The following is a 41694-nucleotide window of genomic DNA, read 5'->3' as shown; positions in this document are numbered from 1 at the left end:
GACCGGGACACGGGCAGCGGCTCAGCGGCGGTCGGGAACGGCAGCTGGCCGCGGTGTGGACCGGTCGCGGGGGCCCGGAGGGTCCCCCGACCGGGACACGGGCAGCGGCTCAGCGGCGGTCGGGAACGGCAGCTGGCCGCGGTGTGGACCGGTCGCGGGGGCCCGGAGGGTCCCCCGACCGGGACACGGGCAGCGGCTCAGCGGCGGTCGGGAACGGCAGCTGGCCGCGGTGCGGTCCGGTAGGACCGCGATGTGACGGTCACGGGTTCAGCCCGAGAGCTCTCATCCGCTTGGTGTGCGCGGCGGTGATCCGCTCGACGAGCCGGCCGACCCCGGCCAAGTCCCCCGTGCCCTCGATGATGAGCCGGGCGAGCCGGTCGCGTTCGGCGATGACCGCCTGGGACTGGGTGATCGCCTCGCCGACCAGCCGCCGTCCCCACAGCGCCAGCCGACCGGAGAGGGTGCGGTTCGTGGCGATCGCCGCCCGCACCTCGCGGACGGCGAAGTCGGCGTGGCCGGTGTCGGCGAGGACGTCGAGGATGAGCGCGCGGTCCGGGTCGGGCAGGAACGCCGCGATCTCCCGGTAGAAGTCGCCGGCCAGCCCGTCGCCGACGTAGGCCTTGACCAGCCCCTCGAGCCAGGTGTGCGGCCGGGTGCTGTCGTGGAAGGCGTCGAGCGCGGCGACGAAGGGGGCCATCGCCGCGGTCGGGTCGGCGCCGAGCTCGGCGAGCCGGGCGGTGAGCCGGGCGTGGTGGCCGAGTTCCGCGGCGGCCATCTGCGCCAGCGCCGCGTGGCCGGCGAGCGTGGGCGCCAGTCGGGCGTCCTCGGCCAGCCGGTCGAACGCGGTCAGCTCCGCGTAGGCCAGCACCCCCAGCAGGTCGACGACGGCTCCCTGGTCGACCGCGTTCACTGGCAGCTCCCGGGCTCGGCGGCATCGGTGGCGCGTCCCTCGGACGGGTGGGCGGAGGGTCTGCTGGGCGCGCGGCGCACGGAGGCTAACCGGTGCGCCGGTTACGATGGGAATCGGCGAGCCGCCCGGTTCGCTTGTGCATCTGTGCGCTGACGACCGCTGGAGACGACACCCCCAGGGGTCCCCTCCCGGGCTGACACCGAGGTGGAGCCCGGTTTCTGCTGGCGTCGGCGCTGGAACCGATCCCGCGACACCCGACCGGGACAGGCGCGCTGCGGCGGGTCCCGCCGCCGCAGCCGGTCCCCCAGCAGACCAGAGGCGAGAGCACTGATCTCCACCGAGAACACCCCCACCCCCACCGACACCCCTGCCGCCGACCTGGAGCACGCCGAGACCGGCGCCCCGGACCCCGAGCAGCTCGAGCAGGCCGCCGAGCAGCTCGGCGGCGCCCCCGTCGCCGACGACGCGCCGCTGTTCAGCGACTTCGACGTCCACCCCGACGTCGTCGCGGCGCTGGCCGGGGTCGGCATCACCCGGACCTTCGCCATCCAGGAGCTGACCCTCCCGCTGGCGCTGGCCGGCAACGACCTCATCGGCCAGGCCCGCACCGGTACCGGCAAGACCCTCGGCTTCGGCGTCCCGCTGCTGCAGCGCGTCGTCCCCGCGGCCGAGGGCGGCGACGGCGTCCCGCAGGCGCTGGTCGTCGTCCCCACCCGGGAGCTGTGCGTGCAGGTCGCCCGCGACCTGACCACCGCCGGGTCGAAGCGCGGCATCCGCGTGCAGGCCATCTACGGCGGGCGCGCGTACGAGCCGCAGGTGCAGGCGCTGCGCGGCGGCGTGGACGTCGTCGTCGGCACGCCGGGCCGGCTGCTCGACCTGGCCGAGCAGGGCTCGCTGGTCCTGGGCAAGGTCCGCGTGCTGGTCCTCGACGAGGCCGACGAGATGCTCGACCTGGGGTTCCTGCCCGACATCGAGCGGATCCTGGGCATGGTGCCGGCGCAGCGGCAGACCATGCTGTTCTCGGCGACCATGCCCGGCCCGATCGTGACCCTGTCCCGCTCGTTCATGCGGCAGCCGACGCACATCCGCGCGCACGGCAACGACGAGGGCTCGACCGTCCCGGAGACGACCCAGTTCGTCTACCGCGCGCACAACCTGGACAAGCCCGAGCTGCTCGCCCGCGTGCTGCAGGCCCGCGACCGCGGCCTGACGATGATCTTCTGCCGCACCAAGCGGACCGCGCAGAAGGTGGCCGACGAGCTGGTCGAGCGCGGCTTCGCCGCCGCCGCGGTGCACGGCGACCTGGGCCAGGGCGCCCGCGAGCAGGCGCTGCGCGCCTTCCGCAGCGGCAAGGTCGACGTGCTGGTCGCCACCGACGTCGCCGCCCGCGGCATCGACGTCGCCGGCGTGACCCACGTCGTCAACTACCAGTGCCCCGAGGACGAGAAGACCTACCTGCACCGGATCGGCCGCACCGGCCGCGCCGGCCAGGAGGGTGTCGCGGTCACCCTGGTGGACTGGGACGACGTCCCCCGCTGGCAGCTGATCAACAAGGCGCTCGGCCTGGACTTCGACGAGCCGCGCGAGACCTACTCCACCTCGCCGTGGGTCTCCACCGACCTGGACGTGCCCGAGGGCGCTACCGGCCGGCTGCCGCGGGCGCGGCGCACCCGCGAGGGCCTGGACGCCGAGGCCGTCGAGGACCTCGGCGAGACCGGTCGGCGCTCGGGTGGGCGGGATGGCTCCGGCGCGCGGGGCCCGGCCCGTGAGGACGGCGAGCAGCCGGCCCGCGCCCGCAAGAGCCGCCCACGCCGGCGCACCCGCGGAGGCGGCGCCGCGGCCGCTGTCGAGGGGAGTGCGCCCGCCGCAGCACCGACGGAGGCCGGCGAGGGCGGAGCGGCCCGGCCACGTCGCCGTCGGCGCCGCCACGGCGGGGCCGACCGCGGCCCGGCCGAGCCCGCCGCCTGAAAGAGGACCCCCTTGCCCCCCACCGCTCGCAAGCTCGCGGCGGGACCCTGCAAGGGGGCCGCCCTGCCCTCCTGCAGAAGACGAGGCGGCCGATGATGCGTCCGCCGCTGCGGGTGTGGGTGTGGACGGCGGCCACGCTCGCGCTGGTCGTCATCGCCGCCCTGCTGTGGCGGGGCTCGGACGCGGCGGCCACGGTGAGCACCACCGCACCACCGGCCGGCGTCCCCGAGGGGACGCCGGCCGGAGCCGTCTCCGCCGTCTGGACCGCGCCGACCACCGCGCCGGACGGCGCGCCCCGGGCGACGGTGGCCGGCGGCCGCGTGGTGGTCGCCGGCGAGCACGGGGTGCGCGCGCTCGACGTCGGCACCGGCGCGGAGGCCTGGCGGTACACCCGCGCCAACGCCCACCTGTGCGACCGGACCGTCGTCGACGGGCTCGTCATCGCCGTCTTCCGCACCGAGGACCGCTGCGACGAGGCCGTGGCGCTGTCGACGCGGACCGGCGTCCGGACGTGGACCCGCAACATGTGGTTCCGCCCCGACGTGGTCCTGTCCAGCACCGCCGGGATCGTGCTGGCCGCCGCGCCGACCGGGATCGTCGCCCTCGACCCGGTCGGCGACAACACCCGCTGGCGGCAGGCCGCGCCCGAGGGGTGCCGGCTGGAGGACGCCGCCGTGGGGAGCGCGGGCGTCGTCGTCCTGCAGCGGTGCGGGGGCTCCGGCGGCCTGCAGCTGCGGCTCTTCGACGGCTACGACGGCAGCCCCCGGTGGACCCGCGACGTGCCCGAGGGGACGACGCTGGCCGGCGTCGACCGCACGGTCGCGGTGGCCGGCGACGACGGGGTGCGGCTGCTCGCCGGCGTCGACGGTGCGCCGCTCGGTGCGGTCCTCCCGGCGCCCGGGCCGGTGCTGGTCCGCGGCGTCGGGGACACGCTGCTCGTGCTGGCCGGCGGCACGCTGTCCGTCGTCGACCAGGCCACCGGCGCGCTCCGCTGGCAGACCGCCGCGACCGGCCTGCCGTCCGGACCGGCCGAGGGCACGCCGCTGCCGGGGACGCCGGTCCCGGTGCCCGAGGCGGACGCCGTCGTCCTCCGCGAGCTGGCGACCGGCGCCGAGGTCGCCCGCTCCACCGCCGCCGGGACGGACCCGGGCGGGCTGGTCACCGCGGTCGGCCCGGTCCTGGTCACCCAGCTGCCCGACCGGGTCGTCGCCCTGCGCTGAGTAAGGACCCCCCTGCCCCCCACCACTCGCAGGCTCGCGGCGGGACCCTGCAGGGGGGCCGCCCCTGCCCCCCACCACTCGCAGGCTCGCGGCGGGACCCTGCAGGGGGGCCGCCCCTGCCCCCCACCACTCGCAGGCTCGCGCCTGGCCCCGTCCCGGCCGCCTCCCGGGTCCCGCCCCGAGCTTGCGAGGGGTGGGGAGGAGGCGGTCCTTCCACCGAGCTCGCGAGGGCGGGGAGGACGGGGTCCTTCTCCCTGCAGGGGGGCCGCCGCCGGGGTTGACTGGTGGTCATGGGATTGCCCGGCGGCCCCGACGACAGCGCCTCCCCCTCCACCGCGCCCGACGACCTGCGACAGCTCGCCGACCACGACGCCCGGCACCGCACCTTCGCCGGTGGCGCCGGGCCGCTCGTCGCCCTCGACACCGGGGGGGACGGAGAACGGGGCACCGTCCTCATGGTCCCGGGCTACACCGGCAGCAAGGAGGACTTCGCGCCGCTGCTGCGCCCGCTGTGCACCGCCGGGTACCGCGTCGTCGCCCTCGACCAGCGCGGCCAGTTCGAGTCGCCGGGCCCGGACGACCCGGCCCGCTACTCGGTGGCCGAGCTCGGCGACGACGTCCTCGCCGTCGCCCGCGAGCTGCCCGCCGGGGCGCACCTGGTCGGGCACAGCTTCGGCGGGCTGGTCGGCCGGGCCGCCGTCCTCGCCGCCCCGTCGCTGTTCGGCTCCCTCACCCTGCTCGGCTCCGGACCGTCCCGGCTGGTCGGGCCGCGCGCCGAGCTGCTCGGCCACCTGTCCCCGCTCTTGGACGCCGGCGGGGTGCCGCTGGTGCACGAGACGCTCGAGCAGCTGGCCATGACCGACCCCCGGGCGCAGGCGGTCCCGGCGCCCACCCGGGCCTTCCTCGCCCGCCGGTTCCTCGCCACCAGCGCCGCCGGGCTGCGCGGCATGGCCGACGCGATGACCGGCGAGCCCGACCGGGTGGCCGAGCTGGCGGCCACCGGCGTCCCGGTGCTGGTCGCGCACGGCGTCGCCGACGACGCCTGGACCCCGGCCGCCCAGGCGGACATGGCGCGCCGGCTGGGCGCCCGGTACGAGGTCGTCGCGGGCTCGGTCCACTCCCCCGCCATCGAGAACCCGTCGCGCACGCTGGAGGTCCTGCTCGACTTCTGGGAGTCGGTACCCGTCTCCTCCGGGCGCGCCGGCGACGAGGCGGAGGTGCTGCGGTGAACCGGACGCCCTCGATCAAGCAGTTCACCGCCGAGGAGGACCTGCTCGGGTTCTTCGGCCCGGACAGCGTCAGCTGGCGCATCCACGCCGACCCGGCGTTCTCCGTCGGCGGCATCCGAGCCCTGCTGCTGCAGGCGCTGCACCCGGTCGCGATGGACGGCGTCGACCGGTTCTCCACCGCCTTCGCCAGCGAGCCGTGGGCGCGGCTGACCCGTACGGCGGAGTACGTGGCGACGGTGACCTTCGGCACCCGCCGGGACGCCCTGCGGGCGGTGCGCCGGGTCCGCGGCCTGCACCGGGGCAGGTCCGCGGTCGAGCGGACCACCGGGCGCACCTACTCCGTCGACGACGCCGACCTGCTCCTGTGGGTGCACTGCTGCGAGGTCGAGTCGCTGCTCTCGGTCGCCCGCCGCGCCGGGGTGCCCCTCGCCCACGACGACGCCGACCGCTACGTCGCCGAGCAGGTGACCGCCGCGGTGCTGGTCGGCTGCGTGGAGGCCGACGTGCCGGCGAACGCCGCCGACCTCGCGGCCTACCTGGACCGGATGCGCCCGCAGCTGGCGGCGACCCCGGCCGCGCGCAACGCCTCCCGGTTCGTCATGCTCCCGCCGATGCCCGGGTGGGTGCAGCTGCTCACCCCCGCCCGGCCCGCGTGGAGCACGCTGGCCTCGCTCGGCGCGGCCACGCTGCCGCGGTGGGCCCGCCGGCTCTACGGCCTGCCCGGCTTCGGCCTGACCGACGCCGCCGCGACCGCGGGCGTGCGCGCGTTCCGGCAGACGGCCCTGGCGGTGCCGGCGCGGGTGCGGGAGTCGCCGATCGTGCGGGCCGCCCACGAGCGCGTCGCGGCGGTGCCGGTCAGCGCGTGACGGGCACCGTCCGGTCCGGCGTCTGGTCCAGTTTCCGTCGCGCCGCGGCGAGGACCGTTCCCGCCAGGCGGTCCAGGGACGAGGAGCGCAGCTTCCACTGCTGCCAGTGCAGGACGACGTGGACCGCAGCGCCGGGGTCCAGCTCGACCAGCTCCCCGGCGGGCTCCTGCTGGGCCGGCACCATGCCCCACCCGAACCCCAGGCGGACGGCGGCGACGTAGTCGGTCGACGCGGGCACGTGGTGCACCGGCGGCGTCCCTGCGTCGACTCCCCGGGCGCGCAGGTAGCGGTGCTGCAGGTCGTCCTTGCGGTCGAAGACCACCACGGGTGCCCGGGTGAGCGCTTGGTCGGTGACGCCGTCGGGGAACCACCGCTCGGCGAACGCCGCGGTCGCCATCGGGCGGTAACGCATGCCGCCCAGCCGGGTCACGCTGCAGCCCGGCACCGGCTCGGAGTCCGCGGTGATCGCCGCCATCACCCGCCCGTCCCGCAGCAACGCGGCGGTGTGCTCCTGGTCCTCCCGGTGCAGGTCGAAGGCGACGTCGCCGGCGAGCGGGGCCAACGCCGGGAGCACCCAGGTGGCCAGCGAGTCGGCGTTGACCGCGATCGGCAGGGTGACCGGCCCGAACGTCGCGTCCTCCACCAGCTCCCGGGTGGCCTCGGCGGTGAGCAGCGCCACCTGCCGGGCCAGCCGCAGCACCGCCTGCCCGGACTCGGTCACCCGCACCGGCTTGCTGCGCACCAGCAGGACCCGGCCGGTCGCCGACTCCAGCGCCTTGACCCGCTGGCTGATCGCGCTCGGCGTGAGGTGCAGCGCCCGCGCCGCACCGTCCAGCGTGCCTGCGGCGACGGTCGCCTCCAACGCCCTGAGCTGGGCGAGGTCGAGCTCCATGCGGCCATCAGACCTGCTTCAGGTTCTTCAGCGATACCAGCAGCGCTGATGGGAGCGGTCGCCCTACCGTCCCGTCGTGCCCTCCACGCTGCTCGCCGCCGCGTCCGGCCTCGGCCTCTCCCTGTCGCTGATCGTGGCCATCGGCGCGCAGAACGCCTTCGTCCTCCGCCAGGGGCTGCGGGCCGAGCACGTGGCTGCCGTCGTCGCCGTCTGCCTGTGCTCGGACGTCGCGCTCATCACCGCCGGGACGGCGGGCGCCGGCGCACTGGTCACCCGAGCGCCCGGGTTGCTGACCGTCGTCTGCTGCGCCGGGGCGGCTTTCCTCGTCCTCTACGGACTGATGGCGGCCCGGCGGGCCACGCGCCCGTCCGCGCTGGTCCCCGAGGAGAACGACCGGCGAGCCGGGCTGGCGATCACCGTGACCACCTGTCTGGCGCTCACCTGGCTGAACCCGCACGTCTACCTGGACACGGTCGTGCTGCTCGGGTCGCTGGCCGCCACGTGGGACGACCTGCGGTGGTGGTTCGCCGCGGGCGCCGCCATCGGCAGTGCCGTCTGGTTCACCGGTCTCGGGTACGGGGCCCGGCTGCTGCGGCCGGTGTTCGCCCGGCCGACGGCCTGGCGGGTGCTCGACGCGGTGATCGCCGTGGTCATGGTGTCGCTGGCGGTCCCCCTCGCCGTGCGGGGCGTCGGCGGCTGAAGAAGAGGCTGTCCTCCTCCCCGCCCCTCGGAGAAGGACCCCTCTGCCCCCCACTGCTCGCAGGCTCGCAGCGGGACCCTGCAGAGGGGCCGACTGGGCCCGGGAGAGGGACGCCCTCCTGGGGGACCCCTTCAGGAGGCCGGAGGCGGCTGTGCCCCGGCGGCGGGCTCCTCGGGGAGGAAGCTCCACGTCTCCCGCGGCGGGGCCGCGGCCTGACCGGTCGGGCAGCTGGGACGGAAGTCGCACCAGCCGCACTGCCGGCCCGGGACGGCGGGGAAGGCCGCGTCGGCGTCCTCGCCCGCGTCGAGCGCCGCGGTGGCGGCACCGATGTCCTCGGCGACGTCCTCGGCCCGGCGGACGTGGTTGGCCAGCGACCGGTCGGTGTGCTCGAACGCGGCCACCGTCCCGCTGGGCAGGTGGTGCAGCTCCACCCGGCGGCACGGACGGTGCAGGGTGCGGCGCACGCCCAGGACGTAGAGGGCCAGCGCGGGTGATCCCCGCGCGTCGTCGTCGGTGCAGGCCGAACGGCCGGTCTTGTAGTCGACGACGACCAGCTCGTCGCCGCGGGAGTCGATCCGGTCGACCCGGCCCGACAGGGCCAGCCGCTCGGTGGTGGCGGCCACCTGCCGCTCGGCGCCGACCGGCTCGTCGGCGGGGTCGAGCCCGGCCACGTAGTCGGTGAGCCAGCCGGCCGCCCGGGCCCGCCAGCGGCCGGCCTGCTCGGCGTCGCGGAAGCCGGCCGGCGACCAGGCCGAGTACAGCAGCTGCCGCGCCGCGGCGGTGGTGCGCCCGGGGACCGGCAGCTCCCACCAGGAGCGCAGCGCGGCGTGCACCGCCGCGCCGACGCTGTTGTGCGCCCACGCCGGGCCCCGGGCCGGGGTCGGCCGGTCGAGGTAGGCGTACCGGTAGCGGCGCGGGCAGTCGGCGAAGGAGGCCAGCTTGCTCGGGGTGGCCGGGAACAGCCGCCGCGGCATGCCGGGCATCTCCAGCTGCGCACCTCCCACGGTCGTCACGCTAACGGGGGGAGCGACGCCGCCGGGTCAGGCGCGGTACGGCGCGGCGCCGGTGCCCGCGGCCAGCAGCGCCTCGAGCTGGTCGGGCGCGGTGGTGCAGGCGGCGATCGGCGTCGTCTTGTTGCGGCCGTGGTAGTCGCTGGAGCCGGTGACCAGCAGGCCGAGGTCGGCGGCGAGCTCGCGCAGGTGGGCCCGCTCCTCGGGGTCGTGGTCGGGGTGGTCGACCTCCAGCCCGAGCAGGCCCGCCTCCACCATGGCGGCGATCGCCTCGTCGCCGACCACCCGGCCACGCCGGGTGGCCAGGCCGTGGGCGAACACCGGGACGCCGCCGGCCGCGCGCACCAGCGCGATGCCGTCGAGGACGTCGGTGTCGGCCTTGGCGACGTAGTAGGGGCTGCGGTGGTGCAGCAGGGTGGCGAAGGCGGAGTCGACCGACTCGACGACGCCGGCCTCGACCAGGGCGCGCGCCACGTGCGGCCGGCCGACCACCCCGCCGCCGGACCGCTCGACGATCTCGTCCCACACCACCGGGTAGCCGGCCGCGGCCAGCGCCGCCACGATCCGCTCGCCGCGCCCCAGCCGCTCGGCGCGCAGCCGCGCCCGCTCCGCGGCCAGGCCGGGGTGCTCCGGGTCGAAGCAGTAGGCCAGCAGGTGCACGCTGATCGGTGGGGAGCCGGCCGGGAACCAGCGGCAGGACAGCTCCGCGCCGGGGACGACGGTCAGCCCGGCCGGCCGGGCCCGCTCGGCGGCGGCCCAGCCGGCGGTGGTGTCGTGGTCGGTGAGCGCGACGACGTCCAGCCCGGCGGCGCGGGCCGTGGCGAGCAGCTCGGCGGGGCTGTCGGTGCCGTCGGAGACCGACGAGTGGGTGTGGAGGTCGATCCGCATCACCGGTCAGCCTGCCGCACCCGCCGGCGGGCTCCCCGGGGGGTCCGGGGGACGCCGCGGGATCGGCTCGGTGTCCCGCCGTCCGCCGTCCGACGGGGGCGGGGGCGTGCGCCGCTCGGAGCTGCCCTCATCGTCAGCGGAGTCCGCGCCGTCGGCACCGAACAGCAGGTCGCTGACCCTGCGGTAGAGCAGGTCGGCGCGCGGCAGGTAGGTGATCTCCGACAGGGCCTGCTGCTGGCCGGCCGACTCGAAGCGGAAGGTGCCGTAGCCGAGCAGCTGCCCGAACAGGGTCTCCTTGTACGTCAGGTCGGTGATCCGGCGCAGCGGCAGCAGGGCCACGGTGCGGACGACGATCCCGCTGGTCAGCAGCACCCGGCGGTTGGTGACGATGAAGTGCCGCATCCACCACTCGCCGGCGCGCACGGCGAGGTGGCCGAGCGCGCCGACGAGCACGAGGAAGCCGGCCGTGGTGGAGACGCGGTTGTCCGGGTCGAGCAGCAGCAGCCAGCCGCCGAGGAGCAGCACCGGCAGCGCCCGGACGGCGGGTTCGACGAGCACCGCCCAGTGGCGGCGGGTGGCGATGACGGGCGGGTGCTCGTGCGGCAGCAGGTACTTGTCGGCGTCCCTGGCCCAGACGGACGGGGATCCGCCGGCTGGCTCCGGGGCCGGGTTGCTCACGCCGACCTAGATCAGCGACCCGACGAAGGAGGCCAGCGAGGACGCCGCGTCGCCGAGGGCCTGTCCGGCGCTGCGCACGATCTCGGCCGAGCTCTCCGGCGCCTGGACGATGTAGAAGACGACGAAGGCGACGGCCAGCCAGGTGAGGACCTTCTTGAGGTTCACCGCCACCTCCGCAGGTGCTCGGTCCCGAGGCGTGCGGACGGGGCCGTCCCCACCGTGAGCACCATGGGTAACACAGGTCCCACGGCTCCCTGCCGGGGACACGCCGCCGGGTCGTGGGTCACGACCCGGCGGCGTTCACCGCCCCGGCAGCAGGTGCTCGCTGGGCGGGCCCAGCGGCAGGTCGGGGTACACCCGCTCGCGCAGGTCGAGCAGCTCCAGCTGCTCGGCGAGCAACCAGGCCGCCGACGCCGGCCACATGACCAGCCACAACCAGACCCCGAAGGCCTCCCCCACGAACGCGGCGCGGTCGTCGGAGGTGGGCACGGCCCACAGCGGCGCGTGCTGACCGGCGGCCTTGACGTCGGCCGAGGAGGGTCCGGAGATGACGTCGCCCGGGTCGAGCCCGGGCAGCCCGGCGTAGCCGCAGCCGACCCCGGTGCCCGGCTCCTCGGCGACGAGCACCAGCTCGGCCGAGCCCCCGAGGGGAGCGGGGCCGGCACAGTCGACGACGATCGCCCGGGCACCCGGCTCCCCGCCCCAGGCCAGGCCGGTGACCGACCACCCGGGCGGCATCGGGTCGGGCACCCAGGCGGGCACCCGGGCGTCGACGGTGACCGCGGTGATGGCGTCGTGCGCGATCAGCGGCGTGTGGTGCAGCGGCGTCACCGCGCCGTGCACGTGGCACCAGGCCCGGGCCGAGTTCCCGGGACGGACGACGAGCCGCTCGCCGCAGCGGGGACACACCGTGGAGGCAGTCATCGGGCATCACCGTCCTGTGACCCGCGGGGTTCGTCAAGCGCTGGACCGGGGACCGCATGCCTACCGTGGGGCCGTGTCGCACGCTGCTGAGCCCGGCACCCCGGAGCTCCCGGTGATCTCCTGCGTGGGCGCGGTGGTCCTCGACGACCGGGGCCGGCTGCTGCTCGTCCGCCGGGGCCACGAGCCCGGCCGCGGGCTGTGGTCGGTGCCCGGCGGACGGGTCGAGCCCGGGGAGTCGGCGGCTGCCGCCGTGGAGCGGGAGGTGCGTGAGGAGACCGGCCTGGCCGTGCGCGCCGGCGCGGAGGTGGGCCGGGTGCACATCCCCGGTCCGGGCGTCGTCTACGACGTCGCCGACCTCGCCTGCACGCTGCTGGACCCGGCCGCGACGCCGGTCGCGGGGGACGACGCGGACGCGGTCACCTTCGCCGACGCCGCCGACCTCGAACGGCTGACGTGCACGCCGCGGCTGCTGGAGACGCTGCGCGGCTGGGGGGTGCTGCCGTCCTGACCCGGGCGCCGGCCTACCCCGGCCGGGTCAGCCGCGCGGCTTCGGCTCCGGACGGCCGGGCTGCTCGCCGCCGCGGGTCGCCCCGTGGGAACGCTTGGGCACCATGACCTTGCGCCGGAAGACGCAGACGACGGTGCCGTCCTGCTTGTAGCCGATGGTCTCGACGGAGACGACGCCGCGGTCGTCCTTGGACCTGGACTCGGTCTTGTCGAGCACCGTGGTCTCGCCGTAGATCGTGTCGCCGTGGAACGTGGGCGCCACGTGCCGGAGCGACTCGACCTCGAGGTTGGCGATGGCCTTGCCCGACACGTCCGGCACGCTCATGCCGAGCAGCAGCGAGTAGACGTAGTTGCCGACGACGACGTTCTCGCCGAAGTCGGTGTTCTCCGCCGCGTAGTGCGCATCCAGGTGCAGCGGGTGGTGGTTCATCGTGATCAGGCAGAACAGGTGGTCGTCGTACTCGGTGACGGTCTTGCCGGGCCAGTGCTTGTAGACCGCTCCGACCTCGAACTCCTCGTAGTACCGACCGAACTGCATGGACTGGCTCCCGGTGTCGACGCCGACGGCGGGACACGGACGGCCACGAGCCAGAGCCCACCACGCCCGGCGGGCCAGTTGCCCACCACGCGGCGTCGGTGACCCATCTGGACGGGCGCCGATCCTACGATGCCCCGGTGGTACCGGCTCCTCCCGTTCCGGACCCCGGGGAGACCGGCGTCCTCCCTCTCTCCTCCACCGGCCGGCGGATCCGGCTCGCCGCGACCGCGGTCGTCCTGGCCCTGCTGCTCGCCGGCACGGTGTGGGGCAACGACGCGGAGTTCCCCTTCGGCCCGTTCCGGATGTACTCGACCCGCGCCGACCCCGACGGGCCGGTCGTGTCGACCAGCGTGGTCGGCGTGAGCGCCGACGGAGCCGTGGTGCCGTTGTCCGGTGGCGAGGTGGGCCTCCGCCGCGCCGAGTTCGAGGGCCAGCTGCCCCGGCTCGTGGAGCAGCCGGAGCTGCTGACCCTGCTCGCCCGGTCCTACGCCGCCCACCACCCCGACGCCGAGCCCCTGGTCGAGGTGCGGGTCGTGCAGCGCCGGTACCAGCTCCACGACGGCCGGCGCACCGGTGAGGTCAGCGACAGCGTGCTCGTCGCCCAGCACCTGAGCAGCGCCCGGTGAGCGCTGCCCCGACCTCCGAGGGCGGGTCGGCGGACCCGACCCCGGTGCAGCCGCAGGTGGGCCCACCGGTGGCCACGACGGCCCCGGCGGGCACGGCGGGCGCGACGACCCCGGCCGGCACAGCCGGTACGACGGCGGCCGGCAGGGCGGGAGGCGGGCACGGCTGGTGGTTCGGGCCCGTGCCGCTGGCGCGGATCGCGGTGTTCCGGGCCGTCGCCTACCTGTTCGTGCCGGTCGACGTCTTCCTGACCACGGCGTGGGTGCACGCGCACGCCGCCGTCCCGACCGAGTTCTACCAGCCGCTCGCCATCGGCCGGCTGCTGCACCTGCCCAACCCCACGCCCACGGTGGTGCACGTGGTGCAGTGGGCCCTGGTGGGAGCGGCGGTGCTGGCGGCGACCGGCCGGGCACCCCGCCTGCTGGGCACCGCGGTGTTCCTCCTCTACCTCGAGTGGATGGTCATCGCGATGAGCTACGGGAAGGTCGACCACGACCGGATCGCCTACCTCGTCGCTCTCGCCGTGCTGCCGACGGTCGGGCGCGCGCGGTGGCGCGACCGGCGCTCCTCCGAGGCCGCCGGCTGGGCCATGGCGGCGGTGTTCGTCGCCGTCGTGCTCACCTACTTCTTCGCGGCCTGGGCGAAGGTGCGCTTCGGCGGGTGGGACTGGGCCACCGGCTCGACGCTGTCCCGGGCGATCGTACGGCGCGGCACAGTGCTCTCGGACTGGATGCTCGAGGTCCCCGGGCTCCTCCCGGCCGCGCAGTGGGCGATGCTCGTCCTCGAGTTCGCCTCGCCGCTGATGCTGCTCGTGCGGTCCGACCGCGCCCGGGTGGCTCTCGTGGCGTTCCTCCTCGGCTTCCACCTGACGGTCTACGCCAGCGTGGCGATCGTCTTCCTGCCGCACTGCGTGGCCATCCTGTCCGTCCTCCCGTGGGAGCGGTTCCCCGACGCGGTCCGGCGGCGGCGCGACCGGCCGGGCCGCCGGACCGCGACCCGGGCGCAGCCCGTCGGAGCCGCGCCTCCGGGCTGAGCCCGACCCGGCGCGGTCGCCGCCGCGCCGCGTCAGATCGCCGCGCCGCGTCAGATCGCCGCGCCGCGTCAGATCATCGCGCCGATGCGGGCCGCCATGTCGGCCTCGTGCTGCTGGTAGGAGGCTGCGACGCTGTCCAGCAGCTGGCCCATCCCGGTGAGCGCGTCGCTGACCCCCTGCGAGCTCAGGCGCCACTGCTCGTAGAGCTCGGTGAACCGGAGGGCGGCCTGGCTGTCGGTCCAGCCCTCCAACACGGAGGAGTTGATGCCGCTCGACAGGGTGGCGTGCCGCGCGGTGGTGTCGGCGGCCTCGGCCCGGCACTGCCCGGCCATCGACTGCAGGGTGCTGATCTCGGCCTTCACGTGTCCTCCTCGTGGTCCGGGCCTCTCCCGGTCCGGCCGGACGCTAGGGTGCCGGGCTCCGGTGCGGCCCTCTCCGTCCACAGGGGCCGTCGCCGTCCACAGGTGTCCGCCGACCGCCCGCAGGACCACACCGGTCCGGCACGGTCGACGCGTGCACACCCACCCTGCGACCACCGCGGCGGCCACCCGCTGCTGGACCGTCGTCACGCCCGAGGGCGCCGTGGACGTGGCGGTCACCGCCTCCGACGACGACCGGCTCGGCACGGTGCTGCCCGGCCTCGCCGCCACGGTGGGCCTGCCGCCGGCGGACCTGTGGTCCGGTTCCACCCGCCTCGACCGCGACCTCCCGCTGACCGACGCCGCACTGGCGCACGGCGCCGTCCTCGGCTTGGGTCGACCCGGCCCCCGGTCCGGCCGGTCCGGCAGCGCCAGCGCGCTCGAGCTGCACGTCGCGGGCGGCCCGGACGCCGGGTCGACGCACCCGCTGGACCGGGGCCGGCACGTCGTGGGTCGGGGCAGCGAGGCCACCATCCGGCTGGAGGACCCCGACGTCTCCCGCCGGCACGTCCTCGTGGAGGTCGGCACCGGCGACCTCACCGCGCAGGACCTGGGCTCGACCAACGGGAGCCGACTGGACGGCGAGGCCCTCGGTCCGGATCCGCAGGACTGGCCGGCCGGCGGGCTGCTCCGGGTGGGCGCCAGCACGCTGCGGGCGGCGGGTCCCGGCAGTCCTCGCGCCGCCGTGCAGGCCGCTCCCGGCGGGCGACTGCGGCTGCGACCGCACCCCCGCCTGCACGCGCCCGCCGAGGAGGTCGCGGTGGTCTTCCCCGCCGAGCCCCCCTCCCCTCCACCGCGGCGGCTGGCCTGGGTGGCCGTGGCGCTGCCCGCGGTGGCCGGCGTCGTCCTGGCCTGGCTGCTCGGCTCCGCGCACTTCCTCTTCTTCGCCCTCCTGAGCCCGGTGGTGGCGGTGGGCACGTGGTCGTCCGACCGGTGGTCGGGTCGGCGCAGCGCTCGACGGGCCCGGGCCGCCCATGCCGCCGAGTCGGCCGAGGCGCAGGCCCGAGTGGTCGCCGCCCTCGTCGCCGACGAGCGGGCGGCGGAGTCGGCGCACCCGGACCTGGCCGTCCTCACCACCGCGGCGCGGCGCCGGTCCACCGACCTGTGGCAGCGCCGGCGAGGCGACGGTGACGCCCTCGCGGTGCGCGTCGGCACGGGACCCGGGGAGTCCCGGGTGACGCGCGTGGACGCCGACGGGACGCGGCACCGGGTGCCGGCGGAGCGCCGCCCGGTCGTGGTCGAGCTGGCCGTCACCGGTGGCCTGGGCGTGGCCGGGCCACGCAGGCCCGCGGTGGGCGTCCTCGCCGGCGTCCTCGTCCAGTTGGCGGCGCTGCACGCTCCGGGTGAGGTCGACCTGGCCCTGCTGACCACGCCCGACCGGCTGCCCGAGTGGGGCTGGCTGCGCTGGCTCCCGCACCTGGACCCGGCTTCGGTGCACGTCAGCTCCCCGGCACCCGACGACGCCGACGGCGCGGCCGAGCTCCGCTGGCTCACCGCGTTGCTGGCCCGGCGGGCGGGTGCGGCGGCGGACGGTGCCCCCCGCGCCACGTCCCCGGGCGAGGAGGCCGTGCCCGGCTGGACCGTCGTCCTCGTCGACCGCCCGGCCGGATCCCGGCTGCTCGCCGCGCTGCGCCAGGCGCGCCGGGTCGGGGTGGTGACCCTCACCTCTGGGCCGTCGGTGTCCCGCCTGCCCCTCGCCGCCGACGCCCTGCTGGAGGTGACCGGCGAGACCGGCAACCGGGCGAGCCTCGTCCGCGTCGGCACGGTGGACCAGCCGGTGTCGACCGTCGACCGGCTACCGGGACCGGTGGCGGCCGGCTTCGCCCGCGACCTGGCGGCGCTCGCCCCCGCCAGCACCGACGCGTCCCTCCCCCGGCGGGTGCGGCTGCTCGACCTGCCCGCTGCGGGCATCCGGGTCGGGGCCGACGGCGCACCGACCGGCGGTTGGTCGAGGGCCAGGGACGCGCTCGTGGCCACGCTGGGCCGCACCGCGGCGGGCACCGCCTCGGTCGACCTCTGCCGGCACGGGCCGCACGCGCTGGTGGCCGGGACCACGGGCTCGGGCAAGTCCGAACTGCTGCAGACGCTGATCGCCGGTCTGTCCCTCGCGCACCCGCCCGACCGCTGCTCCTTCCTGCTGGTCGACTACAAGGGGGGTGCGGCCTTCGCCGAGGCGGCCGCGCTGCCGCACACGGTGGGTCTGCTGACCGACCTCGACGGCGCGACGACCGCCCGAGCGCTGCGCTCGCTCACCGCGGAGCTGGTCCGCCGGGAGGCCCTCCTGGCCGCGCACGGCGCGGCGGACCTGACCGCGCTCCCGGAGGAGGTGGCGCTGGCCCGGCTGGTGATCGTGGTCGACGAGTTCGCCGGGCTCGCCGAGGAGCTGCCCGCCTTCCTGTCCGGGCTCGTCGGCATCGCGCAGCGCGGCCGCTCCCTCGGGGTCCACCTGGTGCTGGCCACGCAACGTCCCGGCGGCGTCGTCTCGCCCGAGATCAGGGCCAACTGCACGCTGCGGATCTGCCTGCGCACGACCGACGAGGCCGACTCGAGGGACGTGCTCGGCACGCCGCAGGCCGCCTTCCTGCCGATCGACGCACCCGGCCGGGCCTACCTCCGCGCAGGGAGCGGACCACCCACGCTGTTCCAGGCGGCGCAGGTCACCGGAGCGCCGCCGGACGTCCAGGACCGGGGCCCGCAGGTGCGACCGTGGCGCTGGCCGCGGGCGGTCGCGCCGGCCGAGGAGGAGGCGCGCTCGGGCGACTCCGACCTGGCCCGGGTGTCGGAGGCGCTCCGGTGCCGGGCCCGCGAGGCCGGCGTCCCCCGCCCGCACCGGCCGTGGTGCCCCGCCCTCCCCGACGTCGTCCGCGCCGAGGACCTGTCCCCGCGCGGCTCCCGAGGGAGCAGCGGGGAGCGGCCGGACCCGGCCGCGACGGCGGCTCGCCTGCGGGTCGGGCTGCTCGACCGGCCCGACGCCCAGGTGCAGGAGCCGCTGGAGCTGGACCTGCGGCGAGCCGGTGGCTGGCTGGCCGTGGGCGGGCCGCGCAGTGGCCGGACGACGTTCCTGCGGACCGCGCTCGCCCAGGCCGTCTCCTCCCTGTCCCCCGGCGACCTGCACGTGCACGTCCTCGACCACGGCGGAGACGGGCTCGCGGCGGAGGCGGCCGGCCTGCCGCACACCGGCACCGCCGTCGGTGGCGAGGACGCGTTGCGCACCGTGCGGCTGCTCGACCGGCTCGGGCAGGAGGTGGCCGCCCGGCGCGCGGACCCCGCGGAGACCCGGAGGCCACACCTGTTGCTCCTGGTCGACGGCGTCGAGGCGCTCATGACCCAGCTCGACGAGGCCGACCCCACAAGGGGCTCGGCGGCCCTGCTGCGCCTGGTGCGCGACGGCGGGGCGGCCGGGCTGACCTGCCTGCTCACCGCGGACCGCGCGGTGCCCGGTGGACGGCTGGCCAACGCCGTCGGCACCCGGCTGGTCCTGCCCCTGCCCGATCGCGCCGACTACGCGGTCGCCGGCATCCCGGCGCGCGCGGTCCCCGACCACCGGCCGCCCGGGCGCGCCCTGCTCGGCGAAGAGGCCCTGGAGTGCCAACTCGCGCTCCCGCGCCCGCCGGCCGCCCGGCCGTGGCCGGCCACCCCCGGCTCGGCCCGGCCCCTGTGCATCCCCGAGCTGCCGGCCGACCCGGTGCTGCCGCTGCCACCCGCGCCCACCACCGACCGCACCCCCCGGCTGCCGCTGGGGCCGGGTGGGGACGACGGTGGCGTGCTCACCGTCGACCTGTGGCGGACCGGTGGCCTGCTCGTCGCCGGGCCGCCCAGCAGCGGCCGGAGCACCGTGCTGGAGGGCTGTGCCCGTCACCTGGCGGCCGCCGGTGTCGCCGTCCTGCGCGTCGGCCGGAGCGGTCCCGGGGCGGTCGACGACGGACCCGCCCAGCGGTGGCTGGCCGACGGGGACCTCGACGGGTGGCGGGCCTGGGTCGCCTCGCTCGCGGGCTCCCCGGGGGTGGTCGTCGTCGACGACTCCGTCGTCGTCGCCGACTCCGCGGTGGTGGCTGCGATGAGCGCAGCCGACGCCGGGGACGGCCTGGCCGTCGTCGTGGCCGGGACGGCGGCCGAGTTGTCGACCGCTTACCGGGGGCCGGTGCCGGCGCTGCGGCGTCGGCGCAGCGGCCTGCTGCTGTGCCCGTACCCCGGTGACGCCGACCTGCTCGGCATCCGGCTCCCCCACACGCCGCTCCCCCAGCGCCCCGGGTCGGGGTGGCTGGTGACGGCCGGTGTCCCGCAACGCGTGCAGGTCGCCCGCCGGTACCGGCCGGACGGCGCGCCGCCGGCAGCGGCCCCGTCTCGGGTCCCGCCCTGAGCCTGCGAAGGGTGGGGAGGACGGGGACGCTCCTCACAGCAGCTCGAGCACCGTCCCGACCTCCTGCGTCGCGTACCAGGCCAGTTCGTGCCCCTCGGCCTGGTCCACGACGAACTGGGCGTCCTCGCTGCCGAGGTCGGCCTCGAGGACGACGTCGACCGCGGCACGGACGTCGTCCTCCGCGTCGGCGCCGTCGACGTGCACGCTGGCCACGTCGCCCAGGGGGACGTCGGCCTCCACGCGCACGGCGCCGCGGTCGGCATCGGGGTCCTCGACGTCGGCGACCGCGGCGTCGGGGACGTCGGCGGCGACGACGACCCGCCGCCGGGCCGCGGCAGGGTCGATGTCGATCAGCCGCAGGCTCGCCCGCGCCGCCGTGAGGAGGGCGGCGTACTCCAGCTCCTCCAGGTCGGCCTCGGCGTCGCTGAGGGCGTAGAACTCCCGCAGCCCCGGGGTGACCGCGAAGGCGGTGAGGGGTCCGGCCAGACGCCCGTCGTCCACGAGGGTCTGCAGGACGCTCGTCGTCGCGGGCAGGTAGATCCGCACCGGGCTGGCTCCTCGTCGCAGGTGGGGGTCAGCGCGACCGTATCCCGGCGCCCGCGGGCACCGTCCCGGGGCCGGTCAGCCCGCGCTCTCCACCAGGACGTCGACCTCCTGCTCGATGAGGTCGGCGAGCACGTCGACGTCCCCGACACCGTCCCGGTCGGCGTTCAGGCCGAAGAAGACCCGGCCGTCGTAGCTGGTGATGCCCACCGACAGGCCCTGACCCGGGGCGAGGGGCACCACGGGGAAGACCTCCAGCATCCGGCTGCCGGCCGCGTACAGCGGCACCTGGGGGCCGGGCACGTTGGTCACCACCAGGTTGAACAGGCGCCGGGACAGGCCCCGGGCGGTCCGGGCTCCGAGCGCGTGCAGCGTCGGCGGAGCGAAACCGGTGAGCGCGATCAGGGTCTCGGCACCGACCGACCTCCCGTGCTGGCTGACCCCGCGCATCGCGTAGCTGACCCGGGCCAACCGGACCCCCGGGCTGGGCTCGCCGACCGGGAGGTCCACCAGGTGGGCCGAGACCCGCCCGGCCGGCGCCTCCTCCCCCTCGTCCTGGACCGAGACGGGGACCAGAGCCCGCAGGGAGGTGGAGGAGAGCACCGCCTGACCGCGCGACAGGAGCCAGTCGCGCAGGGCGCCGGTCACCACCGTCAGCAGCACGTCGTTGACGGTCCCGCCGTGGGCCTTGCGGACCGCCTTGACGTCGTCGAGGTCGGCCCGGGCCACCGCGACCCGCCGCTGGCTGCCGCGCGTCGCGTTCAGCGGACTGTCCGGGGCCGCGAACAGCGCCGAGCGGGCCGCACGGAGGGCTCCGGTCGTGGCACCGGCCAGGCGCGCTCCGGTGGACTGCAGGTCGGTCACGGCGTGCCGGGCCGCGTCCACCACCGTCGACGGGCGTCGGACGTACTCGCCGACGGCGTCGCGGACCAGCTCCACCGCGCCGGGCGGTCGTCGGGGCCGCCACTCGTCGGGAGCCGGGGTCGGGGCGTTCGGCGCGACGTCGAGGAGGACCTGGGCGATGTCGACCGCGCCGAGCCCGTCGACCAGCGCGGGGTGCGTCTTGGTGACGACCGCGACCCGTCCCCCGGCCAGCCCCTCGACCAGGTAGACCTCCCACAGGGGGCGGTTGCGGTCGAGCGGTCGCGCGGTCACCCGGGAGACGAGGTCCAGCAGCTGGGCCTCGGTCCCCGGGCGCGGTACCGCGGACCGGCGCACGTGGTAGTCGACGTCGAAGTCCGGGTCGTCGGCCCACACCGGGTTGGCCAGGTTCCCGGGCACCTCGAGGACCCGCTGCCGGTACCGCGGCACGAGCGGCAGCCGGGCCTCGACCAGCGAGGCGAGCGCGTCCAGCCCACCGGCCGGCGTCTCGAGCACCAGCACCCCGGCCACGTGCATCGGGCTGTCGGGTCGCTCCAAGTAGAAGAACGACGCGTCCAGGGTGGTGAGGCGCTCCACCATTCGGTCTCCTCCCGGTCGAGGACCCACGCTACGACGCCGGTCCTCCGGCGGGCACCCCGAACCGACCCCCGACGCTCCCCGCGCCCTCGACGGAACCGGGTCAGCCGGCCCGGCGACCGAGGCCGGGCCGGCGTCCGGCGGCGGGCGCCGGCAGACCGGCCAGCGTCGCAGCGAGGGCCCGCAGCTCGGTCCGCAACGGCGACCCGGGCGCGACCTCGGCGAGGGTGCGCCCGGCGGCGAGCGCCGCGTCGGTGGCGCGCCGGTCCGCCGGCAGGAAGACCGCCGCCTCACGACCGGTGAACCGCTCGAGCGCGCCGGCGATCTCCCGCCTCGGGTCACCGGGCACCGGCCCCCGCCGGACCTGGTTGACCACGACCACCGGCTCCACGGCGGGCAGGACGTCGCGCAGGTCACCGAGGGCCCGGATGCTGCGCTGCAGCGCCACCGGATCGGCTCCGCTGACACAGAGCACGGTGTCGGCGGACTCCAGGACCGTCAGGGTCACGCCGTTGCGGCGGGGCGCCGCGGTGTCGAAGGAGAGCTCCTCGTCCTCCTCGAGGCTGAAGGAGCAGTCGACGACGGTCAGCGCGGCGGCCCGGCGCGCCTCCTCCAGCACCGCGCTCACGGCGTGCGGCCGCAACTCGGGCCAGCGGTCGGCGCGGGCCAGGCCGGTGAGGACGCCGAGCTTCGGACGCACCGCCCACGCCAGCCGGGCGAGGGCGGCCTCGTCGAGGGTTCCGGCGGCCGCCTGCCGGGCGGCGCCGGCCAGACCCGGCGACTCGTCGAGCAGCCCCAGCACCTGGGCCACCACCCCGCCGTAGACGTCGGCGTCGACCAGCAGGCTCGGCACGTCCAGGCGCGCGGCCTCGTCGGCGAGGCCGACGGCGACCGTCGTGCGGCCCGGCGCCCCGGTCGGTCCCCACACCGCGACCACGCGACCGCTCCCGGCCGACCGTTCGCGAGGGGCTTCCGGCAGCCCGCGGGCGGGCAGCGCGGCCCGCGGGTCGGCGATGTCGCGGCCGGTCGGTGGGCCGCCGGCGACCGCATCGCGCAGCGCTCGCGCGATGACCTCGGGCTCCGCGTCGGCGGGCAGGACGCGCACCACGCCGATCGCGTGCAGCCGGTCGGCCGCCCGGTCGTCGTCCGGTTCCACGAGTCCCACGACGGCGACCCCGGCCGCCGACAGGCGGGCGACCGCGTCGCCGTCGAGCCGGCGCAGGTCCGCCGACAGCAGAGCAGCCTGCCCGGTGCCGGTGCCGGCGGCGGCCAGCAGCTCGGAGACGTCGACGCAGCGGCGGACCACCGTGACCCCGTGGTCGGCCCGGTCCAGCGCGCCCACCAGCGCGGACTCCCACCCGGCGCCGGTGACCGCGGTGAAGACCTGCACCGTCATCAGGGCACCGCCGGGGCACCGGCCGTGCCGGCTCCCGTCCCGGTCGAGGGGACCGCAGGACCCGGAGTCGCCCCCGGCGTCCCGCCACCACCGGGAGCGCCCGCGCCGGCCCCGTTGCCCGGCACGGACGGCGGCACGGACGGCGGCACGGACGGCGGCACGGACGGCGGCACGGGCGGCTTCGGCGAGGTCGGCGCCGATGACGGCGCGGTGGAGCCCGTGGCCGGCGCCGCGGCCGAGCCCCCGGTGCGGCCCGCCGTGGGCTGCGCCGCCTCGGTGGCCGCCGCGTCCACCGAACCGTGCACCACGACCACCAGCGGCCGCCCGCCGATCGCGCCCAGGACGGCCGGCGCCCGGTCGACCGGCACCGAGACCACCACCTGCACGCTCGTCGTCGCGGTCGACAGCACCCCCTCCGAGCGCCCGGAGACGGCCTGCACCGGCGCCGCCGCCACGACGAGGGAGACGCCGGCGCCACCGGCCGCCGCCGCTCCCGCCGCGGGGTCGGCCACGGCGTACACGTCGACCACCTGACCGCGTACCAGCGCCGGGGGCACGTAGCCGGCCTGGACCGGGAGCGCGAGCTGGACCAACTCGGCCGGCTCCTCCAGCACCGACCGCGGCAGCAGCTCCCCGCTGCGGACCCCCCGGGCGAGGGTGCGCCCCTCCGGCCGGGTGCTCGTGGCGAGGTAGGCACCCACGACGTCGTCGAGCCGGACATCGACGGCGACCAGGTCGTCGGCCGTCAGCACCGTGCCGGCGGCGAGGTCGCCCGCCGCCGACCAGACGGGCACCGTGGCGTCGGCAGCCGTGACCACCCGCGCACCGAGCAGCACCGAGCCGAGCACGAGCAGCACGCCCAGGACCAGGCGCAGGTCCAACCAGCGCGGCGGCCTGACCCGGCGTGGCACCGGCCCCGGGGGCGGCTCGGCAGCCGCCGGGGAGGTGGTCGTGGTGCGCGTGGCGCTCACAGCCAGCGGTCCCTCCGATCTGCGCGACGCCGTGGACGGCCTCGATCGACCACGGTCGGACGCAGATGATGCGACAGGGACACCGAAGGGTGCATTCGCTGTCCACACGTTCGGGGTGTGGACAGCGCGCGTGCCACCCGGACGGGGCTGCCAGACTGGGCGGAACCGGACGGAGACCCTGATGCCCACACCGCGCTTCCTGACCCTCGACGACGTCGCCGAGACCCTCAACGTCTCGTGGTCGCAGGCCTACGCGCTGGTCCGCCGCAAGGAGCTCATCGCCATCCAGATCGGTGGCCGCGGCCAGTGGCGGGTCGAGGTCGACGAACTGGAGCGCTTCATCCAGCAGAAGTACGCCGAGGCGCGGGCCGGCGCCGCCCCCGCCGAGCCCGCCGCCGACGGGCCGGCGCAGCCCGCGGAGCCGGAGGGCGCCGAGGTGACCCCCAGCACGGGGGCGCGCCGCCGGCGCTGAGCCGGATCGTCCACCTGGCCCCCTGCAGGGTCCCGCCGCGAGCCTGCGAGTGGCGGGGGGCAGGGGGTCCTTCTTCAGTCCAAGCCGGGGGTGAGCGTCCGCACCACCGCGACCGCCGGGAGGGCGACCGCCCGCACACCGCGCACCGCGGCCGCCCGTCGAGGCTGGTCGAGGGCGTGCTCGGCGAGCTCCAGGTAGTCCGCGCCGACGCCGTCCACGGTGCCGACGAGCACCGTCCCGTCGTCCAGGACCAGCTGGACGACGCTGCGGTCGCGGGCCAGTCCGCGCAGCGCACGCCGCAGGTCCAACCGCGCACGCACGCGACCGGCGCCCTCGGCCGCGCCGGTGACCCGCCCCAGCCCCGCCACCGTCTGCACCGCCGGCATCGCCACCAGCACCTCCCGGCGCCCGTCGTCGGCCAGCAGCAGCCAGTCGGACCCCACCTCGGCGAGGACGCCGGCGACGTCCCCCGCGCCACGGCACCGCAGGGACAGCGACCGGCCGAGGGCGCCGGCCAGCCGCTGCGCGAGCCGGACCGACCCCGTCTCCAGACGCCGCCGTGAGGCGTCCTCCGCCCGATCAGCGGCCGCCTCCGCCTCGTCGAACTCCGCCTGCAGATCGGCGAACAGCCGCTGCCACCGCATCCGGCACCTCCTCGGCCAGAGCCTAGTCTGCCTCTGTTGTTGCGTTTGCTTGCGTTTGCTTGCTTTAGTCTCGTTGCACGTCGTTGAGTCGAGGAGGAGACATGTCGATCCGCCGACTGGTGGGGACGGCGGCCGCGATGGCCGCCATCGCCGTCGTCCTCCGCGCAGTGACCCCCGACCTGGCCTGGCTGGCCGATCCCGGCCTCGACCTGCCGCGGGCCGTGGACACCGCCGGCGCCGACACGGTGCTGCTCGCCGGCGTCGCCGCGCTCGCCTGGGCCGCCTGGCTGTGGGGCTGCCTGGGGCTGGTGCTCACGGTGCTGTCCGCGCTGCCCGGCACCGCCGGAGCACTCGCGCGTGCGGTCACCCGGCGCCTGCTGCCCGCCGGCGCCCGACGGGCAGCAGCGCTCACCCTGGGTGTCGGGCTGGCCACGAGCGGTCCGTTGCTGACCGCCTGCAGCACCGCCCCCGGGCAGCCGGCCGCGGCCGCCGTGACCCTCACCTCGTCGACGCAGAGCCCCGTGGCCGACTGGCCGGCCCCGGTCGCCGAGCAGCCGGCCGCCCCCGGCCCGGTACCCGACTGGCCGTCCCCGGCGCCGGAGTCCTCGGCCGGGGCCACCGACCGCCCACCCGCACCCACCGCTGCGGGCCCGGGCGCCGACCGGCCCGCGCCCACCCCCGGGGACCACGTCGTCCTGCGCGGGGAGTGCCTGTGGGACATCGCCGCCGACGACCTGCGCCGGAGGTCCGGAGCCGAGCCGGCGGACGGCGAGGTGGCCGCCGCGGTCACCGCGTGGTGGCGGGCCAACACCGACGTGATCGGCCCCGACCCCGACCTGCTGCTGCCGGGCCAGGTGCTGCGCCCGCCGGCGCCGTGACCGCGCCCCGCCCTCCCCGACCCACCCCCACCGGACCCCGGAGCACCCGATGACCGCGCCCGCCTCACCCGCCGACCCCGACCCCGCCCCGCAGACGCTGCGCGCCGCCACGCTGCGGCTGGCCGTCGTCCCGACCCCGCAGCCGCCGTTGGACGAGCAGCCGGTCCTCCGCCTGGTGCTCCCCGGTGTCGCCGTCCCGCGGCCGGCGCACCGACCGGGGCCCCGGCCACGCCCGGAGTGGCCCCCGGCGGGGTTCCTGGCGGGGTTCGAGCCGACCTGGTCGGTCCGCGCCGAGCTGCCCGACCCGCGCATCGCCGGCCGGCGGCTGCTGACGCTCGCCCTGGAGGCGCTGGCCGGCCGCCGGCCGCTCGCCCAGGTGCAGCCGCTGACCGCGGTCGGTGTCTTCGCGGCGCTCTCCAGCGGCCGCCGTCCCCACTGGTGCGCCGGGGGCACCGCTCCCCTGCTGCTCGGCCCCGTGCACGTCTGCGAGCCCGTCGACGGGGTGGCCGAGGTCAGCGCGGTGGCCCGGCGCTCGGGCCGGGCGCACGCGGTGGCCGCCCGGCTCGAGGGCATCGACGGCCGGTGGCGGTGCACCGCCCTGCAGATCGGCTGAGCACGCCGCGGACGAACGACCCCGTCCGGTGGCCCCGTTCTGAGCCTGCGAGGGGGAGGACGGGGTCCTCACCGGGCCGCGGCGGGACCCTGCAGGGGGCCGGAGTCCGCTCTCAGGAGCGGGAGGGCGCTCCGTGGCAGACCTTGTACTTGCGGCCCGACCCGCAGGGGCACGGCGCGTTGCGGGCCGGCTCCTTGGTGCCGGTCACCGTGGCTGACTTGGCCGCCTTGGCCCGTCCGCTCTGGGCCGCCGAGGCGTCCAGGCCCGGCGCCGAGTAGTTGAGGGCCTCGGTCGACCGGCGGGGTGCCTGCAGGCCCTCGACCGCGAGCTCCGGGCCGGTGCCCGAGGGTGCGGGCTCGTCGACCGTCGGAGCGGCCGGGGCGGCCTGCGCCGCGGCGGGGTGGGGTGCCTTCGTCGACGTCCGCGAGCGGCGGGCCGCCGGGGCGGGCGCCGGAGCCGGGGCCGCGGCCTCCTCAGCGGGGGCCGGGGCCGCGCCGTTCTCAACAGGAGCCGGGGCCGCGGCCTCCTCAGCAGGAGCCGGGGTCGCGACCCCGTCCCCCTCGGCCGGAGCGGGAGGGGCCGTACCAGCCGGAGCCGCGGCGGCCTGGGCGGTCGCCTGGCGGGCCAGCACCTTCGCCGTCCCCGCCTGGGCGGCGGCCAGAGCGCGGGCCTCGGCCTGCTCCTGCTGGGCCCGGGCCTCGGCCTCCTGCTGCTCCTTGGTCTTGACCTCCAGGTTGAACAGGAAGCCGACCGACTCCTCCTTGATGCCGTCGAGCATCTGGTTGAACATGTCGTAGCCCTCGCGCTGGTACTCCACGACCGGGTCGCGGTTGGCCATCGCGCGCAGGTGGATGCCGGCCCGCAGGTAGTCCATCTCGTAGAGGTGCTCGCGCCACTTGCGGTCGAGCACGGAGAGCAGCACCCGCCGCTCCAGCTCGCGCACGACCTCCGAGCCGAGTGACGCCTCCCGCTCCTCGTAGGCGCGGTGGACGTCGTCCAGGAGCTCCTGGCGCAGCACGTCGGCGGTCAGCGCCGCCTGGTCGCCGTCGGCGACCCGGTCGAGCAGCTCGGCCACCGAGAAGCCCACCGGGTAGAGCGCCTTGAGGCCGGTCCACAGCTGGTCGAGGTCCCAGTCCTCGGCGTACCCGGTCTCGGTCGCGCCGTTCACGTAGGCGCTGACGACCTCGTCGACCATGGCCCGCACCTGCTCGTGCAGGTCCTCCCCGTCGAGCACCTTGCGCCGCTCGTCGTAGATGACGGTGCGCTGCCGGTTGAGCACCTCGTCGTACTTGAGGACGTCCTTGCGGACCTCGAAGTTCTGCTGCTCGACCTGGGTCTGCGCCGAGCGGATGGCCCGGGTGACCATCTTGGACTCGATCGGCTGGTCGTCGGGGACCCGCAGCGTGGTCATCATCGACTCGAGCATCGGCCCGTTGAACCGGCGCATGAGGTCGTCGCCGAGGGAGAGGTAGAACCGCGACTCGCCCGGGTCGCCCTGCCGGCCGGAGCGGCCGCGCAGCTGGTTGTCGATCCGCCGGCTCTCGTGCCGCTCGGTGCCCAGCACGTAGAGGCCACCGACCTCGGTGACCTGCTCGTGCTCGGCCGCGACCTGCTCCTTGGCCTTGTCGACCGCGTCGTCCCAGGCCGCCTCGTACTCCTCCGGCGTCTCCGCCGGCGACAGGCCGCGGGCGCGCAGCTGCTCGTCGGCGATGAACTCCGGGTTGCCGCCGAGCTGGATGTCGGTACCGCGGCCGGCCATGTTGGTCGCCACGGTGACCGCGCCCAGCCGGCCGGCCTGCGCGACGATGTGCGCCTCCCGGGCGTGGTTCTTGGCGTTGAGCACCTCGTGCGGGATGCCGCGGCGGACCAGCAGCCGGGAGAGGACCTCGGACTTCTCCACGCTCGCGGTGCCGACCAGCACCGGCTGGCCGGCCTCGTGCCGCTCGGCGATGTCGTCGATGACGGCGTCGAACTTCGCCGTCTCCGTCTTGTAGATGACGTCGGAGCGGTCCTCGCGGACCATCGGCCGGTTGGTCGGGATCGGGACGACGCCCAGCGCGTAGGTCTGGTGCAGCTCGGCGGCCTCGGTCGAGGCGGTACCGGTCATCCCGGAGAGCTTCTCGTAGAGCCGGAAGTAGTTCTGCAGCGTGATCGTGGCGAGGGTCTGGTTCTCGTCCTTGATCTGCACCTTCTCCTTGGCCTCGATGGCCTGGTGCATGCCCTCGTTGTACCGCCGCCCGGCCAGCACGCGGCCGGTGAACTCGTCGACGATGAGCACCTCGCCGCCGGAGACGATGTACTGCTGGTCGCGGTGGTAGAGCTCCTTGGCCTTGAGCGCGTTGTTCAGGTAGCTGATCAGCGGCGAGTTGACCGCCTCGTAGAGGTTGTCGATGCCCAGCTGGTCCTCGACGAACTCCACGCCCTCCTCGGTGATGGCGACCGTGCGCTTGGCCTCCTCCACCTCGTAGTGGACGTCGCGCTGCAGCAGCGGGGCGATCCGGGCGAACTCGCCGTACCACTTGGCGCTCTGCTCGGCCGGGCCGCTGATGATCAGCGGGGTGCGGGCCTCGTCGATGAGGATCGAGTCGACCTCGTCGACGATCGCGTAGTGGTGCCCGCGCTGCACCAGTTCGGCCTTGGTCCAGGCCATGTTGTCGCGCAGGTAGTCGAAGCCGAACTCGTTGTTCGTGCCGTAGGTGATGTCGGCGGCGTACTGCTCGCGGCGGTGCGCCGGCCGCTCGCCGGAGAGGATGACGCCGACCGACAGGCCGAGGAACCGGTGCACCCGGCCCATCCACTCGGCGTCGCGCTTGGCCAGGTAGTCGTTGACCGTGACGACGTGCACGCCCTGGCCGGTCAGCGCGTTGAGGTAGGCCGGCAGGACGGCGGTCAGGGTCTTGCCCTCACCGGTGCGCATCTCGGCGATGTTGCCCAGGTGCAGCGCCACACCGCCCATGATCTGGACGCGGAAGTGCCGCTGGCCGAGGGTGCGGGTGGCGGCCTCACGGACGACGGCGAAGGCCTCGGGCAGGAGCTGGTCGAGGGTCTCCCCGTCGGCCAGACGCTCCTTGAACTCGTCGGTCCTGGCTCGCAGTTCCGCGTCGGTGAGGTCGGCGACGTCGTCCGCCAGCGACTCGACCGCGTCAGCGATCTTGTTCAGCCGTCGGAGGATCTTGCCCTCACCGGCTCGGAGGATCTTCGAGAACACCACGACTCCAGCGTAGGCGGCGAACAGGCGAGCCCCCGGCCGGACAGGTCACGATCCCCGGGTGGCGCACGACCTCGACGACCTGCCCCCAGGTCTGCTGCGGTTCCTCACCGAGCGGCACCTGGCGACCCTCACCACGCTGCATGCCGACGGCAGCCCCCACGTGGTGCCGGTGGGGGTGACCTACGACCCGGCCACCCGCACCGCACGGGTGATCACCTCCGGCGGCTCGGCCAAGGCCCGGCACGTGCGCGCCGGGCGGTCGCGGGTGGCGGTCTGCCAGGTCGACGGCCGCCGGTGGGTGACCCTGGAGGGAACAGCGGTGGTCCGCGACGACCCGGCCGTGGTCGCCGACGCCGAGGCCCGCTACGCGCAGCGGTACCGCACCCCGCGGGAGAACCCGGCGCGGGTGGTGCTGGAGATCTCGGTCGACCGGGTGCTGGGCAGGGCGTGAACATGACCGGGTGACCCTCGATCTCTCCGCCGTCGACCTGTAGAAGGACTCCCCGCCCCCACCGCTCGCAAGCTCGCGGCGGGCCCCTACGGGCAGCCACGCGGATGCCGTCTTCCGCGCCATGCAGGACCCGGAGACCCAGCGCTGGCTCACCGCTCCGCCCGTCCCCTGCACCCGGGAGGACGCCGTCCGGTTCATCACCGAGATCTCGCCCGGCGGCCGGGCCGGAGGTCGGGAACTGACCTGTGCCATCGAGGCCGACGGGGAGCTGGTCGGCTCCTGCGGCCTGCACCACCTCGCGGGCGGGAGCCGGCTGGGTCCGGAGATCGGCTACTGGTGTAAGGACCCCCGTGCCCCCCGGCCCTCGCAAGCTCGGTCCGGGACCCTGCACGGGGGCCAGGGCGCGCGGCCGGGGCTACGCGGTGGAGGCCGCGGCGGCGCTGGCCGAGTGGGCGCTCTCCCACGACGCCCCGCGGGTGCACCTGTTCACCGACGTGGCGAACACCGCGTCGCAGCGGGTCGCCGAGCGGGCCGGGTTCCGCCGCGAGGGCGTCGTCCGCCGGTGCCTGGACCAGCGGGACGGCGCCTGGACCGACGCGGTGCTCTTCGGGCGGGTGCGGGCGGGGTGAGTGGGGCGGGGTGCGGGGACGCCGCACCTCCGCCCCGGCGTCAGGCCCGGGCCGTGGGCTCCGCGGAGTGCCGCGCGGCGGCGCCGTCCAGGCCGGTGTCGACGAGCCGGATGAGGCCGTAGTCGTAGGCGTGCCGGCGGTAGACGACCGTCGGCCGGCCCGTGTCGGCGCACTGGAAGAGGAAGAAGTCGTGGCCGACCAGCTCCATCTCGTGGAGGGCCTGGTCGACGGTCATCGGCGTGGCGGGGTGGTGCTTCTCGCGGACGACCCGCCCGGGCAGGTGCTCGTCGAGGTCGGTGACGTGCGGCCCCTCCGCCAGCTGCCGGTCGCGGTCGAGGGACTCCAGCACGCCGGTGTCGGCGCCACCGGCGACCCGCACGGTGGCCGGCGTGCGGCGGCCGTGGTGCACGCGGCGGCGGTCGGCCGCCTTGCGCAGCCGGTGGTCGAGCTTGCCGGCGGCCAGGTCCAGCGCCGCGTAGAAGTCCGGCGCGGCGGCCTCGGCGCGCACGACCGGCCCCTTGCCACGGAGGGTGATCTCCACGCGCTGACACTTCCCGGACTGTCGTGGGTTCTTCTCGTGGAAGAGCTCCACGTCGATGCGCAGGATCTTCAGCTTGCCGTCGAAGCGGTCGAGCTGGCCGACCTTGTCCTCGACGTGCTGCCTGTAGTGCTCGGGGACCTCGACGTTGCGGCCACGGACCACGATCTCCATGAGACCTCCCGGTGCATCGGGTGTGATCGAGCCCACGCTAGTCCCCGTTGACGGGTCCCGACAGTCGGCGTATGGACGCCGGGCGGGTGGCGCCGGGGGTGGGTCCCGGGGCCGTGCCCGGGGCTCGCCGCGGGGTGGCCGCGACGACCGCGGCGAGCACCGGAGGACCGTCCGGGGGGAGCGCCGGGGCCAGCACGGCGGCCGCCTCGGTGAGCGTCGCGCCGCTGGTCACGACGTCGTCGACGACGACCAGGACCGCGCCGGCGGGAACGGCGGGCCGGCCGCCGCGCAGCGCGAACGAGCCGGTCAGGTTGGCCCGTCGCTGCGCCGCCGACAGCCCCGCGGAGTCCCGCGCCCGCCCGGCGCGCCGCAGCAGCCGCGCCTCACCCGCCGGCACCCCCGCGGCGCGGAGCTCGACGACGGCGCGGCCGGTCAGCTCCCGCACGTGGTCACGCCCCCGGGCGCGCAGCGCCGCGGCGCCGCTGGGCACCGGCACCAACCGCACCGGCCCGGGACGCTCCGGCAGGCCGGCGAGCACCCCGGCGACGGCGAGGGCCAGGGCGGCGCCCAGCGGCCGGGCCAGCTCGGCGCGGCCCCGCTCCTTGAAGGCGTTGACCGCCGGGCGCACCGGGCCGGCGTAGGCGCCGGCGGCCACCGTCGGCGGGAACCCGGCCGGGAACCGGCGCGGCTGGGCCAGGTGCAGGACGGCGAGCAGCGCGGCGCACCGCCGGCACAGCACCGCACCGGGCAGCTCGCAACCGGCGCAGGTGCGCGGCAGCACCAGGTCGGCCAGCGCGGCGGCCAGCTCCCGGACGGCGAGCACGCCTCACCCTATGGCCCCGTCCCGGGTTCCACCCCGAGCCTGCGAAGGGTGGGGAGGACGGGGTCCTTCTCCTGTGGACGCCCGGGCTACAGCGGGTAGAACGGCTCGTCGCCCCGCACCGGCTGCGTGCCGGGGACGAGGGTGACCCAGGTGCCGCCGGCCACCTGCCACTGCCAGATCGTGCCCCCGGCGCTGACCAGCGGCGGGCGTCCGGGGGCAGCGGCCACCCGGGTCGCCTGGCTGGGCAGGCCGGCCGTCGGCACCGTGGCCAGCCCCCAGCCGTCCACGCCCACCACGTACGGGACGATCCGGTCCTCGCCGGCGTCCCCGGCCAGCACGAGCAGGCTGCCCGCCGTCCGCCAGGCGACGTCGACGACCTGGCCGAGCGTGGGGGTCACCTCGCGCAGGTCGCGCAGCGCCACCGGCCCCTCCTGGGAGCGGACGACCGTCCCGACGTAGAGGACGTCGCGCTGCCCGTCGGCCACGACCACCGCGGCGCGGACGCCGTCGGGCGAGAGCTGCAGCACCGTGGTCCGTCCCAGCCCCGGGAGCGTGGGGGCGCTGACCGCCTGCGGCGTGCCGCCCGCCGCGGGCACCCGCACCACCGCGCCGCCGTCGCGGACCACCCAGAACTCCCCGCGGGTGGCGGCCACCGTGGGAGCGCTCAGGGTGCCACCGGCGAGCACCGGGGCCAGCTCGCCGCCGTAGGGGCCCACCAGCAGCGTCGCCTGCCCGTCGCGCACGGCCGTGCCCGCCGTCTGGGTGAGCGCGGCGGTGCCCGGGTCGGTGGCCACCGCCGCGGTGGTCAGGCCGTACGCGCCCGCGCCGGCCGGGCCGGGGGCCGGCGCCGGGGGGTCGGCCGCCGTCCAGAGGGCGCCGCCGTCGAGGTAGTGGCCGACCGCGTCCACCGGGACGGCCTCGGGGTCGAACGTCGTCCAGGTGTCCACCGTCTGCATGGTCGGGACGCCGGGGAGCGCCAGCGGCTCGCCGTCGGAGAGGATCTCCACCGACCGCACCGACGGCAGCTGCTCCAGGGTCCACACCAGCTGGGCGCACAGCTGGGGCAGCTGGGACGGCGGCACGTCGGCCAGGCCGGTCAGGTCGACGGTGACCGCCTGCGCCGAGACGGTCACCGTGCTGCGCAGCGCGGCGCCGTCCAGCGCGTTGCGGACCCCGGCGTCCAGGGTGGACGACGGCCCGTCGAGCAGCCGCTCCACCAGCACGGTCGGCTGGGCCTCCCCGCCGATCAGGTAGCGGGGGTCGGGGACGACGCGCTGCCCGGTCGGGTCGAGGAAGTAGAGGTCGCGCCGCTGGTAGAGCCGCTCGAAGTCCGGCTCGAGCACCAGCAGCCCGTCGGGGGGGTCGGCGACCCGCCACTCGCCGTCCACCTGCTGGAGGGTGAACTCCCGGGTGTAGACCTCCTGGCCGCCCACGCTGAAGACGCCCCGCTGGTCGATCGTGCCGACCAGGTCGGCGGTGACCGCCACGGTGCCCGAGTCGGTCGTCACGGTGGCGTAGTCCTGGCCCAGGACGGTGACGTCCCCCTCGTCCGACCACGAGTCCCGCGACTCGGGCGCGAGGTACTCGCGGGCCACCGGGTGGCCGCGCACCGTGCTCGCGGCGGCGTCGAGGAACCCGCGCACCACCTCCTCCGGGGTGGCACCCGGTTCCGGCGACAGCGGCTCGATGCCCACCTCCTCGTCCAGCCGGGTCGGCGCCTGGGTGATCTGCACCGTCGGCGAGTCCGACGGCACCGCGGAGCACGCCGCCAGCACCACCGACAGGAGCGCGAGCAGGACGGCGAGGCGTCTCACCGGGGCACCCCGGGACGACGGGCGACCGCCGGCCGCAGCGGCAGCGGCGAGCTGGTCAGCTCGGCTCCCGCGGTCAGCGGCAGGGTCAGCCGGAACTGCGCCCCCACCCCCGGCTGGCCCCACACCTGCAGCCAGCCGCCGTGCAGCCGGGCGTCCTCCAGGCTGATCGACAGCCCCAGCCCGCTGCCGCCGACGGTCCGCACCCGCGACGGGTCGGCCCGCCAGAACCGGTCGAACACGTGCTGGGCCTCGGCCGAGGACAACCCCACCCCGTGGTCGCGGACGGTGACCGCGGCCGCCGTCCGGTTGGCCGCCCAGGTGACCTCCACCGGCCGGCCCGCGCCGTGCTCGATCGCGTTGCCGACGAGGTTGCGCAGGACCCGCTCCACCCGCCGGGCGTCGACCTCGGCGATGACCTCGGCCTCCGGACCGGTCACGGTCAGCGCGCAGCCGTGCCGCTCGGCCAGCGCGGACATCGCGCCCACCACCCGCCGCACCAGCGCGCCCAGGTCGGTGGGCTCCCAGTCGAGGACCGCCGCCCCGGCGTCGTAGCGGCTGATCTCCAGCAGGTCGGTCAGCAGCACCTCGAACCGGTCGAGCTCGGTGTGCATCAGCTCCGCGGAGCGGGCCACGTGCCCCGGGAAGTCGCCGCGGGACTCGTACAGGACGTCGGCGGCCATCTGCACCGTGGTCAGCGGCGTCCGCAGCTCGTGCGAGACGTCGGAGGTGAACCGCTGCTGCAGCTGCGACAGCGCCTCCAGCTGGGTGATCTGCCGCTGCAGGCTGTCGGCCATGGCGTTGAAGCTGGTGGCCAGCCGGGCGAGGTCGTCCTCGCCGCGCACCGTCATCCGCTGCTCGAGCTGGCCCTCGGCCAGCCGCTGGGCGATCCCGGCGGCCCGCCGCACCGGGTCGACGACCAGCCGGGTCACCAGCACGCCGATGCCCACGACGAACAGGGTGAGCGCGATGCCGCTGATCACCACCGTGCTGCGGAACAGCGACAGGCTCTCCTGCTCCTGGTCGAGGGGGAAGGCGTAGTACAGCTCGATCCGCTCGGTGGCGGACGCCTCGGTCGGCACCGGGGCGCCGATGAGCAGCGTCGGGCGCGGCTGCCCCGAGGCGTCGGGCACCCGCGCGTACTGCCAGAACTGCCCGCCGGAGGCGACGTCGGCACGCAGCTCGGCCGGGATCGCGGGGTAGAGGCCGCGCTGGCTGACCGCGGGCGGCCGCTCGGTGTCCCCGCTCCGGTAGACCATCACGACCTCGAAGTCGCCGGCCGGGCTGCCGCGCTCCTGCAGCTGCTTGATGGTGCGGTCCAGCGTCGAGCGGACGCTCGCGGCGTCACCGGTGGCGATGCCCGCGACCTCGTTCTGCGCGTAGAGCACGCCGGCCTGGGCCTGGTCGATGGCCGCCTGCCGCTTCACCGACAGCAGCTGGTCGCGGATCTGGCTGAACAGCACCAGGCTCACGATCACCACGACGGTCCCGGCGACGAGCATCGTGATCGCGCCGATCCGCACGTGCAGCGACGACCGCCAGGCGTGCAGCGCCCGGGCGCCCAGCCGACGCAGCGCCCGACGGGCCCGCCGGGTACTGCGGCGCAGGGTCCGGAGACGGCCCGCCGACCCCCGTCGCGGGGCGACCCGCGGGGCGGCCGGCGCCTCGACCGGGGAGGACGGCGCCTCCGACGCGGCGGGTGCCGCGGTGGTCTCGGCCGGCTGCGCGGTCACGGCCGTCGGCGGGCCGCCGTCACGACCCCCCGGCGCGACCTCGCCGGATCGGTCACGGTGGCCCCGCCTTGTAGCCCACGCCCCGCACGGTCAGCACGACCTCCGGCCGCTCCGGGTCCTGCTCGATCTTGGCCCGCAGCCGCTGCACGTGGACGTTGACCAGCCGGGTGTCGGCGGCGTGCCGGTAGCCCCACACCTGCTCGAGCAGCAGCTCACGGGTGAACACCTGACGCGGCTTGCGGGCCAGCGCCACCAGCAGGTCGAACTCCAGCGGGGTCAGCCCGATCGGCACGCCGTCGCGGGTCACCTGGTGCGCCGGGACGTCGATGTGGACGTCGCCGATGCTGAGGTTCTCCGCCTGCCCGCTCTCGCCCCGGCGCAGCTGCGCGCGCACCCGGGCGACCAGCTCCACCGGCTTGAACGGCTTGGTGACGTAGTCGTCCGCGCCGGCCTCCAGCCCCTGGACGACGTCGATCGTGTCGCCCTTGGCGGTGAGCATGACGATCGGCACCGCCGACTGGGCGCGGATGTCCTGGCAGATCTGCAGGCCGTTGCGGCCGGGCAGCATCAGGTCGAGCAGCACGATGTCGGGGCGGGTCTGCTGGAAGACACCCACCGCCCGGTTGCCGTCGGAGACGAACGCCGGTTCGTAGCCCTCGCGGCGGAGCACGATGCCGAGCATCTCGGCGAGGGCGGCGTCGTCGTCGACGACCAGGACGCGGCCGCGGCTGGACCCGTTGTGGGGAACAGTGGGTGGCACGGCGACCATTCTGCGCTGACCGGCGCCGGAAACGGGGACACCCGCCAGGAGAGCGGCCCCGTCCCGGGTCCCGCCGCCCCCTGCAGGCAGGAGGACTCCGTCCTCCTCACCACTCGCAAGCTCGCGGCGAGCCTCTGGACGGGGCCTGGCGCGAGCCTGGCGACGTCAGGAGGACCACGCTCCTCCCCACGCCTCGCACGCTCAGGCGGAGGGACCCTGGAGCGCGGCCGTCAGTACCGGTAGTGGTCGCTCTTGAACGGGCCCTCCACCGGGACGCCGAGGTAGTCGGCCTGCACCTTGGTCAGCTCGGTGAGCTGCACGCCGAGGGCGTCGAGGTGCAGCCGGGCCACGTGCTCGTCGAGCTTCTTGGGCAGCACGGTGACCGTGGGCTGCTCGCCCTGGTAGGCGGCCCGGTTGCCCCACAGCTCGATCTGCGCCAGCACCTGGTTGGAGAACGAGGCGCTCATCACGAAGCTCGGGTGCCCGGTGGCGTTGCCCAGGTTCAGCAGCCGGCCCTCGGAGAGCACGATGATCGTGTGGCCGTCGGGGAACCGCCACTCGTCGACCTGGGGCTTGACGGTCGTCCTCTCGATGCCCGGGGTGCGGGCCAGGCCGGCCATGTCGATCTCGTTGTCGAAGTGGCCGATGTTGCCGACGATCGCCTGGTGCTTGGTCCGGGCCAGCTGCTCGGCGGAGATGATGTCCCGGTTGCCGGTGGCCGTGATGACGATGTCGGCCCGGCCGATGACCTCGTCGAGGGTGGTCACCTCGTAGCCGTGCATCGCGGCCTGCAGCGCACAGATCGGGTCGATCTCGGTGACGACCACCCGAGCGCCCTGGCCGCGCAGCGACTCCGCGCAGCCCTTGCCGACGTCGCCGTAGCCGCAGACCACGGCGAGCTTGCCGCCGATCATCACGTCGGTGGCCCGGTTGAGCCCGTCGATGAGCGAGTGCCGGCAGCCGTAGAGGTTGTCGAACTTGCTCTTGGTGACCGAGTCGTTGACGTTGATCGCCGGGAACAGCAGCCGGCCCTCGCGGGCGAGCTCGTACAGGCGCAGGACGCCGGTGGTGGTCTCCTCGGTGACCCCGGCGATGCCCTGCCCGATGCGGGTCCAGTACCGCGGGTCGCGGGCCAGGCTCTCCCGCAGCGCGGTCAGGATGACGCCGTACTCCTCCGAGTCGGCCTCGGTGGTGTCGGGGACGGCGCCCTCGGCCTCGAACCGGGTGCCCAGGTGCACCAGCAGGGTCGCGTCGCCGCCGTCGTCCAGCAGCATGTTGGGGCCGACGACGGCGCCCTCCTCGTCGCGGAACTCGAACAGCCGCTGGGTGCACCACCAGTACTCCTCCAGCGTCTCGCCCTTCCAGGCGAAGACCGGGACGCCGGTGGGCCGCTCGGGCGTGCCGTCGCCGACGACGATCGCCGCGGCGGCGTGGTCCTGGGTGGAGAAGATGTTGCAGCTGACCCAGCGGACGTCGGCACCCAGCGCCACGAGCGTCTCGATGAGGACGGCGGTCTGCACGGTCATGTGCAGCGAGCCGGCGATGCGGGCGCCGGCCAGCGGCTGCTCGTCGCCGTACTCGGCGCGCAGCGCCATCAGGCCGGGCATCTCGTGCTCGGCGAGGGTGATCTCCTTGCGGCCGAAGCCGGCGAGGGTGAGGTCAGCGACCCGGAAGTCGCCGTCGGTCAGCACACGCGTGCCGGTCATGTCGCTCCACGTCCGCGCTCGGCCTCGGGGGCGAGCGCTCTCGGTCGGGGGATCTCGGAGGAGAGCGAGCGCGCCGAGGCTTCGGCGGGGCTCGTGCCGCCGTCCAGGATACGCGGCGGCCCGCCGTGATCAGGTCAGCTGACCGTCGAGCGTCGTGGCTCACGGTCGACGGTGAGCCAGGACGCGGGACGACCAGGTCAGCTGATCACCGGGCGCTCGGCCGGTCGTCGCGCTACTCGCAGCCGACGCCGTCCCCGTCGCCGTCGAAGGTGTCGCGCCACCCCGGGTCGCCCCGGTGGATGGGCGCCGCCCCGGCCGCGCGGACGGCGGCGCAGTCGGCGTAGGAGACCTCCGCCGGGGGTGCCGACCGCGGCGTCGCACCGCCGCCGCTCCCGGGCAGCGGCTCGCCGGGGCAGTCGGAGAGCACCGTGGCCGCGGCGTTGCGCTCGGCGCGGGTCACCCACAGCCCGTAGCCGGCCTTGACCGCGACCTGCCGGGCGACGTAGGCGCACCGGTACGAGGTGTTCGGCGGCAGCCAGGTCGCCGCGTCGCCGTCCCCCTTCTGCATGTTGAGCGGGCCGTCGACGGCCAGCAGGTTGAGCGGGTCGTTGGCGAAGGCGGTGCGCTCGGCGGTGTCCCAGCCCTGGGCGCCCTTCTGCCAGGCGTCGGAGAGCGCGACGACGTGGTCGATCTGCACGTCGTCGCTGGTGTCGGCCCCCCGCCGGAAGCGGATGGTGCGACCGGAGTACGGGTCGTGCAGGGTGCCGGTGGCGACCACGCAGTCACTGCCGCGCCGGAGGGTCTCGTCGGTCAGGTCCCGGGCCAGGACGTCGTTGCGGGTGTCGCACCCGTTGTGGTCGGTGTCGACCCAGCCCTCGCCGAAGCGCTGCCGCTCGTAGCCGGTGCGCGGCGCGCGTCCCTTGACCGCGAGCTCGCCCAGCGTGGCCAGCGCGGACCCCGGCGGCGCCGCGGCGATCGCCTGCTGCGCGGCGCCGTCGTCCAGGACGCCGGTCGGCGGGCCGCCGGACTCGGGCAGCAGGCCGCAGCCGGTCAGGACGAGCAGCAGCGCGGCGAGCACTCCCCCGCGGCGGACCCGGCGGGGTGCCGGGGCGGGACGCACGGACACGGAACTGCGCTCAGCAGGACCCATGGGGTCGATGCTGGGCGACGCGGGCGCGGCCCGGGAGCGACACGCCCCCGGGCCGAGGTGTCAGTGCAGGTTCGTGGTGCTCCGGTAGAGGACGGCGGGGCCACGCGCGCTCACCGGCTCGCCGGCCGGGACGAACACCGCCGCACCCTTGCGCACGACCAGCTCGCCGTCGGCCGCGGCCAGCACCGCCTGCCCCTCGGTGCACAGCAGGATCTGCGGGCCGCGGGTGGTCAGGACTCCGGCCTGCGCGTCCAGCTGGACGCGGGTGAGGTCGAAGTCCTCCACCGGCACCGGGTAGCGCAGCCCAGCGGGCCCGAGGACCGGGTGGATGACCGGCACCCGGCCGTCGGTGAAGTCGAGCACCTCGATCAGCGCCGCCAGGTCGACGTGCTTGGCGGTCAGGCCGCCGCGCAGCACGTTGTCCGAGCTGGCCATGACCTCGACCCCGGCGCCGCACAGGTAGGCGTGCAGGTTCCCGGCGGGCAGGAACACCGCCTCACCCGGCGCCAGCTTGAGGTGGTTGCACATCAGCGAGACGACCACGCCCGGGTCGCCGGGGTAGGCCTCCGCCAGGTTCGCGGCCCACCGGTAGGTGTTGATGAACTCCGGGTCGTGCGCGGCCACGAACCGGGCCGCGGCCTCGGCCACGGCCTCGACCAGGGAGGTGCGGCGCACGCCGGAGAGGGCCAGCAGCTGCGGGATCGCCGCCCGCAGCCCGCGGCGGGCGAGGGCGGCGATCGTCGGCTTGAGCTCGGGCAGCTGCAGCTTGGCCAGGCAGTGCAGCGACTCCTCGACCGGCCGGAAGCCGCACAGCGCCTCGAACGTGGTCAGCGCCAGGATCAGCTCGGGCTTGTGACAGGGGTCCTTGAACGTGCGGGTCGGGTCGGTCTGCGGGATGCCCGCGGCCTCCTCGGCGGCGTACCCGGCCTCCGCCTGCTCGGTGGTGGGGTGCGCCTGCAGGGACAGCGGCCGGTCGGCGGCGAGCACCTTCATGAGGAACGGCAGCCGCGGCCCGAACCGCGCCACGACCGGGGCACCCAGCAGCCGCTCGGGCTCCTCGGCGATGGCCTTGTCGAGGGGCCGGCCGTCGGCGAGCACGCTCGGCTCGTCGGGGTGGGCACCCATCCACAGCTCCGCGTGCGGGAGGTCGGCGGGACTGGCGCGGCCGAGCAGCTCGGGTATGACGGTGCGGCTACCCCACGGGTAGTGGCGGACCGCGCTGGTGAGCTGCAACATCACCGACGAGGCTACTGGCGAAGTGGGCGCGTGGGTGTGTCGGACCACTCGCGTCCCGGTGCACTGCCCCGTTCGGGTCACACCGCGGAGCGCGCGCCCGGGACGCCGAGCCGCTCGGCCGCGACGCGGGCCCGGTGGCGGGCCACCTCGGCCGCGGTGCGCCCGGCGTCCCAGCCGAGGACGCCGGCCACGAGCCCGGCGACCGCGGCTCCGGACCCGCCGTCCCGGTCCGCCGCAGCGGTGGGCAGGCCCAGGCGCAGGGTGAGGACGTCGTCCAGGTGCAGCGCCCCCTCGACGGCGACCGCGTGCACGACCTCGGCGGCCAGGTGCTCCGGCGCTCCTGGCAGCGGCCGACCCAGCTCCGGGTCGGCGCGGACCAGGTCGAGCACCTCGCCGACGCGGTCGCCGTGCCGGTGCAGCAGCCGGTCGACGGCGTCCTCGGGCAGGCCGCCGGCGGCGGCCAGCTCCGGCGCGCGGTCGCGGACGGCGTCCCAGCGGCGCGCACCCACCAGCGGCAGGTGGGCGCTCCGGGACGGCGGCACGCCGGGCAACCCGGCGGTCGCCGCGTCGACGGCCTCGGCCGCCCTCCTGCGGTAGGTCGCCACGCCGCCGTCGGCCACGTGCACCAGCCCGGGGGCGGGCGTGGTGACCGCCCGCTCCCGAGCGAGCCGGCCGGTGGGCTCCGGCCCCGCGCAGATCCCCACGACCTGGTCGGCGGGGACCGGCCGGGTGAGCACCCGGCCGACCCGGGCGAGCAGGGCGCCGGCGTCCGCGCCGGCGCCGGTGACGACCCACCGCTGCCCGCAGGGGACGACGGCCAGCACGCCGGCGGTCGACGGCAGGAGCAGCCCCGGCCGCTCGCCGTCGGGGTGGTCCCCGCCGTCGATCGCCGAGCGCGGCAGCACCAGGCCCACGGCCTCCGGCGGGCCGGTGGCGACCGCCGTGGCGACCACGACGCTGCGGGCCCGCACGGCGAACGCCGAGCCGTCGGTGCCGTCGACGACCCGCGCGCCCACCACCGCAGCCCGGGGGCCGGCCCCGTCGCGCAGCAGCCCGGTCACGCGGGCGGCGGAGAGCACCCGGGCGCCGTAGCCGGCCGCCGTCCGCACGAGGGCGAGGGTGTAGCGGACGTCGTCGACCCGTGCTCCCCGGGTGCGCACGGCGCCGGCCACGGCGTCGGGGCGCAGCCCCGGGAAGGCCGCCAGCGCGGCCCGGCGGGACAGGACCCGGGGGACGGACGGCCCGAGCACGTCGAGGGCGGCACCGGCCGCGCGCGCCGACCGCCAGGCGGGGCCGGTCAGCGGCAGCAGCAGCGGCAGCGGCCGGACCAGGTGCGGCGCGGCGGTCGTGACCAGCCGGGCGCGCTCGCGCGGCGCCTCCCCGAGCACCGGGGAGCCGGCGGCGGGGACGAGCGTGCCCCGCCGGCCGCGGGCGCCCGCCGCCCAGTCGCCGGCCTCGAGCAGCCCGACGGACAGGCCGCGGCTGGCGGCGTCGAGAGCGGCCCCGGCCCCGGTCGGCCCGCCGCCGACCACGAGCACGTCGACGACCTCGTCGGCCAGCCGGGCGCGGTCGGCGCGCCGGCGCTGCGGCGACAGCTGCGTGCGGCTCACTGGTGCACCATCCATCCGTCACCGATCTTGGTTGGGTCGGTGATGCGCCCGAGGTGCCGCCTCGTCATCGCCCTGCTCGCTCGACACCGTTGATGTCCAGCGTGAGATCTGCGAGACGGGG

38 protein-coding genes and 1 pseudogene are annotated in these 41694 nt (G+C 76.3%); 15 read left to right on the top strand and 24 right to left on the bottom strand.

Annotated elements, in window-relative coordinates; translation table 11 throughout:
* Nucleotides 1-259 precede the first annotated feature (259 nt).
* Nucleotides 260-910, bottom strand: coding sequence for a ferritin-like fold-containing protein (locus tag DQ238_RS21215; protein WP_199506494.1), 651 nt, complete (start codon nucleotides 908-910; stop codon nucleotides 260-262).
* Nucleotides 911-1114: 204 nt separating this feature from the next.
* On the opposite strand from DQ238_RS21215, the gene DQ238_RS21210 reads away from it, so the two are divergent.
* From DQ238_RS21210 to DQ238_RS21195, 4 genes are all read left to right on the top strand, one after another.
* Nucleotides 1115-2878: a DEAD/DEAH box helicase gene (locus DQ238_RS21210; RefSeq protein WP_233496162.1), complete on the top strand. Its 1764-nt coding sequence runs from the start codon at nucleotides 1115-1117 to the stop codon at nucleotides 2876-2878.
* Between the two features lie 92 nt (nucleotides 2879-2970).
* Complete coding sequence (locus DQ238_RS21205; RefSeq protein ID WP_113783237.1) at nucleotides 2971-4098, top strand: PQQ-binding-like beta-propeller repeat protein; 1128 nt, start codon at nucleotides 2971-2973, stop codon at nucleotides 4096-4098.
* A gap of 290 nt (nucleotides 4099-4388) precedes the next feature.
* Nucleotides 4389-5327, top strand: coding sequence for an alpha/beta fold hydrolase (locus tag DQ238_RS21200; RefSeq protein WP_113783241.1), 939 nt, complete (start codon nucleotides 4389-4391; stop codon nucleotides 5325-5327).
* Nucleotides 5324-6193: an oxygenase MpaB family protein gene (locus DQ238_RS21195; RefSeq protein WP_113783236.1), complete on the top strand. Its 870-nt coding sequence runs from the start codon at nucleotides 5324-5326 to the stop codon at nucleotides 6191-6193. Before DQ238_RS21200 ends, DQ238_RS21195 begins: the two co-directional genes overlap by 4 nt.
* On the opposite strand, the gene DQ238_RS21190 is transcribed toward DQ238_RS21195, so the two are convergent.
* Nucleotides 6183-7085 (bottom strand): LysR family transcriptional regulator ArgP, encoded by a 903-nt coding sequence (locus DQ238_RS21190; protein ID WP_113783235.1) that lies wholly within the window; start codon nucleotides 7083-7085, stop codon nucleotides 6183-6185. The two genes, DQ238_RS21195 and DQ238_RS21190, sit on opposite strands and share 11 nt — an antisense overlap.
* A 76-nt stretch (nucleotides 7086-7161) precedes the next feature.
* Here DQ238_RS21190 and DQ238_RS21185 point away from each other — a divergent pair, with 76 nt between their 5' ends.
* On the top strand, nucleotides 7162-7785 hold the full coding sequence (locus DQ238_RS21185) for a LysE/ArgO family amino acid transporter (RefSeq protein ID WP_113783234.1): 624 nt from the start codon (nucleotides 7162-7164) through the stop codon (nucleotides 7783-7785).
* A 131-nt stretch (nucleotides 7786-7916) separates the two neighbouring features.
* Here the strand turns inward: DQ238_RS21185 and DQ238_RS21180 are convergent, their stop codons facing one another.
* The 5 genes from DQ238_RS21180 to DQ238_RS21165 all read right to left on the bottom strand — a co-directional run bounded on the left by DQ238_RS21180 (nucleotide 7917) and on the right by DQ238_RS21165 (nucleotide 11285).
* The gene (locus DQ238_RS21180; RefSeq protein ID WP_233496161.1) at nucleotides 7917-8789 is read right to left on the bottom strand and encodes a PD-(D/E)XK nuclease family protein; all 873 of its coding nucleotides are present in this window, start codon (nucleotides 8787-8789) and stop codon (nucleotides 7917-7919) included.
* A 36-nt stretch (nucleotides 8790-8825) separates the two neighbouring features.
* Complete coding sequence (locus DQ238_RS21175; RefSeq protein WP_113783233.1) at nucleotides 8826-9683, bottom strand: PHP domain-containing protein; 858 nt, start codon at nucleotides 9681-9683, stop codon at nucleotides 8826-8828.
* A gap of 6 nt (nucleotides 9684-9689) precedes the next feature.
* Nucleotides 9690-10361, bottom strand: coding sequence for a PH domain-containing protein (locus tag DQ238_RS21170; RefSeq protein WP_113783232.1), 672 nt, complete (start codon nucleotides 10359-10361; stop codon nucleotides 9690-9692).
* Nucleotides 10362-10367: 6 nt separating this feature from the next.
* A complete protein-coding gene (locus DQ238_RS23415) occupies nucleotides 10368-10526 on the bottom strand; it encodes a hypothetical protein (RefSeq protein WP_199506493.1) in 159 nt (52 codons plus the stop codon).
* A 135-nt stretch (nucleotides 10527-10661) separates the two neighbouring features.
* Entirely contained in the window at nucleotides 10662-11285 is a 624-nt protein-coding gene (locus DQ238_RS21165) for a DUF6758 family protein (RefSeq protein ID WP_113783231.1), read from the bottom strand.
* A 73-nt stretch (nucleotides 11286-11358) separates the two neighbouring features.
* Between DQ238_RS21165 and DQ238_RS21160 the strand changes: the two genes are divergently transcribed.
* Entirely contained in the window at nucleotides 11359-11793 is a 435-nt protein-coding gene (locus tag DQ238_RS21160; protein ID WP_199506492.1) for an NUDIX hydrolase, read from the top strand.
* A 27-nt stretch (nucleotides 11794-11820) separates the two neighbouring features.
* Here DQ238_RS21160 and DQ238_RS21155 read toward each other — a convergent pair whose 3' ends face one another.
* Nucleotides 11821-12330, bottom strand: a complete 510-nt coding sequence (locus tag DQ238_RS21155) for a MaoC family dehydratase (RefSeq protein ID WP_113783230.1) — start codon at nucleotides 12328-12330, stop codon at nucleotides 11821-11823.
* A gap of 137 nt (nucleotides 12331-12467) precedes the next feature.
* On the opposite strand from DQ238_RS21155, the gene DQ238_RS21150 reads away from it, so the two are divergent.
* Nucleotides 12468-12956, top strand: coding sequence for a hypothetical protein (locus DQ238_RS21150; protein ID WP_233496160.1), 489 nt, complete (start codon nucleotides 12468-12470; stop codon nucleotides 12954-12956).
* Entirely contained in the window at nucleotides 12953-13987 is a 1035-nt protein-coding gene (locus DQ238_RS21145; RefSeq protein WP_233496159.1) for an MFS transporter permease, read from the top strand. The genes DQ238_RS21150 and DQ238_RS21145 overlap by 4 nt, the downstream gene beginning before the upstream one ends.
* Before the next feature lie 68 nt (nucleotides 13988-14055).
* Here the strand turns inward: DQ238_RS21145 and DQ238_RS21140 are convergent, their stop codons facing one another.
* Entirely contained in the window at nucleotides 14056-14349 is a 294-nt protein-coding gene (locus tag DQ238_RS21140; RefSeq protein ID WP_113783228.1) for a WXG100 family type VII secretion target, read from the bottom strand.
* A gap of 151 nt (nucleotides 14350-14500) precedes the next feature.
* Here DQ238_RS21140 and DQ238_RS21135 point away from each other — a divergent pair, with 151 nt between their 5' ends.
* Nucleotides 14501-18766, top strand: a complete 4266-nt coding sequence (locus DQ238_RS21135) for an FtsK/SpoIIIE domain-containing protein (protein ID WP_113783227.1) — start codon at nucleotides 14501-14503, stop codon at nucleotides 18764-18766.
* A gap of 33 nt (nucleotides 18767-18799) precedes the next feature.
* Here the strand turns inward: DQ238_RS21135 and DQ238_RS21130 are convergent, their stop codons facing one another.
* The 4 genes from DQ238_RS21130 to DQ238_RS21115 all read right to left on the bottom strand — a co-directional run bounded on the left by DQ238_RS21130 (nucleotide 18800) and on the right by DQ238_RS21115 (nucleotide 23134).
* Nucleotides 18800-19312 (bottom strand): hypothetical protein, encoded by a 513-nt coding sequence (locus DQ238_RS21130; protein ID WP_113783226.1) that lies wholly within the window; start codon nucleotides 19310-19312, stop codon nucleotides 18800-18802.
* 75 nt (nucleotides 19313-19387) lie between these two features.
* A complete protein-coding gene (locus DQ238_RS21125) occupies nucleotides 19388-20770 on the bottom strand; it encodes a wax ester/triacylglycerol synthase family O-acyltransferase (protein ID WP_113783225.1) in 1383 nt (460 codons plus the stop codon).
* Nucleotides 20771-20870: 100 nt separating this feature from the next.
* On the bottom strand, nucleotides 20871-22163 hold the full coding sequence (locus DQ238_RS21120; RefSeq protein WP_113783224.1) for a chromosome partitioning protein: 1293 nt from the start codon (nucleotides 22161-22163) through the stop codon (nucleotides 20871-20873).
* Entirely contained in the window at nucleotides 22163-23134 is a 972-nt protein-coding gene (locus DQ238_RS21115; RefSeq protein WP_113783223.1) for an SAF domain-containing protein, read from the bottom strand. The genes DQ238_RS21120 and DQ238_RS21115 overlap by 1 nt, the downstream gene beginning before the upstream one ends.
* Nucleotides 23135-23315: 181 nt before the next feature.
* Here DQ238_RS21115 and DQ238_RS21110 point away from each other — a divergent pair, with 181 nt between their 5' ends.
* Complete coding sequence (locus DQ238_RS21110) at nucleotides 23316-23606, top strand: helix-turn-helix domain-containing protein (protein WP_113783222.1); 291 nt, start codon at nucleotides 23316-23318, stop codon at nucleotides 23604-23606.
* Nucleotides 23607-23680: 74 nt separating this feature from the next.
* Here the strand turns inward: DQ238_RS21110 and DQ238_RS21105 are convergent, their stop codons facing one another.
* On the bottom strand, nucleotides 23681-24250 hold the full coding sequence (locus DQ238_RS21105; RefSeq protein ID WP_113783221.1) for a hypothetical protein: 570 nt from the start codon (nucleotides 24248-24250) through the stop codon (nucleotides 23681-23683).
* A 101-nt stretch (nucleotides 24251-24351) separates the two neighbouring features.
* Between DQ238_RS21105 and DQ238_RS21100 the strand changes: the two genes are divergently transcribed.
* Together DQ238_RS21100 and DQ238_RS21095 are read left to right on the top strand one after the other, a co-directional pair.
* Nucleotides 24352-25128, top strand: coding sequence for a LysM peptidoglycan-binding domain-containing protein (locus DQ238_RS21100; RefSeq protein ID WP_113783220.1), 777 nt, complete (start codon nucleotides 24352-24354; stop codon nucleotides 25126-25128).
* Nucleotides 25129-25177: 49 nt separating this feature from the next.
* Nucleotides 25178-25741, top strand: coding sequence for an Rv3235 family protein (locus DQ238_RS21095; RefSeq protein ID WP_113783219.1), 564 nt, complete (start codon nucleotides 25178-25180; stop codon nucleotides 25739-25741).
* Nucleotides 25742-25853: 112 nt separating this feature from the next.
* Here DQ238_RS21095 and secA read toward each other — a convergent pair whose 3' ends face one another.
* Nucleotides 25854-28952, bottom strand: a complete 3099-nt coding sequence (gene secA / locus DQ238_RS21090; protein WP_113783218.1) for a preprotein translocase subunit SecA — start codon at nucleotides 28950-28952, stop codon at nucleotides 25854-25856.
* 58 nt (nucleotides 28953-29010) lie between these two features.
* On the opposite strand from secA, the gene DQ238_RS21085 reads away from it, so the two are divergent.
* From DQ238_RS21085 to DQ238_RS21075, 3 genes and pseudogenes are all read left to right on the top strand, one after another.
* The gene (locus DQ238_RS21085) at nucleotides 29011-29403 is read left to right on the top strand and encodes a pyridoxamine 5'-phosphate oxidase family protein (RefSeq protein WP_113783217.1); all 393 of its coding nucleotides are present in this window, start codon (nucleotides 29011-29013) and stop codon (nucleotides 29401-29403) included.
* 91 nt (nucleotides 29404-29494) lie between these two features.
* Nucleotides 29495-29737 (top strand): annotated as a pseudogene (locus tag DQ238_RS24480) (GNAT family N-acetyltransferase); the annotation flags it as partial.
* Nucleotides 29738-29753: 16 nt separating this feature from the next.
* Nucleotides 29754-30032, top strand: coding sequence for a GNAT family N-acetyltransferase (locus tag DQ238_RS21075; protein ID WP_199506491.1), 279 nt, complete (start codon nucleotides 29754-29756; stop codon nucleotides 30030-30032).
* A 40-nt stretch (nucleotides 30033-30072) separates the two neighbouring features.
* Here DQ238_RS21075 and hpf read toward each other — a convergent pair whose 3' ends face one another.
* From hpf to DQ238_RS21030, 9 genes are all read right to left on the bottom strand, one after another.
* Nucleotides 30073-30744, bottom strand: coding sequence for a ribosome hibernation-promoting factor, HPF/YfiA family (gene hpf, locus DQ238_RS21070; protein WP_113783215.1), 672 nt, complete (start codon nucleotides 30742-30744; stop codon nucleotides 30073-30075).
* 37 nt (nucleotides 30745-30781) lie between these two features.
* Nucleotides 30782-31567, bottom strand: coding sequence for a ComF family protein (locus DQ238_RS21065; RefSeq protein WP_233496158.1), 786 nt, complete (start codon nucleotides 31565-31567; stop codon nucleotides 30782-30784).
* A gap of 86 nt (nucleotides 31568-31653) precedes the next feature.
* Complete coding sequence (locus DQ238_RS21060; protein ID WP_113783214.1) at nucleotides 31654-33381, bottom strand: LpqB family beta-propeller domain-containing protein; 1728 nt, start codon at nucleotides 33379-33381, stop codon at nucleotides 31654-31656.
* Nucleotides 33378-35111 carry an MtrAB system histidine kinase MtrB gene (gene mtrB / locus DQ238_RS21055; RefSeq protein ID WP_113783213.1) on the bottom strand — a complete coding sequence of 578 codons (1734 nt, stop codon included), beginning with the start codon at nucleotides 35109-35111 and terminating at the stop codon, nucleotides 33378-33380. Before mtrB ends, DQ238_RS21060 begins: the two co-directional genes overlap by 4 nt.
* Nucleotides 35112-35163: 52 nt before the next feature.
* On the bottom strand, nucleotides 35164-35880 hold the full coding sequence (gene mtrA / locus DQ238_RS21050) for an MtrAB system response regulator MtrA (RefSeq protein ID WP_113783212.1): 717 nt from the start codon (nucleotides 35878-35880) through the stop codon (nucleotides 35164-35166).
* Nucleotides 35881-36101: 221 nt separating this feature from the next.
* Entirely contained in the window at nucleotides 36102-37577 is a 1476-nt protein-coding gene (gene ahcY, locus DQ238_RS21045) for an adenosylhomocysteinase (RefSeq protein ID WP_113783211.1), read from the bottom strand.
* Between the two features lie 232 nt (nucleotides 37578-37809).
* The gene (locus tag DQ238_RS21040; RefSeq protein WP_233496157.1) at nucleotides 37810-38703 is read right to left on the bottom strand and encodes a DUF1524 domain-containing protein; all 894 of its coding nucleotides are present in this window, start codon (nucleotides 38701-38703) and stop codon (nucleotides 37810-37812) included.
* Between the two features lie 84 nt (nucleotides 38704-38787).
* Nucleotides 38788-39963 carry a mannose-6-phosphate isomerase, class I gene (manA, locus tag DQ238_RS21035; RefSeq protein WP_113783209.1) on the bottom strand — a complete coding sequence of 392 codons (1176 nt, stop codon included), beginning with the start codon at nucleotides 39961-39963 and terminating at the stop codon, nucleotides 38788-38790.
* Nucleotides 39964-40040: 77 nt separating this feature from the next.
* Nucleotides 40041-41573 (bottom strand): FAD-dependent oxidoreductase, encoded by a 1533-nt coding sequence (locus tag DQ238_RS21030; protein WP_113783208.1) that lies wholly within the window; start codon nucleotides 41571-41573, stop codon nucleotides 40041-40043.
* Nucleotides 41574-41694 lie beyond the last annotated feature (121 nt).

Source organism: Geodermatophilus sp. TF02-6 (genome assembly GCF_003319115.1).
Classification (GTDB): domain Bacteria; phylum Actinomycetota; class Actinomycetes; order Mycobacteriales; family Geodermatophilaceae; genus Geodermatophilus.
The sequence above is the reverse complement of the archived record's forward strand: the minus strand, read 5'-3'. Positions and strand labels throughout refer to the sequence as shown.

Coding starts and splice junctions, on each gene's coding strand:
- DQ238_RS21105 (WP_113783221.1), bottom strand. CDS start 24,250: ATGCGGTGGCAGCGGCTGTTCGCCGATCTGCAGGCGGAGTTCGACGAG.
- DQ238_RS21175 (WP_113783233.1), bottom strand. CDS start 9,683: ATGCGGATCGACCTCCACACCCACTCGTCGGTCTCCGACGGCACCGAC.
- DQ238_RS21165 (WP_113783231.1), bottom strand. CDS start 11,285: ATGACTGCCTCCACGGTGTGTCCCCGCTGCGGCGAGCGGCTCGTCGTC.
- DQ238_RS21100 (WP_113783220.1), top strand. CDS start 24,352: ATGTCGATCCGCCGACTGGTGGGGACGGCGGCCGCGATGGCCGCCATC.
- DQ238_RS21155 (WP_113783230.1), bottom strand. CDS start 12,330: ATGCAGTTCGGTCGGTACTACGAGGAGTTCGAGGTCGGAGCGGTCTAC.
- DQ238_RS21125 (WP_113783225.1), bottom strand. CDS start 20,770: ATGGTGGAGCGCCTCACCACCCTGGACGCGTCGTTCTTCTACTTGGAG.
- DQ238_RS21200 (WP_113783241.1), top strand. CDS start 4,389: ATGGGATTGCCCGGCGGCCCCGACGACAGCGCCTCCCCCTCCACCGCG.
- mtrA (WP_113783212.1), bottom strand. CDS start 35,880: ATGGTCGCCGTGCCACCCACTGTTCCCCACAACGGGTCCAGCCGCGGC.
- manA (WP_113783209.1), bottom strand. CDS start 39,963: ATGTTGCAGCTCACCAGCGCGGTCCGCCACTACCCGTGGGGTAGCCGC.
- DQ238_RS21120 (WP_113783224.1), bottom strand. CDS start 22,163: ATGACGGTGCAGGTCTTCACCGCGGTCACCGGCGCCGGGTGGGAGTCC.
- DQ238_RS21205 (WP_113783237.1), top strand. CDS start 2,971: ATGATGCGTCCGCCGCTGCGGGTGTGGGTGTGGACGGCGGCCACGCTC.
- hpf (WP_113783215.1), bottom strand. CDS start 30,744: ATGGAGATCGTGGTCCGTGGCCGCAACGTCGAGGTCCCCGAGCACTAC.
- ahcY (WP_113783211.1), bottom strand. CDS start 37,577: ATGACCGGCACGCGTGTGCTGACCGACGGCGACTTCCGGGTCGCTGAC.
- DQ238_RS21095 (WP_113783219.1), top strand. CDS start 25,178: ATGACCGCGCCCGCCTCACCCGCCGACCCCGACCCCGCCCCGCAGACG.
- DQ238_RS21110 (WP_113783222.1), top strand. CDS start 23,316: ATGCCCACACCGCGCTTCCTGACCCTCGACGACGTCGCCGAGACCCTC.
- DQ238_RS21190 (WP_113783235.1), bottom strand. CDS start 7,085: ATGGAGCTCGACCTCGCCCAGCTCAGGGCGTTGGAGGCGACCGTCGCC.